The sequence below is a fragment of the Actinomyces timonensis DSM 23838 genome (assembly GCF_000295095.1).
Classification (GTDB): domain Bacteria; phylum Actinomycetota; class Actinomycetes; order Actinomycetales; family Actinomycetaceae; genus Actinomyces; species Actinomyces timonensis.
The window spans coordinates 377,360-433,326 of the sequence record NZ_JH806632.1; the positions used below are offsets into that span (position 1 = coordinate 377,360).

The window sequence follows — 55,967 nt, forward strand, 5'->3', positions numbered from 1 at the left end:
TGCCGCGGTCGGAGGTGACGACGACGACGGCCACCCTCCTGGTGTCCTCGCGCTCGCGCGTGATGGGGTGGTCGAGGCCGGAGTAGGTGCCGACGGCGGCCACGGCCTGGCTCAGGGCGTGGTCGTAGGGCCCGGCCTCGGCAGCGTTGCGGCGCGCGGCACCGATCCGGGAGGAGGCGATGAGCTCCATGGCCCGGAACACCTTCTGCAGTGTCTGGGTCGACCGGATGCGCTGCTTGTAGACGCGCTGGTTGCCTGCCACGGGTCAGCCCCTCTTGAGCACGATCTGCTCGCTCGTGCGCTCGGCGACGACCTCGTCCTCGGCGTCGGCGACCTCGCCGGAGAGCATCCGTCCGCCGGAGAGGTAGGTGGAGCGGAAGGACTCGACGGCGGCGCGCAGCTCGGCCTCGGTGTCCTCGGCCAGCTGACCGGTATCGCGGATGGCGGCAAGGACGCCGGAGTTGCGGCGCAGGTGGTCCAGGAGGGCGGCCTCGAAGGGCAGGACGTCGGAGACCTCGATGTCGTCGAGGTAGCCGTTGGTGCCCGTCCACACGCTCACCACCTGCTCCTCAACGGGATAGGGGGTGAACTGGGGCTGCTTGAGCAGCTCCATGAGGCGCTCGCCCCGCGTGAGCTGGGCGCGGGTGGTGGCGTCCAGGTCGGAGGCGAACATGGCGAAGGCCTGCATGGAGCGGTACTGCGCCAGCGTGATCTTGAGGGTTCCGGCCACCTTCTTCATGGCCTTGACCTGGGCGGCGCCACCGACTCGGGACACCGAGATACCGACGTCGACGGCGGGGCGCTGGTCGGAGTTGAACAGGTCGGACTGCAGGAAGATCTGCCCGTCGGTGATGGAGATGACGTTGGTGGGGATGTAGGCCGAGACGTCGTTGGCCTTCGTCTCGATGACGGGCAGGCCGGTCATGGAGCCGGCGCCGAGGTCGTCGGAGAGCTTGGCGCAGCGCTCGAGCAGGCGCGAGTGCAGGTAGAAGACGTCGCCCGGGTAGGCCTCGCGGCCCGGCGGGCGGCGCAGGAGGAGGGAGACCGCTCGGTAGGCCTCGGCCTGCTTGGACAGGTCGTCGAAGACGATGAGGACGTGCTTGCCGGCATACATCCAGTGCTGGCCGATGGCCGAGCCGGTGTACGGGGAGAGGTACTTGAAGCCGGCCGGGTCGGAGGCCGGGGAGGCGACGATGGTCGTGTACTCCAGGGCGCCGCGCTCCTCCAGGGCCGCGCGCACGGCGGCGATGGTCGAGCCCTTCTGGCCGGTGGCCACGTAGATGCAGCGGACCTGCTTGGCGGGGTCACCGGTCTCCCAGGCATCCTTCTGGTTGAGGATGGTGTCCAGGGCGATGGCGGTCTTGCCGGTCTTGCGGTCGCCGATGATGAGCTGGCGCTGGCCGCGGCCGATGGGGATCATCGAGTCGATGGCCTTCAGGCCGGTCTGGAGCGGCTCGTGGACGGACCTGCGGGACATGACGCCGGGGGCCTGGAGCTCCAGCGCGCGGCGGCCCTCGGCGGCGATCTCGCCCAGGCCGTCGATGGGGCGGCCCAGCGGGTCGACGACGCGCCCGAGGAAGGCGTCGCCCACGGGCACGGACAGGACCTCGCCGGTGCGGCGCACGGTCTGGCCCTCGTCGATGCCGGCGAAGTCGCCCAGGACGACGACGCCGATCTGGCGCTCGTCGAGGTTCATGGCGAGGCCCGCGGTGCCGTCCTCGAAGGTGAGCAGCTCGTTGGCCATGACGCCGGGCAGGCCCTCGACGTGGGCGATGCCGTCGGCGGCGAAGATGACGTGGCCGACCTCCTCGGCGGCGACCTCCGCGGGCTTGTAGGCCCGCGCGAAATCACTGAGCGCCGAGCGGATCTCCTCGGCATTGATGGTCAGCTCTGCCATCTTTGGTCTCCTTTGCGAAGCTGTGAGGCTGTGAGTCGTTGCGGGGCGGCCTGCGCCCGGTGGTGGGATGCGGGGCTCATCCCGCGAGCTGGGCGCGCAGGTCGGCGACGGCGCTGCGCACGGTGTGGTCGATGATGTGGCTCTTGATGGTGATGCGCGCCCCGCCGATGACGGCGGGGTCGATCGAGGTGTTGAGCTCGACCTCGGTGCCGAGGCGCTTGGTGAGGATGGCCAGCAGCCGCGCCTCCTGCGCGCTCGTCATCGGGGTGGCCGTGACGACGTCGGCGATGGTGCGGTGCTGGAGTGCGGCGGCCCGCTCGACGACGCGGCGCAGGTTGCGCCGGGGCCCTCCCTCGGCGTGGTGGCGCACGCACCAGCGGACCAGGCTCATCGCGGGGGCGGACAGGTGCGGGCCGAAGACGGCCTCGGCCAGGCGCACCCGCTGCTCGGTGGTGGTGCGCCGGGAGGGCTCCAGGGCCTCGCGCAGCTCGCGGTCCTGGCCGATGATCTCCGAGGCCTCGAAGACCTCCCGCTCGATATCCGCCACGGTGCCATCGGCGTGGGCGCCGGCGAGGATCGCCTCGATCCCCAGGTCGTGCAGGGCGGAGATGAGATCGACGGGCTTGGACCAGCGCCCGCGGACCATGCCGCGCAGGAGCTCGACGACGCGCTCGTCGAAGCGCCCGGAGAAGAGCCGGGAGGCGAGGGCCGCCTTGTCCTCGCCGCTGCGCCCGGGATCGGTCAACGGCCCGCGCAGCGGGTTCGCGGCGATCTCGTGGGCCATGGCAAGGATCTGCTGGCCCAGCTCCTGGCCGTGGGCGCCGGCGTCGCGCAGGACGGGGGTCCAGGCGGCGCGGGTGGCGGCGCGGGTCGCGGCTGTGCCCTGGTTCACCGGAGCTCCTCCACGGAGGCCCCGCCGTCGACGCCCGGGGCCACTGGCGCGGCCTCAAGGTCATCGAGGAAGCGGTCGATGACCCGGCCGGACAGCTCGGTGTCCTTGAGCTGCTCGCCGACGATCCGCTCGGCGAGCGTGGAGGCCAGCAGGCCGACCTCCGTGCGCAGCGAGATCTGCGCGGCCTGGCGCTCGGCGAGGATCTGGCGCTGGGCGGCCTCGAGGGCCTTGCCCGCCTCTCCCTGGGCCTCGGCGCGGGCGGCGGCCACGATGGAGGCGGCCTCGCTCTGGGCCTTCTCGCGGATGGAGGCGGCCTCGCGGCGCGCGTCCTCCACGAGGCGGGCGGCCTTCTGCTCAGCGCCGGCCTGGTCCTCCTTGGCCTTGTCCGCGAGGGCGAGGCCCTCCTCGATGCGCGTGGTGCGCTCGTCGAGGACCTTCGCGAAGCGGGGCAGGACGTACTTGATGAGCACCAGCGCCACGATGGCGAAGGAGATCGTGCCCCAGACCAGGTCGTAGGTGTGCGGGAGGAGGAGGCTGTGCTCCTCCCCCGACGCCGACTCCGAGGCCGCGGCGAGGGTCGTGATCATGACGGGGGCCATGGGGATGACCGTCGCCGATCAGAAGGCGAAGCCCGCGGCGAAGCCCAGCAGACCGAGGGCCTCGATGAGGGCCGCGCCGATGAACATGTTGGTGCGCAGGGCGCCGGCGACCTCTGGCTGGCGAGCGGTGCCCTCCTGCGTCTTGCCGACGACGATGCCGATGCCGATGCCGGGGCCGAGGGTGGCCAGGCCGAAGCCGATGGTGGCGATGGATCCGGTCATGTTGCTTCTCCTTGAGAGTCTGAACGAGGGTTCTCGTCGTTCCCGGGCGGGCCCGGGAGGCTTGCTGGTGATGAGGTTGTCTGAAGGGTCGTGAGGGCGGGCGCGATCAGTGGGTGTTGATCGAGGAGTCGATGTACACGGCGGTGAGCAGGGCGAAGATGTACGCCTGGAGGGCGGCGACGAACAGTTCGAAGAAGACGAAGGCGAGCGAGGCACCGAAGGTGAGCGCCCCCAGACCCTTGAGCGCCCCGGTGGCGTGGATGAACAGGGCGTTGGTCGCCGCGTAGCACAGCGCCAGGAGGAAGTGCCCCGAGACCATGTTGGCCAGGAGTCGGATGGTCAGGGTCACCGGCCTCATGACGAGGTTCGAGAAGAACTCGATGGGGATGATGAGGATCCACAGCGCCTTCGGCACTCCCCCGGGGAGGACCTGCGAGCGCAGGTAGCCGAACATGCCGTGGTTCTTGATGCCCGCGTAGGCGAAGGCGATATAGGCGACGACGGCGAAGACGATCGGCATGCCGATGACGCTCGTGGCCGCGATATTGAGCCCTGGGATGACGCCGGAGATGTTGAGGAAGAGCACGCCCAGGAAGATCGTGGTGATGATCGGCACGTAGGGCGCGGCCCGGCGCTTGCCGATGATCTCCTCGGCGATGTTGACCCGGGCGAAGTCGATGAGCATCTCGCAGGCGCCCTGGAAGCGCCCGGGCACGACGCGCGCCCGCGATGCCCCGATGGCGAAGACGAGCACGAGGACGCCGGTCATGATGAGCCGGACCATCATGATGCGGTTCATCTCGAACGGCGTTCCCACGAAGGCGAAGCCATCGGGGAAGAAGTCGGAGATCGACGGCGGCTCGAAGCCCTCGCGCGAGGCGGGCGCGAGCGCGCCGGCCAGATAAGTCGCGCTCATTGGCATATGGCCTCCTCAAAGCACATCGGGCATTCGATCAGGGCGACGGCACCAGGGGTGCTCGCGCGTCGGGCGGCGATCACCGGCGTCGCGCCCACCACACTACTCCACGTCGCCCTGTGCGACGACAGTCATTCCACATCGGCGGGGCGCTTCATGGCCGCGAAAGGGTATGAGGGCCAGTCATTGGGGTGATGAGTCCCGGTGCTGGTCGCTCCCGCCCCCGGCGGTCGGCGGCGCGGTCGCGGCTGGATCGACGGTGAGGGCCCGCCCCCTGGCCAGCGTCACGACCTCCACGGCCGTGACCGCGATGAGGATGAGCGCGAGGGAGATGAGGAACCAGGGGCGGGAGAAGTCCTCCCGGTGCGGCCCGGCCAGCAGGACGACGCCGAGCATGACGGCGGTCTTCGCGCCGAAGGACAGCATGACGCCGCCGGAGGCCATGAGGGGGAATCGCTGCCACGGCACGAGGAGGACGACGGCGGTGATGGCGGTCAGCGCCAGGCCGGCGCCACCGCCCCAGGCAGCCCCGGCCAGGGCCCTCTCATTGCTCGCCGCTCCTGCGGCGAGGCAGGCCGCCGCCAGCGCCGTCCCGATGACGGCGACCCTCCGCCCGGCCGCGCGGAAGACGAGGGCGGTGGACTGGGCGGCGGGGGCTCGCGCGCCGTCGGGCGCGCTCACGGGTGCTCCCCGCCGGCGGCGTCGTCCTGGGAGGGCCCGGTGGGATCGACAGTCGCGTGGGGCCGCAGGCGCCGGGGGGCCGCGGACAGGAGCGCGCGGCGCGCCTGGTGGCGGGCCCGCTTCCGGGCACCGGGGCCGATACCGGGGATGACGTCGGTGGTCAGGGCCAGCGCGATGATGACGGCGATGAGCGCGCCGCAGGCCACGCGCTGCCAGGGCAGGATCGCCAGCGCCACGACGGAGAAGGAGCCGATGGCGGCCCACAGGTACATGGTGAGGACGGCCTGGCGGTGCGAGTACCCGCCCGCGAGGAGCCTGTGGTGCAGGTGGAGCTTGTCGGGGTGGAAGGGGCTCTTGCCCGCGAGCGTGCGGCGGGTGATCGCCATGATCATGTCCGTCAGGGGCAGCAGGAGGATCGCGACGGGAAGGATGAGGGGCAGGAACACGGGCACGGCCGAGGAGCCGGTGATCGTGCCGGGGTCGATCTGGCCGGTGACGATGATCGTGCCCGCGGCGGAGACCAGGCCGAGCTGCATGGAGCCGGAGTCGCCCATGAAGATCGTGGCGGGGTTGAAGTTGTGGGGCAGGAAGCCCAGGCACACGCCGATGAGGGCGGCCATGACGGTGGCGGCGAGCGAGGTGTAGGCCTGGGGGCTGGTGGCCCGGGTGAGGATGTAGACGTAGATGAAGAAGGCCGTGGCGCCGATCCCGATGATCCCAGCGGCCAGGCCGTCGAGGCCGTCGACGAAGTTGACGGCGTTGATGACCACGATGATGACGAGCACGGTGGCGGCCAGGGAGAGCCTGGAGGAGCCGATGGTCAGGCCCCCCACGGGGAAGGTGATGAGCTGGACCCCTTGGGAGGCCATGACGCCGGCGGCGAGGATCTGGCCCGCGAGCTTCGTCATCCAGTCGAGCTCCCACAGGTCGTCGACGACGCCCAGGAGGCACACGAGTCCCGCGCCGATGACCACGGCGCCGGCGCTGGCGTCGATCGTGCTGGCGAGGTAGGGGATGCGCGAGGCAACGGCGATGGCGGTGGCCAGTCCCACGAACATGGCGACGCCGCCGAGCCGGGGGATCGGCGCGGTGTGGACGTCGCGGTCACGCACGGGGGTGAGGGCGTGGGAGACGAGGGCGATATGCCGCACGATCGGCACGGACATGTAGGTGGCGGCGGCGGCGATGAGCAGGACGAGCAGGTAGACCCTCATGCGCGGCCCTCCCCCGCCGGCCGCCGCGCCGAGCCCGGGGCCGGCGCGCTCGGGCCCGTCGCGGCGGCGAGCACGGGCGCGAGGATCTCCTCGATCCGGGGGGACGGGATGAGCCCCTCGCGCAGGACGCGGGGCCGGGCGGCGTCGTCGCCGGCGACGGAGACGATGGTCGAGGGGACGGGGCCCGGTGTGGGACCGCCGTGGATGAGCAGGATGCTGGGCTCGCCCCCCTCATCACCCTCAGCCCCCACGGCCGCGAGAGCGTCGGGAGAGCCGGTGACGCGCCCGGGGAAGGCGCGCGCGGCGCTGTCGGCGTCGGTGGCGGGCTCGGCTCCTGTGGGGTTCGCGCTGGTGACGGCCATGGGGCCGGCGGCGCGCAGGAGGGCGAGGGCCAGGGGGTGGTCGGGCATGCGCACGGCGATGGTCCCGCCGGTCTCCCCCAGGTCCCAGGACAGCGCGGGCGCGGCGTCGAGGACGATGGTGAGGGCGCCGGGCCAGAGCGCGTCCATGAGGGCGCGCGCCGCGGGAGGCGGATCGGCGACGACTCCGTCGAGCTGGTCGCGCCCCGCCACGAGGACGGGCGGGGGCATCTGGCGGCCGCGCCCCTTGGCGGCGAGCAGGCGGGCGACGGCGGAGGCGTCGGCGGCAGTGGTGCCGATGCCGTAGACGGTGTCGGTCGGGGTGATGACCAGGCCCCCGGCCCGGGCTCGAGCCGCCGCGGCGACGATCGCGTCAGCGCCGTCGTCGCTGCGCGCGGGGGCCGCGGCGCCCGTGGGGGAACTCGTCTGGGTCACGCCCCGTATCCTCGCACGGATCGCCTCGCGGGCCAGGCGCTGCCCGCGGCTTGTCACAGTGCTGTGAGCGTCCCAGGGGAGGGCTCCCGCAGGGGCGCCCGCGCGATCCCAGCGATGGAGGCGGGCTGTCAGCCGAGGTCGATGGCGAGGATCACCAGGCGCGTCGAGCCCTCGTCGGCGCCGGGCTCCTCGGCGGCGACGACGACGCGCACCGGCCCCGGCTCACTGGCCACCCCACCGGCAGAGCCCTGGGGAACAGGCAGGACCGCGAGATCGGAGTAGCCGAAGGGCTCGCCCGGGCCGGTGAGCCCGACCAGCGGGGCCCAGACGGGGCCGCCGGCGGTGGTGGGGCGGCCGATCGAGAGCCGGCCCGCGCAACGCGCGGCGGGATCGGAGGCGTGGGAGAGCAGGAGGGCGCCGTCGGGAAGGGCCGCCAGGCCCGCGTTGCAGCCGGGGTCGCTGAGCACCGGGACCGCCGTGGGGCGCGACCAGGTCCACCCGCCGTCGGCGCTCGTGGACTCCAGTCGGGTGCCGCTGTAGGCGGCGTCGCGCGCGCTCATGACGAGCAGGCTCCCGTCCTGGGCGGCGGGGGCGATGGCGTGCTCGTCGGTGCCGCTGGTGGCGGTTCCGCCGGCCAGGCTCGCGGCGGCGCCGTCCACCAGGGGGACGGGGGCGCCGAGGCGCCAGGAGTCGCCGGTCTCGGAGAGCAGGCAGGCTGAGCGCAGGGGCCGCGAGCCGTCCTCGCGCGGGGCGAGCGCGACGACCGCGGGCTGGACGAGGCCGGCCGGGGTGGCGATGCCGTGCCCGGAGACGGGGAAGAGGACGGCGCCGTCGGGCCACTGCTCGCTGGGCAGGGCGGCGTCGGTGGCGTCGCGCCATCGCCAGGTGGCGCCCTCGTCGTGGGAGACGGCGTGGATGAGGCGCATGGTGCCCGGCTCGGGGGGATCGCCGGGGCTCCAGCGCAGCCGGGGAGAGCGGGCGCCGAAGAGCCCGGCGCCCGAGCTGGCCGCGGCGAGGAGGTGGAGGGCGCCGTCGGGCGCGGCGATGAGCGAGGGGTCGGAGATACCGGTCAGGCCGGGAAGGGCGGCGGGGTCGGGGTCCAGCGGGGACGGCTCGCCCCAGGTGGCCCCGCCATCGGTGGAGCGGCGCAGCCAGAGGCGGTTGGGGTTCGGCAGGTCGTCCGGGAGGGCGCCGCCCGCGGATCGCCAGGCCTCGCCGTCGGGGCGCGGGCGCAGGTCGTGGACGAGGAGGAGGCCACCGCTGGGCGTGGCGGCGAGCGCGGGGACGCGCAGGGAGCCGATGGGGGCGCCGTCGGCGCCGCGCGGGGCGGAAAGGACGGCCAGGCGCTGAACCTGTCCGGCGGTCCAGGGAAGGCGCATGGGAATAGGGGGTTCCTCTCAGACGATCCGGTGGGCGGCGGCCCAGCGGGTGAGCTCATTGCGGTTGGACAGCTGGAGCTTGCGCAGGACGGCGGAGACGTGGGTCTCAACGGTCTTGATGGAGATGAAGAGCTCGGAGGCGCACTCCTTGTAGGTGTAGCCGCGGGCGATGAGGCGCATGACCTCGCGCTCGCGCGCGGAGAGGCGGTCGAGCTCGGAGTCGGCCACGGCCACCTCGCCGGCCTGCGCGCCGAAGGCGTCGAGGACGAATCCGGCCAGGCGCGGGGAGAAGGCGGCATCCCCGGCGGCCACGCGCCGAATCGCCATGGCCAGGTCGGTGGTGGAGATCGCCTTGGTGACGTAGCCGCGGGCACCGGCGCGGATGACGGCGACGACGTCCTCGGCGGCGTCGGAGACGGACAGGGCCAGGAAGCGGGTCCCGGTGGCGTCGGCGCAGCTGGCGGCGACCTCCGCCCCTCCCCCACCGTTGCCGCCGGGCAGGTGGACGTCCAGCAGGACGACGTCGGGGGACAGGGCGCGCACGGCGGCGATAGCGCCCTCGACGTCGTCGGCCTCGGCGATCACCTCGATGTCCGGGGCGTGCGCGGCGAGCTCGGAGCGCACCCCGGAGCGCACGAGGGCGTGGTCGTCAACGACGAGGACCCGCAGGCGCGGGGAGGCCGGCGTCGTGGGCGCGGCGGAGGAGTCGGATCGGCGCCCGTCCTCGGGCGGCTGGAGGTGGGTCATGACGGGCTCTCCTGGGTCGCGCGGGAGGTCGCGTGGATGGGAAGCGCGAGCCGGACCTCGGTGCCGTTGTCGAGGCGGCGGATCCGCGCGCTTCCACCATATCGCTCCATCCTGGCGATGATGGACTCGCGCACGCCGTGGCGGTCGGGCGGGGCGGTCTCGGGGTCGAAGCCGGGGCCGTGGTCCCGGATGAAGGCCTCGATGAGGCCCGCGGAGGCCTCCACGTACAGGGAGACGGGAGGCTCGCCGTGGCGCACGGCGTTGGACAGGGCCTCGCGGCTGGCGGCCACGATGACCTCGGTGGCGCGGTCGGGGGCGCGGTCGCCCACGCAGACGACGTCGACGGGCACGCCATGGAGGTCCTCGATCTCCCCGGCGAGGTCCCGGAAGGCATCGGCGACCGAGGTTCCGGCCTCGGGCCGGTCGGTGTAGAGCCATGCGCGCAGCTCGCGCTCCTGGGAGCGGGCCAGGCGCGCCACGGTCTCGGGCTCGCTCGCGCGCTTGCGGATGAGGGTGAGGGTCTGCAGGACCGAGTCGTGGAGGTGGGCGGCGATGTCGGCGCGCTCGGCCGCGCGGGCCTCGGCGGCCCTCGTGGCGGCCAGGTCCCGGCTGGTGCGCAGCCAGAAGGGGGCGAGGATCGTGGCGATGCCCAGCACGAGGGCGCCCCCGGTCAGGCCGCCGGTGAGCATGGCGCGCGGCGGGATGTCGGAGGCGAGCCACATGAGGATGCCTGTGGCGACGAGGACGAGTCCCGCCGCCAGGCGGGCCAGGGCCCAGCGGTCGCGGGGCTCGCCCGCGGAGTGGGCGCCGGTGACGGCGTCGAGCTGGGACCAGGCCAGGCCCGCGCCCACGGCGACGATGAGGGCGGGCAGCGCCGCCCCCGCGCGCGGCAGCAGCCCGAAGCGCCACAGCGCGAGCAGGATCGCCGCGGCGAGGAGGGCGACGGCGCCCTGGAGGGCGCGGTTGCCCTCACTGCTCGGATCGCCGCGCAGGGAGCGCCAGGCGCGCGCCGCCCAGTGCTCCTCCCCCGGGGCTTCCTGTGGGGCCGGCACAGCGGCCTGGCGCGGGGCGAGGCGGGAGCGGTCGGCGGGTAGGGCGCCGGTGTGCCGGGCGGCCTCGGCCCAGGGATCGCCACTGGGCACGAGGACCCACAGTGCCAGGTAGAGGAGGGGGCCGATCCCGGTCTGGATGGTCAGCAAGATGAAGGCGATGCGGAGGACGAAGGGATCGACGCCCAGGTGGGCCCCGATACCGGCGGCGACGCCGCCGAACCAGCGCCCGGAGCGCTGGCCGCCGTCGGGGGCGAGGAGGGGGCGGCGGCCCGGGCGGCGCAGCGGCAGCCGGGGCGAGGCGGGCGCCCGCAGCGCCTGGGCGCCCTGCGGGGGCTCCTGGTGGAGGGGCGGCGCGGCGCCACCCCGGGGACGGTTCCCTCCGGGGCGGGGCCTGCGGTCCTCCCCCAGGGCCCGGGGGACGGGGTGCTCGTCGTGCTCACGGCGCCATCGTGGCACGCGCAGGGGCGCAGGGGGATGCCTGGGAGGGCGAACCAGGGGAGCCCCGGGAGCGTTTCAGGGTCCGCTCAGGGTGTCCCCCGATCGTCTCGCGGGGCTGGCGGCGGTCAGGATGGAGCCATGAGCACGACACCCCCTCCCCCAGGAACCCCCTCCTCCGATCCCCTCGGCGGGCCGGGGGCCCCCTTCCAGGGCGCCCCGCAGCCGGACCCGCAGCCAGGAGCCCCCCAACCCGGCCGCCCCTTCATGGCGGGCATGTTCGACTCCCTGCGCCGCAGCGGGGTGGTGCGCACCGAGCGCCGCGTCGTCGGCGGCGTGTGCGGAGGCCTGGCCTGGCGCCTGGGCATCGACCTCATCCTCGTGCGCTGCGTCGTCGCCGTCCTCTGCCTCGCCCTGGGGCTGGGCATTCTCGCCTACGGAGTCGCCTGGGCGCTGCTCCCCGAGGAGCGCGACGGGCGCATCCACCTCCAGCAGGCCTTGAACGGCGATGTGAGCGCGGGCTTCGTCGGCGCCGTCGTCTGCGTCATCGGCGGGATGTCCCATTCCGACTGGAGCCTTGGCAGCGGCACGGTCTTCGGCGCCTCGGGCTTGGCGGGAGCGACCTGGGGCCTGCTCTGGACCGTGGGCGTCGTCGGCTCAATCATCTGGCTGGTCAACTCGCGGCGCCAGCAGCGCGCGGGCCAGCCCCCACAGCCAGCCCGGCCGGTGGCCGACGGGGCATGGTCGGCCCCGGCCGGGCACCCCGGGACGGGCTGGGGCGCTCCCCAGGGATCCCCGGCCCCGGAAAGCGAGGCAGCGGGCGGCCCGGCTGGTGGTCAGGCCTGGTCAGCCCCCGCTCCCGCCCAGAGCAGCCGGAGACCCCCGTACGGTCCGCAGCCCCCCTATGGCCCCCAGCGCGCGGCGGCCCCCGTCGTCCTCCCTCCCCGCCCACCGCGCCGCCCGGGTCCCGGGCGCAGGATGAGCGCCGTCGTCGGCGGCGTGCTGCTCCTCGCCCTTGCCGGCTCGGCGCTGGCCGAGCGCTACGACATGCTGGACAGCCTGTCCTACTCCCACGCGCTCCTCGCCGTCGGCTCGATGACGATGCTCCTCGGCGCGGGAGTCCTCGTCTCGGGGCTGATCGGGCGCCGCGGCGGCTGGATGAGCGCGCTGGGGGTCCTCGCCACCCTCATCACCCTGCCCTTGCTCGCCGCCAGTCCTTATGTCTCCCACGGGCTGAGCCTCGTCATCGCCGACGACGTCATCCTCACCCCCTCCGATGAGCAGCTCTCGAGCGGCGATGTCACCCTGGGGACCTTCGGCGCCGGCGACACGGTCCTCGACCTGCGCGGCCTGGAGCAGCGGCACGAGGGCGCCACGGCGCATGTGTCCCTGGGCGCTGGAGACCTGAGGGTCCGGGTAAACCGCGATCAGCCGGTGAGGATCCGGACGCGGGTCGGCGCGGGCGAGGTCAGACTGCTCGGCGACCAGCGGTGGACGGTCGAGGGGACGCAGAACAAGAGCAGCATCCACACCACCTGGCAGGGCTCGAGTGACGAGTCGGGAGCCGCGGCATCGATCTCGGGCACGCGCATCAACACGGATCTCACCCCCGAGGGCGCCGGCTCCGATGTCCTGACCATCGACGTGAGCGTCGGCGCCGGGGATGTCACGGTCGAGGAGTCCTCTGCCGCCTGGAGCGCCTCCTCCCCCACGGCCTCGCCGAGCACGACGGCGGGCGCGGGGCCCTCCGCCTCCCCGTCGCCGAGCGCGAGCCCGACGGCGACCGCCTCCACCAAGCCCTCGGGGCCCTCGGGCTCGCCGACCCCCACCCCCACGCATTGACCTCACAGAGACGAGACAGCCATGAGCAGCAGCACGAACAGCAGTACCACCAGCAGCGCGGGCAGCGCGGACGAGGCCACTGGGATGGGCCTGCCGGCCGACGGCGCTCCCACCGAGTCCTTCACCGAGCCCCTGGCTCCCACCGACACCTTCCCCCTCGTCGAGACGGCCACGGCGAGCCTCGACACCACCGACGCTGACGACGCTGACGACGCTGCCAGTGAGCCAGCCACCGAGCCGATCACCGAGCCGCTCGCCGCGAGCCCCGTCGACCCGGCCGCGCCCACCGGCGCCGTGTGGTCAGCGTCCTCCGTGCGCGACGGGATGGGCGAGGCCACCGCCGCTGGCGCCGCTGGTCCCACCGCGACAAGCCCCAGCACGGCTGGAGCAGGGGCCACCGCCACCGGTCCGGAAGCCGCGAGCGCCCGCCCGCAAAGCGGCTGGACCTTCAATGCGCGGCACGGCTGGCAGCCGGAGGAGCCCGAGCCGCGCCGGCGCATCAGCACGGGGACGACCATCTGGGGAATGCTGCTCCTTGCCTTGGGGGCCCTTGCCATCGCGGCGGGCGCTGGTCTGCGCGTCGACCTGCAGCTCGCGGCGATCGGGGTCCTGGGCGTCCTGGGCATCGTCCTGCTGCTCCTCGCGATCCGGCCGCATCGAGGCCGGATGGGCCGCCCCTGACCTCCGGCGACCCCGGCAATCACAGCAACGGCGCCGGCCGCCCTGCTCCAGGGCGGCCGGGGCCGTCAGCGCGCTTGATCAGCGCTGCAGGACGATGCCCTTCGCGACCGCCTCGGCGGCGTCGTCGCCCAGGTAGTAGCGGACGATCTCGATGCCGAGCTCGGCGGCGGTGGCCATGCCCCGGCTGGTGAGGATGGCGCCGTCGACGACGACGCTGTCCTCGCTGGTGATCGCGCCGTTCTCCTCCAGCACGTGCATGAAGGCGGGGTTGGCGGTGGCGCGGCGCCCGTCGAGCAGGCCAAGCTCGGCGAGGATCGAGGGGGCGGCGCAGATCGCGGCCACCGGGCGACCGGCGCGCACGCGCTCGGTGACGGCGTCGGTGATGGCCGCGGTGGCCTTGAGGTTGGGGGTGCCGGGGATGCCGCCGGGCAGGAAGAGGAGGTCGTAGTCGTCCAGGTCCGCCTCGGCGAGCGTCGTCGCGCAGGTGAGGGTCACCTCGTGGGAGGAGACGACGGCGCGATCGTCGGCGACGGCGATCATGTCGCAGCCGATGCCGGCTCGGTAGAGCACGTCGACGACGGCGAGGGCCTCGACCTCCTCCAGTCCCGGTGCGATGAGGGCCGCCACCCGCTTGTCGGTTGCCGCTGTGAATGCTGTGGATGCCATGGCGCTGTCCTTCCCGCGCGCGGCGCGCGCTCGACTGTCCCGCTTCGATCCTTCCCCAGGCTACTCCCGATGCTGGGCGGCGCCCCGATCCCGATGGCGCCAGCGCCCCGGATCGCGCGCAGTGCCAGAGGCCGCCCGCGACCATCGCCCGCTCAATCCTCGAGGATCCCGTTCCAGGCCAGGAAGGAGCCGCTGGCGCTCACGGCCCTCTCCCAGCGCTCGTCGCCGAAGCCGTGGCCGGCCCCGGGGATGACCCGCAGCTCGGCGTCGCGCAGCTCGCGCTCGGCCCGCAGGGAGGCGGCCAGGGGGACGGACTCATCGCGGTCCCCGTGAATGAGGAGGACGGGGCGCGGGTAGCGGGCGAGCTCGGCGACGGCGTCGAGGCCCCAGGCGTCACGGGCGTAGGCCTTGGACAGGCGGCTGCCCCGGTGCTCGAAACGGTCGGGGACCTCGGCCAGGCTCTTGAAGCGGGCGCGCAGTCCCGCGCCGGGCTGGAGGGCCGGGTACCACAGGACGAGCGCGCCGATCTGCGTGGGGCGCCGGGCGGCCGCGAGCGCTGCCACCGCCCCGCCCAGCGACAGCCCGAGCAGGGCGATCCGGGAGGAGTCGGCCTCTGGCCAGGCGCTCGCGGCGTCGATGACGGCGAACAGGTCGGCGAGCTCGGTGAGCGGGGTCATCGCCATGGGGTCGCCGCCATTGTCGTTGCCGCCCCCTCCCCGGAAGTCGGGGCAGGCGGCGATGGCGCCGGCGGCGGCCAGGCGCCTGGCGATGGGTGCCACGCGCAGCCAGGAGCCCTCCATGCCGTGGCAGCACACGACGAGCGGGTGGGGGCCGGGCAGGGGCGCGCCGCCCGGGCCGGCGGGCAGGTAGGCGGCGCCGCCGAGCCGCTGCCCGTCGACGGCCAGGTCGAGGGCGCGGGTGGCGAGGGGGGACGAGGGGGATGCCGGGGTCACCGGCTCATCCTAGGGGCGCGCCGCCCGGGCCCCCGTCAGCGGTAGGCCGCGTGGGAGGCGGCCTCGTCGTAGCCGGCGACGATGACGAGGGCTGGCAGGACCTGGGGCCCGCCGACGTAGGGCAGGGCCTGGACGAGGGCGGCGGTGACGCGCTCGAGGCTGTTCCCGGCGCGCACGGCGCCGGCGATATGGGTGCCGAACTGCGCGGTGGCGCCGATCGCGGTGATCGCCACAAGGCTGATGATCTCGCGCTCGGCAACGCTGAGCACGCCGCGGCTGTAGTAGTCGCCGAAGCAGGCGGTGGTGACGAGCTCGGGGGCGACGGCGTCGAAGGGCGCGGGAAGGGTGGCGAGGACCTCCTCGATCTCGTCGCCGTAGAGCGGCTCCTGGATGGCGGCGCCCGCGCGGTGGCGCGCCTGGGCGTCGTCGGGCGCGACGGTGTCGGCGGTGGGCAGGGGCAGCTCGACGCCGCGCTGGGTGAGGACCTCGTCGAGGGTGGCGACGGCGTTGAGGGTCCGCGGGTAGCCGATGTAGGGGGCGCACTGGTAGAGGGCCTCGCGCAGTTGCAGCGGGGTGGCGCCGACGTTGAGCGCGGCGGCGGCGTGGGCGCGCAGCTGCGGGAGGGTCTGGAGGCAGCCCAGGGCGGTGACGGTGATGATCTCCCGCTCGACGTCGGTGAGGACGCCTGTGGAGAAGACCTCGTCGAAGATCTGGTTCTGGAGGATCTCGTAGAGCTCGGGGTCGGTGGGGTGCGGTGCGGCAGGGGCGCCGAAGAGGCGGGTGAAGGTCTCCTGGGCCTGCGGTGTGAGTGCCATGGTGATGGTTCCTTCCAGGAGCGGGGCTCAGGCCCGCGTCGTCGTCGAGCCGGGGATCGGCTTGTCGCCGGGGCGCGGGAGAGCGCCGACGACGTCGTGGGCGACGTAGGGCTCCTCCAGGTAGGCGACCTCCTCGCCGGTGAGGGTGAGATCGAGGGCGCGGACGGCGTCGTCGACGCGGCTGGGGCGCGAGCAGCCGACGATCGGGGCGGCCGCCCCTTTGGCCCACAGCCAGGCGAGGGCGACGTCGGCCATGGGGGCGTCGTGGCGGCGCGCGACCTCGGCGACGCGCTCGATGATCGGCATGTCGAGCTCGCGGGCGCGGTCGTACTTGGCGCGCATGGTGCCGTCGGTCGTGGAGCGCACGGAGTCGGAGTCCCAGGTCTCGCGGGTCAGGTGCCCGGAGGCGAGCGGGCTGTAGGGGGTGAGCGACATGCCGAAGCGCTGGGTGACGGGGATGAGCTCGCGCTCGTCCTCGCGGTAGAGCAGGTTGTAGTGGTTCTGCATGGAGGCGAAGCGCGTCCAGCCGTGCTCGTCGGCGATGTTCTGCATGGTGTGGAGCTGGTAGCCGTACATGGCGGAGGCGCCGAGGGCGCGCACGCGGCCGTCGCGCACGAGTCGGTCGAGGGCCTCCATGGTCTCCTCGATCGGGGTGTCGTAGTCGAAGCGGTGGATGATGTAGAGGTCGAGGTAGTCGGTGCCCAGGCGCTCCAGGGTCCCGGTGATCTCCCGCTCGATGGCCTCTGCGCTCAGGTGCCCCTCGTTGAAGTAGACCTTCGAGGCCAGGACGACGTCCTCGCGCGCCACTGCGAGGTTCTTGAGGGCCTGGCCGACGTACTCCTCGGATGTGCCGTGGGCGTAGACGTTGGCGGTGTCGATGAAGTTGACGCCGAGCTCGAGGGCGCGCGCGATGACGGCCCGCGTCTCCTCGGGCCCGATCACCCATTGGTGGAAGTCGGGGAAGACCTTGCCGAAGCTCATCCCGCCGATGCACAGGCGGGGGATGCGGATATCGGTGGTTCCAAGCGTCGTGTACTTCATCGTGGACTCCTTGGGGCTCGTGCTGCCGACGGCGCGGCTCTTGCTGCGCTGACCCGTGCTGACCCGCTCAGGTCGCGCTCGGGTCGCGCTCGTGGCGCCATCCTCCTCCGTGCCCTCCTTCCCAGCCAGGCCCCACCAGGGCCTGGATCGCGGCGGATCGTAAGCGCTGCCCCATCGGAGCGCCGTCGGGCGGATATGCGCCGCCAGCGTCACACGCTCGGGCTACGGCCACGTAGGCACCCTCGGTGGCCGCGCCGCACCGGGATGGATCGCTCAGCCCGACGACCTCGATGCTCATTCCGGTGTTGCCCTCGCTGACGCGGACAGCGGTGATGGCGCACAGCGGCCGTGCTAGTCGGACGATGATCGCGGGCCCATCACCAATAGCGCCCTCTCCCCCGCCAGCGGTCGTCGCCTGGCCGGCGTCCAGCGCGCCAAGCGCCACCTTGGAGTCGATGACATTGGCCCCGGCGAAAGCGGCGGGATGGTCCCCGGGCATCCATGGGTAAGATCGGGTCGACGCCGATCCTCCCAGAGGAGTCGGAGGAGCCCGGCGTGGCCTGGGTATCGGAGAGCACCGGTGTGAAGAGCGTGACCGGCGCGCCCGAGTCGATCGGGCTGCCCACTGCCGACGGGAACGGATCGACGACGGGACCTGCGGCAGGGGTCTCGGAGTAGCCGTCATTGCTCGTACTCGGAGCGAAAGGATCGTTGAAGGTTGGAGCGGCGCGGGAGGAATCGGCCCCACTCCGGCGATTCTCATGGTCAGACCCTCACCCCCAGACGAAGGCCACAACCGCCACCAGAAGCAAGACAAGGAGGATCACACCAACGGCTCGCGACAATGCATAGGAGGTTTCAGAGGGCTCATTGGCTTCAGGGTCTTTGTACTTCCAGGACTCCGTCGCCTGCCACATACCCCTGGGATTGACAATCGACCACAATATGAAGGGAAGCGCGTTGATGAGGGGCAGAACGAGAGCACCAGTCATGTCGTAACCTCCTGCACTGCGATGGCGTCATGAATGCGGTTTTTCACAGGGACGCCATGAACGCCTCCCCTTAGCATAGAGCGAACCCAGGGCCGTGCGGCGCTTTCCTCATGGGGAGGGTTATCCGCTCTCCGGTCACGAGTCGCGAAAGCGCAGGTCATCCGGCTCTTCTGGGTGAATCTCCTCGTATGTGCGAAATGCCTCGCCGCGCACATGGGAGCACCTCGATCTTCTTCCTCCCGCCGCAATATCAACGAAAAATGGTGGCCCACCCCGCCTGAGCGTGCAGCCAGCCCCGCAGCACGCCCCCGTTCGTTCCCGACGGCCACGCTCACAGCCCGACGATGGCGCGTGCGGCTCCAAACGCGGCCGCACCATGACGAGCCGCGAGGGTTGGCCCCACATCGTCTGTCGCGGGTTAGCAGGCGACGAGGTTGACTCCCGCGAGCTCCTTGAAGATGTGATCGGCGCTCGCGAGCGCCCAACCGCGGCGAATAACCTGCGCCGCGAGCATCCGATCGAAGGGGTCCCGGTGATCCCATATGAGGGATGCCGCGGCGATCATGTCTTGCATATCGAGGGCAAGCGGCTGGGCATCAAGGTCGGCGAGCCTATCCGCCCATTCCAAGGCGATCATCTCCGCCTGGGGCCATTTTCCAAGGCGGACCTTGTTGATGAGTTCGTACGCGCTCACACTCGAGACCCAGAGGCGGTGCCGTGGCTGGGAGAGGATGTCCAGAGCACCAGGAGCGATCCGGCGACCCGCGGTGCCCAGCAGCCGAGCGACCACGTTGGTATCGAGAAGGATGTTCACCATCTACTCCCACAGGGCCAGTTCGCTCTCGGGCAGCGGGGCGTCAAGGATCTCGTCGGGAATGTCGTACTCGGGGTAGGCGGGGAAGACTCTGCGGCTCGGCTCCTCCATGGCGATGACCCGTGCGACTGGCCGGCCCGCGCGCGCGATCATGACTTCCTCGCCGCTCTCCACCCGTGTCAGAAGGTCGGAGAGATGGGCCTTGGCCTCAGCCACGTTGTACTGCTTCGCCATACCGCGATGATCCCATTTCGACTCAATATGGTCAAGACCAACGTGACTAACTCGTGTCCATCCCGGCCTCTAACACCGCGGGGGCGGGACCAGGCCGCGCCGCCGCCAGCCTCGCCGAGGGTGGCACTCCCAGGACCTGTTTCATCGTCCGCGCGCTCTCTAGCCTCGCCGTATGAGCACACCGATCCTCACCCTCAACAACGGAGTCGAGCTGCCAGCAATCGGGTTGGGCGTCTTCCAGTCCTCGCCCGAGGAAACCGTCACCGCGGTGCGCGCCGCCCTGGAGTCGGGCTACCGCCACGTCGACACCGCCGCCGCCTACGGCAATGAGCGGCAGGTCGGTCAGGCCCTGCGCGAGTCGGGCCTGGCCCGCGAGGAGGTCGTCGTCGAGACGAAGGTCTGGGCCTCCGACTACGGCTACGACGAGACGCTTCATGCCTTCGACAAGGCGTCCGGCAAGCTCGGCCTGGAGACGATCGATATCCTCATCCTCCATCAGCCGATCCCGTTGCACTTCGATCGCACGATCGCCGCCTACCGCGCCTTGGAGCGTCTCTACGAGGATGGGCGCGTGCGCGCTATCGGCGTCTCGAACTTCTCCGAGCAGCACCTCGCCCGCTTGATGGAGGCCACCGAGGTGGTTCCGGCGCTCAACCAGGTCGAGCTCCACCCCTACTTCACCCAGGTCCCACTGCGCCGCTTCCACGAGGAGCACTCGATCCTCACCCAGGCGTGGTCACCCATCGGTGGGATCACGTTCTATCCGGGATGGAGCGATGGGAGCCGCTCCGTCATGGACGACGCCGTCCTCAAGGGCCTCGCGGCAGAGGTGGGCAAGAGCCCCGCGCAGGTCATGCTGCGCTGGCACCTCCAGCAGGGCCGCTCGGCGATCCCGAAGTCGGTCAACCCGCGGCGCATCGCTGAGAACATCGACATCCTCGATTTCGAGTTGAGCGCGGAGCAGCTGGCGCGGATCGACGCCCTCGACCTGGGCACACGCAGCGGCCCCGACCCGGAGACGATGGACCCTGACCGGATGAGCTTCTCGATCCCAGAGGCCTGATGCCGCGGCGGGGCCGGCGCTGCGGGCCCGTGGGCCGCGGGCGTAGGCCCGCGCCTCAGAGACCTTCGATGAGGGCCACGACGCGCTCGGCATGCTCGGCGGCGCGCTCCTTGATGGCCGCGAACGACGCCGAGTCTGTGCGGGACTGGTAGGAGACGCCGTCGGTCCAGATGGTGCCGGCGATCTCCATGCCGGTGAGGCGGCAGGTGGCGTCGATCGGGGCGCACAGCTCGGCGATGGTATGCCCCATGGCGCCGTCGTGGGCGTAGAGGGCCGCCGGTGCGCCGGTGGTGAGCGAAAGGATGACCTTCTTGCCGCACAGGTGGTTGCCGGTGGAGCCGTGGCTCCAGCCGTGGACGAAGACCTGCTCCATCCAGCGCTGCAGGAGTGAGGGCATGGAGTACCAGAAGATGGGGAATTGGAGGACGACGACGTCGGCCGCCTCGAGCTTGGCCTGCTCGGCGGGAACATCGATCTGGAAGTCGGCGCCGTAGAGGTCGGCCAGCGGATCGACGACGGCGCCCGGCAGGCGGGCCTCGAGCTCGCCTGAGATGGTGGCGTTGGCGACGGAGCCGCCCTGGCCGGTGTGGCCAGCGACGATGAGGACTCGGGTCATGGTTCTTCCTTGCTCAGCGACGGAGGGGTGCGCGGTCGGAGCGCCTTCCCGCACAGTAGCGAACCCTGCCCCAGGGGCGCGGCCCTCGACCACGATGAGGCCGTCTATCACACCGTCCCGGGCGAATACTCCGGCGTCGGCGGGGAGGCCGAGAGCCTACGAGATCTTCACGAACACCCTCTTCGAGCAGAGACCGCCGGAATCAATCTCCAGCACCCCTTCATCAACCTGCTTTGACGGCACCAGGAGAGCCGTATTGCCTGAGATGCTCTCCCCCTGCTGGACCCACCCGTAACCAATAGGATCTGGGCTCAGGCTCCGAGTATCGAAGTCATTGAGGCTTATTCATAGGGTGTAGGTGAATATGAGTCCGAGGACTGCGGTGATGGTTTCCGGGAAGGTTTCCGGTGGTCTTCTGCAGCCGGTGCGCAGGACTCTCCAGGCCTTGATGTTGGCGATGACTCGTTCGATCTTGTGGCGGATCTGGTTGACGGCCCGGTTGCAGGCCTTGTCGTCTGGGTGGAGGGGAAGTCTCGCGGGTTCTCTTCTCGGGGTGATCATGCCCAGTCCGATGCGCCCCTTGTCGCCAATACGCCTGGGTGGTGACGCCCCGTCGGGCAGGTCGGTGGCGGGGACGTCGAGCAGGCCGCTGCGGCGCAGGGCCTGAGCGTCGTGCGCGCATCCGTCCTGGGGGTCGGACACCCAGGCCAGGGTCCCTGACAGGGCGCAGGCCACCTGGACGCTCAGCCCCGTGGTCTTGTGCTCACCGGAGCACAGCTCGCAGTGGTCCTTCCAGGACCAGCACTGAAGCAGGGCGCCGTCGATGATCAGCTGGGCCGTGGCATCCAGGTCCTCCACCGTTGGAGCACTGCCGTTCAGGCATGCGGCAATCAGGGGCGTGCAGGCGCTGATGACGCGAAAGACGGTGGCCTGGGACACGCCGTAGAGCTCGGCGAGCAGCTCCTGGGGCAGGCTGTGCCGCAGCCAGGATCAGGGTCAGGCGCACGCACACGAACAGCCCCAGCGCCCTCGCCCCGAAGACCGGCAGATCGGGGTTCTCGGCGAAAATGGCCTCGCACAGGCCCATAACCTCACACCGAGGGATTCTCGTGCTACTATTCGTCATGGCGGTTTGCTTCTTGGTTGGATTGGCTTAAGCACCAAAGATTCTCTCAAGAGCAAGCCGCCACCCTGCTTAGCGACACGCTATTACCAACAAAACACCCTAAACACCCCTATGAATAAGCCTCAATGCTCCCAATGCCGCCAACAGGAATAAGGAAAATCCCAAAGATCGCCGCGAACCTGGCCGCCCTGCCGAGCACATTGTCCTGGTCAGGCTGTAAGGGTGGAGGCCCGGACTGCCCTTCATCGCGCGTGAGCCCCTCTAGCGCCTCAGGGCCCTGGGGTGCGTCAGACATGGGAACTCCTTCGTTCAAGCCCAGCGGATGATACGCCCAACCAAGCGACCGCCCGGTCATGGCACCATGATCCTAACCCGCGCATATACCACGTGGCCAGGATCTTGTAAGCCTCCACCCTCCCGGCGCCACTACTGAGTCAACCCACGCAAGGGAAGTAAATGGCCAACCTCAGGCGGTACACGGTGAATGCCTTCACCGACCGCTCTTTCGCGGGCAACCCAGCCGCTGTCTGCGTGATGGAGGAGTGGATCGATGACGCTCTCATGGCGCGCATCGCCGTCGAGAATCGGCTCTCCGAGACTGCGTTCGCGGTCGGTGGGGCTGGCCGCTACCATCTGCGCTGGTTCACACCGGGCGGTGAGATCGACCTCTGCGGGCACGCGACGCTCGCCACCGCCGCCGTCATCGGGCGCTTCTACTCCCCCGGCGCCGAGCGGCTCGCCTTCGACACGCTCTCCGGAGAACTCGCCGCCGCCGATGCGGGGGACGGCCTCCTGGAGATGGATTTCCCTGCCTATAGCCTCACCCCGGTGGAGGTCACTGCGGCGATGACTGCGGCGCTCGGCGCCCGACCGCTCCAGGCCTGGATGGGCCGTGACCTCCTGTGTGTCATGGGCTCTGAGGAACAGGTGCGCCGGCTCACCCCGGATATGGACGCCGTCGCCGATCTGCCGGGCCTGCTGTGCCATGTCACCGCTGTCACCGCTCCCGCCAGCGACTACGACTGCGTCTCGCGCAGTTTCGCCCCCAAGCTCGCCGTCGACGAGGATCCCGTGTGCGGCTCGGGGCACTGCCACATCGCCCCATACTGGGCGCGGGCGCTCGGCAAGGACCGGCTCGCCTGCTGGCAGGCCTCAGCGCGTGACGGTGAACTCTTCTGCGCCGTGCGCGGCGACCGCGTCACCCTCGCGGGCCGCACCGTCCTGTACGCTGAGGCGATCCTGCACATCTAAGAGGTTGCGCCGGTAGGTCAGGGTTTCCGGTTTGGTCGGGTCTCCCAGCGGTAGCGTGTCCAGGTTTCGCCGATGAGCCTGCGGGTGATGATGATGGCGTTGGCCAGCGCGATGAACGCCTCGATGACGATGGTTCGTCTCTCGGTGCAGATGAGGAGCTTCTTGAAGCCTCGGTTGTGCCATGAGTTCGTGCGCTCGACCACCCATCTTGCTCCGGCTTGGAGCGGTTCGCCCTTGGTGCTGATGCCCCAGTCGCAGCCCAGCAGCTCGAGCAGGTCCCGGGTCTTGCCCGAGTCGTAGCCGGCATCGAGGTGCACGGTGATGCGCTCGGGCAGGTCGAACCCGAACCGCCCCAGCCTGGCCAGTGTGGGAGCCAGCAGTGGCGAGTCGTGGCGGTTGGCGCCCGCGACCTGGCACCCGATCGGGATACCGGAGGCGCCCGGCCATCAGCGAGCGCTTCGTGCCCTGCTTGGAGCGGTCCACCGGGGACTTTCCGGCGGCCTGGCCCCCGCAAGGGGCTTTGACGATGCACCCGTCGACAATGATGTTGTCGAGCTTGAGGCCGACGATCTGGTCGTAGGCCTCAAGGCATAGGTCCTCCAGGCGGGTGAAGACGCCAGCGGTGATCCACTCATCGCGGCGACGGCGCATGGTGGTGGCCGAGCAGGTGGCATCGGCGATCTTGTTGTAGGCGGCGCCCAGCACGAGTACCTGGACGAGCTCGTCGAACACGAATCGATCCGGGATCCGGGGCCGGTGGCAGCCCAGGGGATGGTGATCGGGCCGCTCGGGCAGCAGCGCGGCGAACTGGACCCACAGCGATTCGAGGATGGAGGATGGGACAGCGGGCATGAGGAGACCTCCTGCACCAAGAACCGAGACTCGACACCTCACCTTCTACAGGCCCTCATGCCCGCCACCGCGCAACGCCACACCCCACCTACCGGCGCAACCTCTTACTTGACGCTCACGAACATCTTATCCGCGAGGAGGCCCGGCTGGACCGAGAGGACCCCATTCTCGACGCCGTCCGAGGCGACCTCGAGAACGGTGTTCCCCGTGACCGAGCCGCCGTTGTACAGCGTGGTCAGCGTGTCGATGGGCTCCGGGGGAACGGCGATCGTGCTCGTGCTGTCGATCGTGACACCACCAGGCGTGACGTACTCAACGCTCTCGAAAGGCATCGATCCGCTGGGGTCATTGCCGGTGTAGGTCACGGTGTAGTTGACGAGGATGTACTCATTCCCGTCCGCGGGCGGGCTGTTGAACTCATTAGCCGCGGCGACCTGGTCATTCGCGTGCAGCGTCACGGAATTGACGACGATCTTCCAGTCCTTGGAGGAGATTTCCGAGCCGATCGGGAGCGGGTTCTCCCGGCTGGTCCCAGCGGCGGTCGAGGCGGTCTGCCCGCTTCCCGCCTCAGCGGTCGCGCCAGCCGTGCTGGAGGCCGCCGCAGACGTGGTAGTGGAGAGCGCCTCGTCAAGCGCATCGCCCACGGCCACGATGAAGACGATCACTCCGACGATCGTCCCGACCACGGCGAGTACAACGGCGGTGATGGCCTGCCAGTGGGTCTCCCCCTTCCGGAAGAGCGCCACCAGCCCGAGGATGAACGACACCGGGAGCAGCACCCATCCGATGATGAGCGCGCCCGGGATGCAGGCGAAGATGAAACCGATGATCGCCAGGATCATCGCCACAAGACCAAGGATGTTCCGACGGGGCGGCCCCACTGGAGCGGGCACGGGGTATTGGGGCGCGTAGGACATGGGAACTCCTATGTTCATTCTCGGGGGTGAACGCGCTGAAATTCTCGCCCCTTCCCCAGCGCACACCTCACCAGAATGCGCGTAATGCAATCGGAGCGAGACAGCTTCGAGATGCGCCGCTGATCCACCAGCGCGGCAGCGCGCACACGGAGAAATGGCGAGGTTTGAGGATTGCTCGGGCCACTGAGGGCCGACACCCCCGGCGCGCGAATCGTCGCAGGCTTCTGACCTGCGATGACGGACGATCTAACGTCGCGTCAGGAAAAGCAATCCTCAAACCTCGCCATTCTTGGCTTGGCGGGCCCGCAGGCTCAGGCCCTCACTCCCACTCGATGGTGCCCGGGGGCTTGGAGGTGCAGTCGAGCACCACGCGGTTGACCTCAGGGACGGTGTTGGTGATGCGCGTGGAGATGCGGGCGAGGACATCATAAGGCAGCCGCGTCCAGTCCGCCGTCATGGCGTCCTCGCTGCTCACGGGCCGCAGCACCACGGGGTGGCCGTAGGTCCGGCCGTCCCCCTGGACGCCCACGGAGCGCACGTCGGCCAGCAGCACCACGGGGCACTGCCAGATCTCGGCGTCGAGCCCGGCGGCGCTCAGCTCCTCGCGGGCGATCGCGTCGGCAGCGCGCAGGATGCGCAGGTTCTCAGCCGTCACCTCGCCGATAACGCGGATGCCCAGGCCGGGCCCGGGGAAGGGCTGGCGGGCCACGATCTTCTCCGGCACGCCCAGCTCGCGGCCGATGGCGCGAACCTCGTCCTTGAACAGCTCGCGCAGCGGCTCGATGAGCTCGAAGTCGAGATCCTCGGGCAAGCCGCCCACATTGTGGTGGCTCTTGATATTCGCTGCGCCCTCACCTCCTCCGGACTCGACGACGTCGGGGTAGAGGGTGCCCTGGACGAGGAAACGGATCTCACCGCCCGCTGCGCCCACCTCCTCGACGACGCGGCGCTGGGCCGCCTCGAAGGAGCGGATGAACTCCCGGCCGATGATCTTGCGCTTGGCCTCGGGCTCGGTGACGCCCGCGAGCGCTGTCAGGAAGCGCTCGGACTCGTCCACGGTGATGACGCGGATGCCCATGCCCTCGGCGTAGTCGGTCTCCACCTGGGCGCGCTCCCCCGCGCGCAGCAGGCCGTGGTCCACGAAGATGCAAGTGAGCTGGTCCCCCACGGCTCGGTGGACGAGGGCCGCAGCCACCGAGGAGTCCACGCCTCCGCTCAACCCGCAGATGACGTGGGCGTCGCCCACCTGCTCGCGGATGCGGGCGACCTGCTCGTCGATGATCGAGTCAGGGGTCCAGGTGCCGGGGATGCCTGCACCCACGTGGAGGAAGTTGGCCAGGGCGGCCTGGCCGTGCTCGGAGTGGAGCACCTCGGGGTGCCACTGGAGCCCGAAGAGACGGCGGCCCCGGTCCTCAAAGGCGGCCACGGGGGTCTCGGAGGTGGAGGCGGTGACCGCGAAGCCGGCGGGCGCGGCCTCGACGGCGTCGCCGTGGCTCATCCACACGGCCTGCTCGGCGGGGGTTCCCGCGAAGAGGCAGGACTCGGGGGTTACGGTGGCCGGGGTGTGCCCGTACTCGCGGGTGCCGGTGCGCCCCACTGCCCCGCCGAGCGCCTGCGCCATGGTCTGGAAGCCGTAGCAGATGCCGAGCACGGGCACCCCGGCATCGAAGATGGCGGGATCGATGCTGGGCGCGCCCTCCTCGTAGACCGACGACGGCCCACCGGACAGGATGATCGCCGCGGGGCTCTTGGCGAGCATCTGCTCCACGGGCATCGTGTGCGGCACGATCTCGGAGTACACGGAGGCCTCGCGGACGCGGCGGGCGATGAGCTGGGCGTACTGGGCGCCGAAGTCGACGACGAGGACGGGGCCGGTGGCGCCCGTGGGCGCCCCTTGCGCCGTCGGGGCGGTCGCCTGGGCGGTGGAGGCGGTGGGGTGGGTGGTCACCGGGCAAGGATAGCCGCCCCGAGCGCCGGTGGCGCCCATCACACGATCGACGTCACATCCGGTTGTCTAGACATTTGGTAGGCAAGGCTCCTAGATTGTGGATCAGCGGGGGACGCGATCCCCCACCCGGGGCAACCCGGACGCACAAGGACCGTGCAGGGACGCACGGCCCGAAGGCCGATGAGGGTCTCTGCGCGGCGCACAGACCGCACAGTCAGAAGGAATCATCATGACCACCACCCTCGAGCGCACCGCCGAGTCCACCACGACCGCCACCCAGGTCCAGACCACCCCCGCCGCCACCCAGGCGGCCAAGGACGCCGATCGCCTCACCTTCATGATCGCGATGATCGCCGTCTCCGCCGCCATCATCGTCATGGCCGCCATCGGCGCGATCACCGCCATCCCGGCGATCCTCTTCACCGCCGCCGCCCTGGGCGCCATCACCGCCGTCGTGGGCGTCTACGCCGGCGTCAACCTGCTGGCCCGCTGACGCCAGCCCCAGACCACCGGATCCCCCGGTGCTCAAGCGAGCGCCGGGGGATCCGCTCTCTCTCCAGGGCAGCCCTGCCACGGCCGGGACAGCGGGGCCGCGCGATCAGCGGGCCCGGGTGGCGGAGCCCCTCACAGCGACATGTCGACGACGGCGCGCCCCTGGATCTGGCGGTTGCGCAGGGCCTCGTAGCCGGCCCCGGCCTCCTCAAGGGGGAAGCGCTTGGAGACGACGTCCTTGTAGTTGATGACGCCGCGCGCCGCGAGATCGACGACGGCGGGCAGGTCCTGGCGGGTCCGTGCGCCGTAGGAGCCGAGGATCTTCTGGCTGCGGCGCACGGTGCGGTTGATCTCGACTCCCGCGGTCTGCACGCCGGCTCCCAGGCCGATCGGCACCATGCGGCCGCCGTCGGCGAGCACGTCGAGGGCGGTGGTCCAGGTGGCGGGGATGCCGAGGGCCTCGAAGGCGACGTCGACGCCCTTGCCGCCCGTGAGCTTGAGGACCTCCTCGCGGGCGTTGTGGGTCGCGGAGTTGACCACGGCGGTGGCGCCGTAGCCGGGCATGGGGGCGAGCTTGTCATCGGAGACGTCGATGGCGATGACCTGGCTGGCGCCGAAGGCGCGGGCGATCTGCACGATGTTCGTGCCCACTCCCCCGGTGGCGACGACGGCGACCGTCTCGCCGAAGCGCAGGTCCGCGCCGCGGCGCACGGCCCCGTAGCCGGTCATGGCGGCGCATCCGAGGATGGCGGCGGGGACCATGTCGATCGAGTCGGGGACGACGGCCACGGAGGTGGCCGGGACGACGGCGTACTCGGCCAGGCCTCCCATGGAGTACATGGCGACGCTCTCCCCCTCGGGGGTGGCCAGCCGGGTGGTCCCGTCGTAGAGGACGCCCTTGAGGCGGTTGAGCTCGAAGAAGAGGCCGCACAGCTCGTCATGCCCCTCGGCGCAGGCCTCGCACTGGCCGCAGGGCATGAGGAAGCCGCCGGCCACGTTCTGCCCAACGGCCAGGCCGGTGTGCTCGTTGCCGGGACCGACCTCGACGATGGTGCCGGTGACCTCGTGGCCGAGAACGGCGGGCAGGGGGAAGGCGATGGCGCCCCCGATGACGTGGAGGTCGGAGTGGCACAGGCCGCAGGCGGCGACCTTGATGAGGACCTCGCCCGCCTTGGGGCGGGGAGTGCGCAGGGTCTCGACCTCGAGGCCCTTGGCGGTGTCGCGCAGGACGGCCGCGCGCATGGTGTCGGGGATATCAGGGTTCTGGACTGCGTCATTGCTGGTCATGGTGCAAACCTCTTTCGGTGGTGGCAGGCCCGCCGCGCGATGGCCGACCTCGTTGGCATGCGCCCTCAGCCTACACATTTGTCCTGACATTTAGTGAGGGACGAACGGCCCGATCCTCGACCTGGCAGGGCCGGCTCATCCCCCGCTGACGGCGCGGGGCAGCCGCAGGAGGACGACGGCGAGCACGAGCGCCTCGAAGGCGAGCAGCGCGTAGGCGGCAGCCTGCGCGCCGAGCTCCTCGACGACGATGACCGGGACGAGGATGGTGAGGAATCGCGCGATCGACTCCCCCAGCGCGGTGGCCCGCCGCTGCGCGGCCACGAGCCACGGCGGCACCTTGGGGTCGATGGCCCCTCGGCAGGCGGGCTCGACGCCGATCCACTGCGCGGCCACGAGCCCGAGCAGGCCGAGAGCCGTTCCCGCGCCCCGCCCCGCCCCCAGCGGGATGGCAGCGCTGGTGGCGCTGGCGACGAGGACGGTGGCCGCGAGGATCGCCAGGGCCACTCCGGCGATGATCCTGGCGAAGCGCAGCCCGTTCACCCTCGTGACGAGCAGCAGCGCGAGCGCGGACACCATGATCCAGCCGGCGACGAGCGCGAGCGCCCACGCGGCGGGGGCCGTCCGCGCGCCGACGGCGTCGGCCACCGCGCGCAGCCCCAGCACCAGCGCAGCGGCGCCAAGCGGGGCCTCTCGCGCGAGCACGAGCACGAAACCGGTGAGGACGGCGCCACGGACCTGGGGCACACGCAGGTCCGCGGCGCTCAGCGGCTGCTGCTCGGCGAGCATCTCGGCGTCGAGGCGCACCCAGTCGATGGCGACGGCGGCCTCGAGGGGGCCGTGGAGCTGCTTGAGGGCCACGACCGCCCGGTCGAGGCGCCCGTGGGCGGCGTTCCAGACGGGCGATTCCGGCAGGGTGGCCGCCATGAGCATGTGGATCGCCCCCATGGCGAGGACGAGGAGCCAGGCGGTCATCACCGGGTGGGGTGACCACCAGGCCACGAGCGCCGCCGTCGCGGCCCCGGCGGGGATGAGGGCGAGCGCCTGCGGGGTGAGGCGGCGGTGGCCACGCAGGGAGAGCTCGTGGGCGATCTGCGGGAGGACGAGCAGGACGGCGCCGGCGCCCAGCCCCACGATGGCGGCGCCCGCGAGCGCCCAGGTCCCGGGCAGGAGCGCGGCGCCCAGGGAGGCGGGGACGATGAGCATCCCGGCGCCGAGGTTGACGGGCCTGCGGCCCAGGTGGTCGCTCGGCCAGCGCGCCGCGAGGGCGCCCAGCGCCATGCCCAGTCCGAGGGCGATGACGAGCGCGGGCACGCCGTCGGCGCGGGTTCCCAGGCTGACGGCGATGACGCCGTCGACGGCGCCGAGCATGAGACCGGCGAGCCACGCGCTGGCCCGCAGGCGCAACGGTCCGGGCGCCAGGGAGACCCTGGCGCCCGGACCCATGGGAGATGAGCCGTTGATCAGCTGTACTCCTTCTCGAAGCGCATCTCGAGCTCCTCGAGGGAGTCGTACTTCGTCTCGGGCACGACCTTCATGTAGAAGAGCAGCGAGCCCACATTGATGAGGGCGAAGATGAAGTAGGTGCCCGCCCCGCCGATGTACTCCATCATGACGGGGAAGATGTAGGCGACGATGCCGTTGGCGATCCACAGGGCTGCCACCGCCAGGCCGAGCGCGGTGCCGCGGACCTTGGCGGGGAAGATCTCGGAGACGAGAACCCAGGTCACCGTGCCGGACTGCTTGGCGAAGACGAACAGGCACACGATGATGAGCACGAGGATCGGCGCGAAGGAGCTGAAGCCCGGGTCATTGGTGTTGATGTTGCCCTCGGAGTCCTGGAAGGGCTCGATCATGAAGAAGAAGACAGCCGCGAGAGCCGTCAGCGAGACCACGATCGAGGCCTCCTGGTAGATGCCCACGTGCCGGCGGGCGAAGCGGGTGACCAGCCACAGGCCCACGGCGGAGCCGATGAAGGAGATGCCGCCGGAGATCACGTTGAGCGAGATCGAGTCGGTCATGGAGAAGCCTGCGGCCGCCAGGACCTTGGGCGTGTAGTACATCGCCGTGTTGATGCCCGTGAACTGGTCCGCAAGGCCCAGGATGATGCCGATCCACAGCAGTTTGCGGGTCCACTTGGCGTTCCAGATCTGGGCGAGGCCCCATTTCTCCTGGGCGGCCTCCTGGCGCTGGACCTCGATCATCTCGTCGATCTCGGAGGCGATGGGGCCGTCCTTGGCCTCGTCGCGCACCCGCTTGAGGGAGCCGATGGCCTCGGGGATGCGCAGGTTCGCCACGTACCAGCGGGAGGACTCGGGCATGAGGCGGATGCCGATCCACAGGAAGATCGCGGGCAGGGAGGCGATGACGAGCATGTAGCGCCAGGTGATGCCATTGCCGCCGTCGATCATCGCCAGATCGACGGTGTTCTTGACGGTCTCCCACTGCTGCTCCTCGCCGTTGACGTGGACGGCCGGGCCGCCGTGCATCTGGGCCAGGGCGGCGTTCATGGAGAAGGCGACGAACTGCCCGAAGACGATCATCATCTGGTCGAGCGCCACCAGGGTGCCGCGGATGCGCTTGGGCGCGGTCTCGCCGAGGAAGACGGGGACCGTGGCCGAGGCGCCGCCGACGGCGAAGCCGAGCACGACGCGGAAGACGTAGAGGATCCAGATATTCGGGGAGAAGGTGCATCCCAGCGCGCCCACGAGGAACACGATGGCCAGGACGGTGATGTTGTGGCGGCGCCCGTACTTGTCGGACAGGCGTCCACCGAGCCAGGCGCCCAGGGCCGCGCCCAGGCACAGCATGGCGCCGACGAGGCCCTCCTCCGTGGCGTTGATGTTCAGGCCCCCGGCATCGGTGGGCAGGTACATGTAGGGCAGGGCACCGGAGATGACGCCGGTGTCATAGCCGAAGAGCAGGGAGCCCAGGGTCGCCACGATGGCGATCGCGCCCAGGGAGCGCTTCTTCCCGGAGGCTGGGGTGGTGGCTACCAGCTCCGAGATCTTGTCAGGGGTGTAGTAGTCCACCGACCTCGTCTGATCGGACATGGATGGTTCTCCTTGATCGGGACTGGCCCGCGCCGGTGCGGGGCCGGGATGAAGTATGGCGGGCCGAGGGCAGGGACCGCCAGGGGAGGGCCCGGAGCGGCGGGGATGAGATGGCCGCTCCGGGCCCAGTCGGAGGCGCGCGGTGTCAGCCGAGCTCGGCCTTGAGGCGCTCGAGCATCGCGCGGTTGATGTCGTCGGCCCGCTCGTGCCAGCCGAAGACGCAGACGGAGACGACGCCGTCGAAGCCGACATCGCGCAGCGTGGAGAAGACGGCGTCCCAGGGGACCTCGCCATTGCCCATCTCGTTGTGCTGGTGCACCGTCACATCAGCACCGGGAGGGTTGATGATGTAGCGGTTGCCGTCATTGGCCCGGTGGTTGAACACGTCGGCCACGTGGACCTCGCGCAGCTTGCCCGCATCAGCGGCGGTGCGGATCATGCGCTCGGCGTCCCCCGCCCCGTCGGAGAGGTGGAAGACGTGCGGGCAGCAGAACTCGTAGCCGAGCCATTCCTTGTTGACGGCGCGCACGAGGCGCAGGGCGTCGTCGTGCAACTCGATGAAGTCGTAGGGATGCGGCTCCAGGTTGAGGCGGATCCCGTACTTCTCGAAGTGCGGGATGAGCTCCTCGATCGAGCGGAACCACTGCTCCTCGCTGCCCTTGGCGTTGTTCCGGTCCCCGGAGAACTCCGAGGTGATCTCCCGGACGTCGATGGCGTCGGCGAGCTCGAGCAGGCGCCGCCAGTTGGACACCTGGGCCACCCGCTCGCGCTCGTCGAGGGAGGACCAGTTGAACACGGGGTTGAGGGTGCGGACCTTGACGCCGCTCTCCTTCTGGGCCTTGTTGAGCTCGGCGACGAAGGCGTCATCGGCGGCCGGGCGGTGGTGCCAGAAGTGGAAGTCGGCGTTCGGCGAGAGCTCCACGTGCTCGAAGCCCAGTTCCGCTGCCTTGTAAAGCGTCTGCGGCGTGGGCATCGTCCGGTAGTACATGTTCGGGTCGAGGGCGATATCGACCATATTGGGCTCCTTTGTCCTTGATCGTGGTGCGGTGCGGTCTCAGGCGTAGAAGTCGGGCTTGGCGATGAGCTCGACGTCGACCAGCGGGGAGCCGCCGTCCTCGTGGGACTTCACCGCGGCGTCGACGACGCAGGTGGCGGCGTACCCGTCCCAGGAGGTCGATCCGGTGTGGCGGTCCTCGGCGACCGCGTTGATCCACTCCTGGACCTCGCGGTTGAAGGCGGTCTGGAAGCGGTCGATATGCGACTGGCACATGGCGTTGCGGTTGCCGTGGGAGTCGCGGATGTGGATCTTCTCCTGGTCGCCCAGGCGAACCGCGGCGGTCTCGAGCACGAGCTCGCACTCGATGGAGTAGGCCCACTGCAGGTTGACGTTGACCTCGTCGTCGATGCGCACCCCGGACTCGGTGTAGGCCACGACGACGATCGGGTCGATGAGGTGGTCGAAGCGGTGCGTGGTGGACTTGGGGCGGTCGACGCGCACCTTGACGATCTCCTCGCCCAGCAGCCAGCGCATCGTGTCGAACTCGTGGATGGCGGTGTCGTCGATCGCCATGCGCGAGGTGTAGTTCTCCGGCACGCTGGGGTTGCGGTGGCGGTTGTGGACCATGAGGGCCTGGCCGTGCTCGCCGGACTCGAAGACCTTCTTCATCTCGTTGTAGGCGGCGTCGAAGCGGCGCATGAAGCCGACGGTGACGAGCTTCTTGCCGGCCTTCTGCTCCGCCTCCATGATGGCGATGCAGTCCTCGGCGGTGGTGGCCAGGGGCTTCTCGCACAGGACGTACTTGCCGGCCTCGATGACCTTGATGACGTCGGGGGCGTGGACCTTGCCGAAGGTGGCGATGAGGACCGCGTCGACGTCGGGGTCATTGATGAGCTCATCGGAGGTGGCGTAGGCCTTGGCCCCGTAGGGCTCGGCCGCGGAGGTCGCGGCGTCGAGGTTGATGTCGGCGACGGCGACGATCTCGCCGCCGGACAGGTCGTCGTGGATGCGGGCGAGGTGCGCGCGGCCCATGCCGCCAGCGCCGATGAGGCCAATACGGACAGTCATTGTCTTCTCCTCGTTGAGAATCGTGGTGTGGGGTGACGCGGTGGACGGTGATCAGGCGAGCCCGAGGCCGCACTCGGCCAGGTAGGTGCGCATGTTGATGGCGTTGGCCTTGGGGAAGGACGGGTCGCAGGGGTAGCAGTCCTGCTCGCAGATGGCGTAGATCGGCTTGTCGAGCGCGGCCAGCGCGTCGACGAACTCGTGCATCTCGGGCAGGCCGGCGGGCGGGCAGACCGAGGCGCCCTTGGTGACGGCCTCGCCGAAGGGCCAGTCCTTCTCGTGGGCCTCGCGGGTGATGGCCTCATCGAAGGCCTTGATGTGGACGTAGGTGATGCGCTCGGGGTATTTCCGGCACAGCTCGACGGGGTCGCCGCCGCCGTAGACGACGTGGCCGGAGTCGAGGCAGAGGTTGACGTAGGTCGGGTCGGTGGCGTCGAAGATCCTGGCGATCTCCTCCGGCGTCTCGATGTGGGAGTCGCCGTGGGGGTGGAGGACCATCTTGAGGCCGTACTCGTCGAGGAGCATCTGGCCCAGGGCGTTGGCGTGCTCGACGTAGAGCTTCCAGGCGTCGTCGGATAGGACGCGGTCGTCGGTCCACTCCCAGGTCTTGTCATCGCGGTAGAGCGGGGGGAGGTGGACGATGTACTCGGCGCCGACGGCGGCGTGGGTCTCGGCGATGGCGCGGAAGGTTGTCAGGGTGGTCTCCCAGGCATCCTGCTTGTGCAGGATGCCCCAGCCGGTGCCGGCGACGACGCGCATGCCGTACTCATCGCACCACTTCTGCAGCTCCTTGGGGTCGGTCGGGAAGTAGCCGAAGGGGCCGGTCTCGATGACCTCGAAGCCCGCCTCGGCCATCTCCTGCCAGGCCTGGCGGGGGTCCATCTGCTTGGGGTCCTCGGGGAACCAGACTCCCCACTGGTCCGGGCAGACGCCGATGGTGAGCTTCGAGTACTTCGGGTCGTTGGTGTTGACAGCCTTCGAGTTCGTCGTCGTTGACATCGTGGTGCTCCTTCGCAACGGATGCTCCGAATCGTTTCGGAAGCAGAGCCAGCATACAAGCCCCACCGCCCCAGGGGAAGACTTTGTGCGGACAAATATCACCTCTGCATCGAGGCTTGATGAGCGAGACGGTCATGGGGTGGAGCATTCGATCCGCAGGCCGGTCCCCCGCGCCATCGGGCGCTGGGCGCCCTCCGGCGCTCCCCTGCCACGCGCAACTGAGGCGAGCGGCGCCGAGCTTGCTCGAGCGCCCGAGCCGATGGCAGCGCGTAGGAGCGACGAAGTCGCGAATAGACCCGATGCCAGCCCTGCGGATCGAATGCTCCACCCCATATCTACGCTTCTACTCGCGCGGCGCCGTCACTCCTCGCGCTGGAAGGACATGGTGGCGGCGTAGGTCTTCTCGCTGGGCCAGCGGGAGGTGATCGCCTTGGCGCGGGTGTAGAACTTGACGCCCTCGGGGCCGTGGATGTGGGTGTCGCCGAGCAGCGACTCCTTCCATCCGCCGAAGGAGTAGTAGGCCACCGGCGTCGGGATCGGCACGTTGACGCCGACCATGCCGGCCTCGACGTCGAGTTGGAAGCGGCGGGCGACCCCGCCGTCGTTGGTGAAGATCGCCGAGCCGTTGCCGAAGGGCGAGGAGTTGACGATCTTGATGGCCTCGTCGTAGGTGTCGGCGTGGACGATCGACAGGACCGGGCCGAACACCTCCTCGCGGTAGAGGTCGGAGTCCTGGGGCACGTTGTCCACGATGGTCGGGCCGAGGAAGTGGCCGTTCTCGTGGCCGGGGATGACCAGGTCGCGGCCGTCGAGCACCACCTCGCCGCCCTTGGACTCGCCCTCGTTGATGAGGCCGATGATGAACTCCTTGGACTTGGCGTCGATGACGGGGCCCATCTCGACACCCTCGTCCATGCCGTAGCCGACCTTGATCTTCTCGGCGTGGGCCTTGACGCGCTGGGCGAGGTCGGGGCCGCAGCCGCCCACGGCCACGACGACGGGCAGGGCCATGCAGCGCTCGCCGGCGGCGCCGAAGGCGGCGGCGGAGATGTGCTGGGCGGCGAAGTCCAGGTCGGAGTCGGGCATGACGATGGCGTGGTTGTTCGCCCCGCCCAGGGCCTGGACGCGCTTGCCGTTGGACACACCGGTGTTCTGGATGATGTGGGCCACCGGTGTGGAGCCGACGAAGGAGATGGCGTCGATCCCGGGGTGCTCGAGGATCTTGGTGACCATGGTGCGGTTTCCGGACACGACGTTGAAGACGCCGTCGGGCAGGCCGGCCTCCTTGTACAGCTCGGCCGTCAGCAGCGCGGCCGAGGGGGTGGCAGAGGCGGGCTTGAGGATGAAGGCGTTGCCGGTGGCGATGGCCACGGGGTGCATCCACATGGGCACCATGGCGGGGAAGTTGAAGGGGCAGATGCCCGCGACGACGCCGAGGGGCTGGCGGATGGTGTGGATGTCGACGCCGGTGGAGATGTCGAAGGAGTACTCGCCCTTGAGGGCCAGGTTGATCGCGGTGGAGAAGTCGAGGGTCTCGCGGCCGCGCTGGATCTCGCCGATGGCGTCGGAGTAGTTCTTGCCGTGCTCCTCGACGATGAGGCGGGCCATCTCGTCGGAGTGGGCCAGGACCAGCTCGCGCATCTTGAACATGATGGCGGTGCGCTTGGCCAGGGAGTACCCGGCCCAGCTCTTCTGGGCCTCCCGGGCCACCTCGACGGCGTGGTCGAGGTCGGCGTCGGAGGCCTGGAGCAGCTCCTTCTCCACCTCGCCGGTGCCGGGGTTCTCGATGGGGAAGCGGCCGATCGGGGTGCCCTCGTAGGAGGCGCCGTTGATCCAGTGCTTGATGGTCTTGATCTCTGTCATGCGGATGGGCTCCTTCGGTGATTGACAGGTCTGTGGTCTGCGGCGCTCACAGGTAGTGGCGCTGCGGCTTGCGGTCCTCGACGTACTCCTCGTAGGCCTTCTGGGTGGACTCCAGGCGGGAGACGCCGGAGACGGGCACGTCCCACCAACTCGACCCGGGCGGGTTGGGCCCGTAGAGGTCGGTCTCGATGTGGATCATCGAGGGCTTGTCGCTGGCGGCGGCCTTGGCGTAGGCCTCGCGGAACTCGGCGATGGAGTGGACCTCGTGGACCTCAAGGCCCCAGGAGCGTGCGTTGGCGGCGATGTCGACGCCGGCGATGGTGTCCTCGTCGGCAAGGTGGCTGCCCGTCCCGCGCTGGCGGTACTTGGTGCCGAAGCGCTGGGACCCGTGGGACTCCGAGAGCGCCCCGATGGAGGCGAAGCCGTAGTTCTGCAGCAGGACGTAGATGACCTTGATGCCCTCCTGGACCACCGTGGCCAGCTCCATGGGGAGCATCTGGTAGGTGCCGTCGCCGACGATCGAGACTACCTCGGACTCGGGGCGCGCGAGCTTGCAGCCCAGGCCCGCGGGGACCTCGTAGCCCATGCAGCTGAAGGCGTACTCCACGTGGTACTGGATGGGGGTGCGGGCCTGCCACAGGGCCTGGAGGTCGCCGGGCATGGAGCCGGCGGCGTTGATCATGATGTCCTCGTCGGCCATGAGCTCGTTGAGGGCGCCGAAGACCTCGGTCTGGGCGGGCAGCGGGCCGTGGCCCAGGTGGTAGCACTCGGCGGTGCGCTCCAGCCAGCCCTCGCGCTCGGCGGCGATCTCCGCGGAGTAGGCCTCGTCCACGTGGTAGCCCTGAAGCGCCGTCGTCAGGGCGGCCAGGGCCTCCCGGGCGTCGGCCACGACCATCTCGGCGCTCTCCTTGGCGGCGTCGAAGGCGCAGACGTTGATGTTGACGAAGCGGACGTCGGGGTTCTTGAACTGCGTCTTGGAGGCGGTGGTGAAGTCGGAGTAGCGGGTGCCCACGCCGATGACGAGGTCGGCCTTGTCGGCGATGTGGTTGCCGGAGTCACCGCCGGTGGAGCCCACTCCCCCGATGGCGCAGGGGTGGTCGAAGTTGATGGCGCCCTTGCCGGCCTGGGTGTCGGCCACGGGGATCCCGGTGGCGGTGGCCAGGGCGCGCAGCTCCTCGGATGCCTCGGAGTAGATGGTGCCGCCTCCGGAGATGATCATGGGGCGCTTGGCCGCCTTGATCATGGCGACGGCGCGCTCGAGGGCCGCGGGCTCGGGCAGGGGGCGGCGCACGTGCCACACGCGCTTGCGGAAGAACTCCACCGGCCAGTCGTGGGCCTCGGCCTGGACGTCCTGCGGCATGGCGATGACGACGGCGCCCGTCTCAGCGGGGTCGGTGAGCACGCGCATGGCATTGAGGAGCGAGGGGATGAGCTGCTCGGGCCGGTTGATGCGGTCGAAGAAGCGCGAGACCGGCCGGAAGGCGTCGTTGACGGTGACGTCGAGGGTGCGCGGGTCCTCGAGCTGCTGGAGCACGGGGTCCGGGACGCGGGTGGCGAACTGGTCGGAGGGGAAGAGGAGGACGGGGACGCGGTTGGTGGTGGCCAGGGCGGCGCCGGTGACCATGTTGAGGCTGCCCGGGCCGATGGAGGCGGTGCACATGTAGGTCTGCAGGCGGTTCTTCACCTTGGCGAAGGCGGCCGCCGCGTGGACCTGCCCCTGCTCGTTGCGGGGCATGATGTAGGGCATCGGCTCCTCGCCGTCGACGGGCTCGATCTCGTTCTGGAGGAGGGCTTGGCCGATCCCGGCGACATTGCCGTGGCCGAAGATGCCGAAGGCGCCGGCGATGAGGCGCTGCTCGACGCCGTCGCGCTCGGAGTACTGGTTGGACAGGAAGCGGATGGTCGCTTGCGCCACGGTCAGGCGGATGGTTCCCGCGTAGGCCTCATTGCTCACGTTCGTGGTCTCTCTCTCGTGCGGCATCGGACGATGCACGAAGCATGTCATATCAAACGGTCATATGGAATAGAGGGGCCGCTGGGCGGACGGGCGGCCCGGCGCCGCCCGTCCGCCCGCGGGCTCAGCGCGTCATGGGCAGTCGGGGGTCGACCTCCTGGGATTCCCAGGTGCCCCGGATCCAGTGGTGGGCGGGGTCGTCGGGGGCGAGCCAGACGAGGTCCTCGTCCGGTCCCGCCATGACGTTGAGGTAGTACATGTCGTAGCCGGGGGCGGCCACGCAGGGCCCGTGGTAGCCGTAGGGGACGAGGGCGACGTCCCCCTTGCGCACGGGGATGCACAGGTCGATGGGGCGGTCCTGGCTCGCGGCATAGGTCGCGTGGAGGCCGAAGCCGGGGCCGCCCTCGGGGCTGTCGGCGATCTCGAAGTAGTAGATCTCCTCGAGCTCGCGCTCGGCCTCGGAGCGCTCGTCGTGCTTGTGGGCGGGGTAGGAGGACCAGTTGCCGCCGGGGGTGAGGACCTCGCAGCACAGCAGGTGGCTGGTCTCGACCCCGTTGGCCAGGGCGTAGTTGTTGACCTGGCGGGAGCAGTCCCCCGCGCCGCGCAGGTCGACCCGCACCTGCTCGCGCCCGTAGTAGGCCACGGGCAGGTCGCGCGAGGCCAGGGCCGAGGGCAGGGCGAAGCGGCCGCCGTCGACCGAGGTGATGGTCAGTTCTTTGTGGCGCGGGACGTAGAGGTAGTCGGTGATCCCGGTGAAGACCCCGCCGCGGCCGGCGAGCTCGTAGCCCTGGCCGTCGATCTCGACGGAGCAGCCGCCGGCCAGCGGCAGCACGATCAGCTCGGACTCCCCGGTGGACAGGGTCTGGGCGGCTCCCGCCTCGAGCACGGCCACGCGCAGCCCGGAGTAGGTCCAGCCCGCGCGCTCGGGGGTGATGTCGACGGCGAGGCCGTCGTGGCCGGAGGCGCCAGCGGGGATGTGGATGTCGGTGACGCTGGGGGCGGGGGTCGCGGTGTGTCCAGTGGTCATGAGAGCAGTCCTACGGTGGAGTCGACGGCGGCGGCGACGTCGTCGTCGGGCGGATAGAGAAGTGAGCGGCCGATGACGAGGCCCTTGACCGTCGGCAGGGCGAGCGCCCGTGCCCAGGTCTCGCGCGCCTCGTCGGCGTGCTCGCTGACCGCGCCCCCCAGGATGAGGGCCGGCAGTGTCGAGGCCTCCATCACCCGCTCCATCTCCGCCACAGCGGGGAGCTTGAGCCAGGTGTGGGCCGAGGTGCGCCCCAGGCCGGAGGCGATGGCCATCGAGGAGATGACCGCGTCGGGGCTCAGGTCGTTGATGATACGTCCTTCCTCCCAGCGGGAGATGAAGGGCTCGACCATCGCCATGACGCGCCGCTCGGCGAGCTCGTCGATGGCGTGGGCGCAGGCGGCGAGTGTGGAGGCCGTGGCGGGGTCAGAGTAGTTGATGCGCAGGAGCATCTTCCCGCCGTCGAGCCCGGCGTCGACGACGCCGCGGGCGTCGTAGCCGGTGAAGCGGTCGTCCATCTCGAAGGAGGCCCCGGCCAGGCCTCCCCGGTTCATCGAGCCGTAGACGAGCTTGCCGTCCAGGGCGCCCAGCAGCGCCAGGTCCTCGATAAGGTCGGCGGTGCCGAGGAAGCCGTCGACGCCCGGGCGGCTAAGGGCCTCGACGCAGCGCGCGAGGACGTCCTCGCGCGAGGCCATGGCCATGGGGTCGGTCCCCGCCGCGAGCGCCCCGCGGGCGGGGTGGTCGCAGGCGATGATCATGAGCTTGCGACCGTCGGCCGGCAGACAGCCGCGGGGGCGGTCGGCCAGCACCCGGGCGATGCGGCCGGGGCCGTTCGCGCGGATCTCGACGAGTTCCTCAGTCAGTCCGGCCATGTCACAGATCCTTCAGGTTCGGGGCGCACCGGTCGCGGTAGCGCCGCATGACGTTGAGCAGCTCGGGCTCGGTGGGCATCGCCGTCGAGCACTCGATGCGCTCGCAGACGATGGCGCCGGCGGTGGAGGCGGCGAAGATCGTCTTCTCCTGGGACCAGCCGGACAGCAGGCCGTGGCAGACGGCGCCGCCGAAGGCGTCCCCGGCGCCCAGGCCGTTCTTCGTCTCGGCGGGGGTCACGGGCATCTCGATGCGCTCGTCGCGGGTCTTGGCCAGAGTGCCGAGCGGCCCCTGCTTGACGATGGCGAGCTCGACGCCGGCCTCCAGGAGGGCGTCGGCGGCGCGGTCCGGCTCGGTCTCCCCCACGGCGACCTCGCACTCCTCGCGGTTGCCGATGGCCACGGTCACCTTGGGCAGGACCTGGGCGACCTGCTCATGGGCGGTGGCGCGGTCGGGCCAGAACATCTCGCGGAAGTCGAGGTCGATGATCGTGTGGGCCTTGCGGGCGCGGGCGTCGAGCGCGGCGTGGTGGGCCGCGCGGGAGGGCTCCTTGGACATGCCCGTGGCGGAGACCCAGAAGATGCGGGCGTCGCGCACCGCGTCGAGGGGGAGGTCGGCGTCGTCGAGCTCGAGGTCCGGGGCGGAGGGCTGGCGGTAGAAGTAGAGGGGGAAGTTGTCCGGCGGGAAGATCTCGCAGAAGGTCACCGGCGTGTTCATGCCGGGCTTGGGCACGACGTAGTCGTCGTAGACGCCCAGGGCGCGCATCTCCTGGCAGACGAACCGGCCGAAGGGATCGTCCCCCACGCCGGTGATGACGGCCGAGCGATGGCGGTAGCGGGCGGCGGCGACGGCGACGTTCGTGGGGCTGCCGCCGAGGAACTTGCCGAAGGTCTCCACCTCCTCCAGGCCGACGCCGATCTGGAGGGGGTAGATGTCGATTCCGCAGCGGCCGATGGTCAGGACATCCAGGGGCGGGGTGGTTGAAACGGTCATGGGCTTCCCTTCCACATCGTCGGGGCGGGGCGGGGCGCGGGATCGGCGCCTGGGACCAAGCCTGCCCCCGGGCACCCCTCCTGTCAATATTTGTCCTAACAAATACCCTCCATGACAAAGTCGCACATAGTCAGGTAGGCTCGCGCGGACACCCCCGGCCACCAGCACGGGGATGACCCCATCAGTCACAGCGCCGGGCGCGACCCACCAGGCGCCCGAGCCGAAGAACCAGAGAACGACGACCATGCCCGATCCGACCCCAACGCCGCACAGCCCCTCCCCCACGGACGAGCCGAAGGACAAGGCGCCGCGCGTCGTCGAGATCCAGCTGGACCGCAAGAGCCCGGTCCCGCTCTACTTCCAGATCTCCGAGCCGATCGCCGAGGCCATCCTGAGCGGCGAGCTCCCCGTGGGAACGCGGCTGGAGGACGAGCTGTCCATGGCCAAGAGGCTCGCGGTCTCCCGGCCGACGGCGCGCCAGGCGCTCCAGCGGCTCGTGGACCGCGGCCTGCTCACCCGCAGGCGGGGCGTGGGAACCCTCGTCTCCCCCACACGGGTCCACCGGCCCATGGAGCTCACGAGCCTCCACTCCGACCTCGAGTCCGCGGGCCACAAGGTGTCCACCGAGGTCCTCGACCACGACGAGCACCCCGCCGACGCCGCCGAGGCGGCGAGCCTGGAGGTGGCCGAGGGCACGCCGATCGTGCGCCTGTCCCGCCTGCGCACGGCCGACGGCGAGCCGATCGCGGTGCTGACCAACCTCATCCCGGCGGATATCTGCCCCTCGCGGGAGGCCCTGGCCAGCGGAGGCCTCTACGACCTCATGCGCGCCGAGCAGATCATCCCGACGACGGCCCGCCAGACCATCGGGGCCCGCCCCGCCACGGCGGCGGAGGCGCGGATGCTCGGCGAGAAGCGCGGCGCCGCCCTGCTCACCGCGACGCGCACCACCTACGACTCCTCGGGCCGCGCCATCGAGTACGGCACGCACGTCTACCGCGCCTCCCGCTACTCCTTCACCACCACCCTCTTCTCCAACTAGCCCCCCATCACCCCCTCTTATAACCGAGACCGGGCGAACAGCACGGCGAAACCGGGGGCGGTTTTCCACAGATCGGAATCTCGCCGTGCTGTTCGCCCGGTCTCGACGAGAGGATTTGTCTGGACAATCGGTTGACAGGGGCGACAGCGTCGGCTTCAATGGGACACGCAGCCCGGCAACGCCGCCAGGCGACTGCGGTTGAACACTGCGGGAAACCGACCAGGAGAGCAGCAGATGACCATCGAACACACACCCGGCCCACTCCTCGAGGCCGCCCAGAACTTCCCCACAGCGCTGTGGAACGACTCAGCGGACCCCGATGAGCTCCGCCAGTCCATCTCCTTCGGCGGCGTGGGCGCCACCTGCAACCCCACCATCGCCTTCACATGCATCAACCAGCGCAAGGACGTGTGGCTCCCCCGCATCGCCGAGCTCGCCAAGGAGATGCCCGAGGCCTCCGAGTCGGAGATCGGCTGGCAGGTCGTGCGCGAGCTGAGCCTCGAGGCCGCCAAGCTCCTCGAGCCCGCCTTCGAGGAGCACAAGGGCCGCAACGGCCGCCTCTCCATGCAGACCGACCCCCGCCTTGCCCGCTCCGCGAAGGCCCTGGCCGACCAAGCCGAGGAGTTCTCCAAGCTGACCAAGAACATCATCGTCAAGATCCCCGCCACCTCGGTGGGCATCGAGGCGATCGAGGACGCCACCTACCGCGGCGTGTCGGTCAACGTCACCGTCTCCTTCTCAGTCCCCCAGGCCGTCGCCACCGGCGAGGCCATCGAGCGCGGCCTCAAGCGCCGCGAGGCCGAGGGCCTGGACACCTCCACGATGGGCCCGGTCGTCACCCTCATGGTCGGCCGCCTCGACGACTGGATCAAGACGGTCGCCAAGAAGGAGGGCCTCTTCCTCGACCCCGGCCACCTGGAGTGGGCCGGCATCGCCGCCTTCAAGCGCGCCCACGCCGAGTTCCAGGCCCGCGGCCTGCGCGCCCGCATGCTCGCCGCGGCCTTCCGCAACGTCATGCACTGGTCCGAGCTCGTCGGCGGCGACGTCGTCATCTCCCCGCCCTTCAAGTGGCAGCAGATCATCAACAAGTCGGACTACAAGCCCACCAACCGGCTCGATGTCCCCGTTGACGACGCCATCATGAAGACGCTGCTCGGCATCCCCGAGTTCGTGCGGGCCTACGAGCCCGATGGCATGACCCCGGCGGAGTTCGACACCTTCGGCGCCACGGTCAACACCCTGCGGGGCTTCCTGCAGGCCGACGCCGACCTGGACGCCCTGGTCCGCGACGTCATCATGCCCAAGCCGTGAGCGCGAGCCGGCCGGGGAGGCGATAACATCCGTCTCCCCGGCCGGCCCCGTCACGCCCGCGCCCCCGTCCCCCTGACAACAACTGAAGGAGCAATGATGCTCAGAATCGCCGTCATCGGCGCCGGACGCATCGGCCACGTCCACGCCAAGACCATCGCCGCCCACCCCCAGGCCGAGCTCGCCCTCGTCTGCGACCCCATGGGCACCGCCGCCGAGGACCTCGCCGCCCTCTACGGCGCCCGCTCGTGCAAGGAGGCGGAGGAGGTCTTCGCCGACCCCGATGTCGACGCCGTCGTCGTCGGATCGCCCACCCCCCTGCACATCCCCCACCTGCTCGCCGCCGCCAAGGCCGGCAAGGCGGTCCTCTGTGAGAAGCCGATCGCGCTGGACATGAAGGACGTCGAGGCCGCGCGCGCCGAGCTCGATGCCGTGACGACCCCCGTCATGTTCGGCTTCAACCGCCGCTTCGACCCCTCCTTCGCCGCGGTCCACGCCGCCGTGGCCGATGGCCGCATCGGCGCCCTCGAGCAGCTGACCATCATCAGCCGCGACCCCGCCGCCCCGCCGGTGGAGTACATCAAGGTCTCCGGCGGCATCTTCCGCGACATGACGATCCACGACTTCGACATGGCTCGCTTCTTCCTTGGCGACATCGTGGAGGTCCACGCCGTGGGGCAGAACCTCGACGAGGACATCAAGGCCACCGGGGACTTCGACGCCGCCGTCGTCACGCTCAAGGCCGCCTCGGGCGCCGTGGCGACCATCATCAACAACCGTCGCTGCGCCTCCGGCTACGACCAGCGACTCGAGGCCTCGGGCCGCGAGGGCGCCCTGTTCGCCGAGAACATCCGCGCCACCACGGTGCGCCTGTCCAACGGCGAGGTCACCGACGCCCAGGAGCCCTACCTCGACTTCTTCCTGGAGCGCTACGCCGACGCCTACCGCATCGAGCTGAGCGCCTTCATCGAGGCCGTCGAGGCCGGCACCACGCCTCCCACCGGCATCGAGGACGCCATCGCCGCCCTGCGCCTGGCCGAGGCCGCCACGGAGTCGGCCCACTCCGGGCAGCCGGTGCGTCTGAGCTGAGCACCGCCCCCTTTGACGCGCGGTGGGCGTCGTCGAGCATTCCGTCTCGACGACGCCCACCCGCGTTCTCAGCGCCTCGTTGCGGCCTCAGCAAGGCCGCTGTGTTGCCTCATGACCTCCGAGAGCTTAGGGGTCATGACACCTCAAGGCACCGACACAGCGGGCCCGATAGTCGTTGCTCGCTGTGCTGGCCGAGGCTGTCCGAGGCTGGCTGAACTGCTCGCAGCCGCTCGGATGGCGCCTGACCTGTACTGCACGAGGGTCGGGGACCACTGGAGGAGGGTCGGGTGCACTCCAGGTAGGTGGGGTCTTCGTGCAGTACGCACAACTCCCGACCAGTGGATCCCGGCCCTCGTGGACTAGACAGACTCAGGGCAGGACTCGGGCCGGAGCCGACGCTGAACCACGACCTTCGGGCACTTGAGCAGGAGCCAGGGCCAGGACGGGAAGAGTGAGGCAGGCCCCTGGATAAGGGAGCCCAGCCCCGCCACCGTGTCCCCGCAAAGTCGGTCCCTCAGGCGGCCCAGTGTCCACAGCGCTGACATTAACGGGCCCGACGTCGAAGCACCCCATAGAAATCGTTGGAATACTGCGGTTCCTCTCAGGCGTGCAGCGCCAGAGCGGGGTTGATGTCAGCACCATGGACACTGACGCCCCACCAGCCCCCTTCCCTTCGACCCCGCCGCCGTCAGTTCCAGGGCAAGCAACCCGCCGCACCTCAGAAGTGAGGCGACAAGACACTCGGTACAGGCCGCGTGCGCGCTCAGTCCTCCTCGTGGTGGTTGTGACAGCTTGGTTCGGCCCCGTTGTGACGGCCTGATCTGGCCCCGCGTGCGACTTGCCGGGGTGTTGACGGTCTGAACTGGCCCCACCCCTTCACGCTGGTCCCCATCACTGGGAACCAGTCGCGAGGGCAAGGGAGCCAAGATGGGATCACGAGTGCAGCTGTACGCCGACATCCGCCACGACGCGCGAGTCGATGGCCTGTCCATCCGCGAGCTCGCCCGCAAACACGGAGTCCACCGCCGCACCGTCCGCCAGGCACTCGCCGCAGCCGAACCCCCACCCCGCAAGAAACCGGTCCGCACAGCACCGCGCCTGGACCCGTACAAGCCGGCGATCGACGAGATGCTCACCTATGACCTGACCGCGCCGCGCAAGCAGCGCCATACCGCGACCAGGATCCTGGCCCGGCTGCGCGACGAGCACGGCGCCACCGACCTGTCCTACTCCACGGTGCGGGACTACGTCCGGGTCAGGCGCGCGCAGATCGATCTGGAGGCCGGGCGCCGGGTGGAGGCGATGGTGCCGCAGGACCACGCCCCCGGCGCGGAGGCCGAGGTCGACTTCGGCGAGGTCTACGTCATCCTGGACGGCGTCAAGACCAAGTGCCACATGTTCGTCTACCGCCTGTCCCACTCCGGCAAGGCCATCCACCGCGTCTACCCGACCGGCGGACAGGAGGCCTTCCTCAAAGGACACATCGAGGCCTTCCACGCCCTGGGCGGCATCCCCACCCGCCACATCCGCTACGACAACCTCACCTCCGCCGTCGTCCAGGTCATCCACGGCGGCGACCGGCTACGCGACGAGAACGAACGCTGGGTGCTGTTCCGCTCCCACTACGGCTTCGACGCGTTCTACTGCCAGCCCGGCATCGACGGCGCCCACGAGAAAGGCGGCGTCGAGGGCGAGGTCGGATGGTTCCGCCGCAACCACCTCACCCCCATGCCCGAAGTCGCCACCCTGGACGAACTCAACGACAAGATCCGCGCCTGGGAGCACGACGACAACACCCGCCGCATCACCGGCCACGCCAACACGATCGGGCAGGACCACCACGCCGAGCTGCCCCACCTGGCACCGTTGCCGGCCGACGACTTCGACCCCGGCCTGATCCTCCACCCCCGCGTCGACCGCTCCGCCCTGATCACCGTCCGCATGGTCAAGTACTCCGTCCCCGCGCACCTCATCAGCCAACGCGTCCGCGTGTCCCTGCGGGCCTCGTGCGTGGTCGTGTTCGAGGGCCGCACCGTCCTCGCCACCCACCCTCGCCTCGGCACCCGTGGCGTGACCCGGGTCGAGCTGGACCACTACCTCGAAGTGCTGCGGCACAAGCCCGGCGCGTTCCCCGGCTCCACCGCCCTCGCGCAGGCCCGCGCCGCCGGAGCATTCACCGCGGCCCACGACGCGTTCTGGGCCGCGGCCCGCAAGACCAGCGGCGACGTGGCCGGGACCCAAGCGTTGATCGACGTGCTCCTGCTCCACCGATCCCTCCCGTCCGACGCGGTGATCGCCGGCATCACCTCGGCCCTGTCGGTGGGCGCGATCAGCCCCGACGTCGTCGCCGTCGAAGCCCGCCGCCATGCCACCACCCACACACCCGCCCCAGCCAGCCAGACCAGGGGCGGGACGGTCGTGAACCTGCCACCCCGACGCCCCACCAACCCGCACCAGGTCATCGCGCACCTGCCCGAAGACACCCGCCCCTGCCCACCGTCACCGCCTACGACGAACTCCTGTGCCGACGCCAACCCGATCCCGCCCCGGCCCCCGCCGAGACTCACCACCACACCCCGACAGGAACCCCATGACCACCACCAGCACCAGCCGTCCCGAGAGCCTTCGCCGTCGTCAGGGCCTCACCGAGTAAGCCGCGCAGGCCGCGATCGACCAAGCCTGCCGCCGGCTTCGGCTGCCCACGATCCGCGCCGTCGTCGACGACGCCGTGACGGCCGCCACCAAGGAACAACTCACCTACCAGGGCTTCCTCGCCGAACTCCTCCTGGCCGAGGTCGACGACCGCGACCGCCGCTCCACCCTGCGTCGCATCAAGAGCGCCGGCTTCCCCCGCGAGAAATGGCTCGCCGACTTCGACTTCACCGCGAACCCCAACATCAACCCCGCCACCATCAACGAGCTCGCCACCGGCGACTGGATCCGCCGCGGCGACCCGCTGTGCCTGATCGGGGACTCCGGCACCGGCAAGTCCCACCTGCTCATCGCGCTCGGCACCGCCGCCGCCGAGCAGGGCTACCGCGTCCGATACACCCTCGCCACCCGGCTCGTGAACGAGCTCGTCGAAGCCGCCGACGAGAAACAACTCACCAAGACCATCAACCGCTACGGCCGCGTCGACCTCCTCGTGATTGACGAGCTCGGCTACCTGGAACTCGACCGGCGAGGCGCCAAACTGCTGTTCCAGGTCCTCACCGAACGAGAGGAGAAGAACGCCATCGCGATCGCCTCCAACCAGTCCTTCTCCGCCTGGACCGACACCTTCACCGACCCCCGCCTGTGCGCAGCAATCGTCGACCGCCTCACCTACAACGCCACCATCATCGAAACCGGCACAAACTCCTACCGCCTCGCCCACACCCGAGCCCGGGCATCTGTGATGGGGTGAACAACGACCGGCTGGGCTCTTCGGGTCAGCGGTGACGGCGCAACCGCAGCGAGTTGGTGATCACGCTGACCGAGCTGAGGGCCATGGCGGCGGCCGCGATGACGGGCGACAGCAGCCAGCCAAAGGCCGGGTAGAGGGCGCCGGCGGCCAGCGGGATACCGAACACGTTGTACACGAACGCGAAGACCAGGTTCTGGCGGATGTTGCGCATCGTGTCGACCGACAGGTCGCGGGCCTTGACCAGGGCGGCCAGGTCACCGCCGAGCAGGGTCACGTCGGCGCTCTCGATGGCCACGTCGGTGCCGGTGCCCATGGCCACACCCACGTCGGCCACGGCGAGGGCGGGGGCGTCGTTGACGCCGTCGCCGGCCATAACGACCGTGTGGCCCTGGGCCTGCAGGGCCTGCACGTGGCCGTGCTTCTGGTCGGGCAGGACGTCGGCGACGACCTGGTCGATGCGCAGCTCGTCGGCGATGGCCCGGGCGGTGGTGGCATTGTCGCCGGTGAGCATGACGACCTTCATCCCGCGCCGACGCAGGTCCTCGATCGCGCCGGCGGTGGTCGCCTTGAGCGGGTCGGCGATGGCCAGCACACTGGCGGGCCTGCCGTCGACGGCCACGACGATCGCGGTCGCGCCACGGCGACGGTAGGCCTCCACCACGGCGTCCAGGGCATGGGTGTCGACGTGCTGGCTGCCCAGGAAGGCGGGGCTGCCGACGAGCACGTGCTGACCGTCGACGGTGGCGCTGACACCGCCACCCGGGTGGGCGGCGAAATCGCTGGCCGCCGGCACCGTGCGTCCCGTCTGGCGGGCAGCATCGACCACCGCCCTGGCGAGGGGGTGTTCGGAGCCGGCCTCCACAGCCGCGGCGAGCAGCAGTGTCCGGGCATCCTCGTGGCCGTCGACGCCCTGCTGGTCGACCAGGCTGGGGCGGCCCTGGGTGAGGGTACCGGTCTTGTCGACGACGACGGTGTCGACCTTCTGCAGTCGTTCGAGGGCCTCGGCGTTCTTGACCAGCACGCCCTCGCTGGCGCCGCGCCCGACCCCGACCATGATCGACATTGGCGTGGCCAGACCCAGCGCACACGGGCAGGCGATGATCAGCACGCTGACGGCGGCCACGATCGCGAACGGCAGCCGCGGCTGCGGCCCGATCGCCAGCCACAACCCGAAGGTGGCCAGGGCGACGGCGATCACGACCGGCACGAACACCGCCGAGATCTTGTCGACCAGTCCCTGGATCGGAGCACGGGACCGCTGCGCCTGGGAGACCAGGTCGACGATCCGGGCCAGGGTCGAGTCGGCGCCCAGGCCAGTGGCCTCCACCACCAGGCTGCCGCCCTGGATGATCGTGCCGCCGATGACCCGGTCACCGGGGCTCTTGTCGACCGGAACCGGCTCGCCGGTGATCATCGACTCGTCCACATACGCGTGACCATCGACCACGGTGCCGTCGGCCGGCACCTTCTCGCCCGGCCGCACCCGGCACCGATCGCCCAGCTGCAGCTCGGCGGCCGGCACGTCGGTCTCGGTGCCGTCGGCCCCGATGCGGTGCGCGGTGGCCGGTGACAGGTCGAGCAGGGTGCGGATCGCACCGGAGGTCTGGTCGCGGGCCCGCAGCTCGAGGACCTGGCCGAGCAGCACCAGGGTGATGATGACTGCCGCGGCCTCGAAGTAGGTGCCGACCCGGCCGTCCATCGCCCGCATCCCGGACGGGAACAACCCCGGCGCCAGCACCGCGACCACGCTGTACAGCCACGCGGCACCGACACCCAACGACACCAGGGTGAACATGTTCAGGTGACGGCTGACCACCGACTTCGCGCCGCGCACGAAGAACGGCCACCCAGCCCACCACACCACCGGCGTCGACAGGGCCAGCTCGAGCCACGGCGCGACGCTGCCGGGCAGCGCACGCCCCAGCACCATGGGAACCATCACCATCGCCACCAGCGGCACGCTCAGCACCGCCGCCACCCAGAACCGGCGACGCATGTCGACGAGCTCCTGGTTCGGGCCGTCGTCGAGCCCGGCCGAGACCCGCTCCAGCGCCATGCCACAGATCGGGCAGTCACCGGGGCCGTCGCTGCGGACCTCGGGGTGCATCGGGCAGGTCCAGTCCCCTGCAGCGACCGCACCGGCCACCACCGCCGGCTCGCCGGTGGGGTGCTGGTGGTCGTGGTGCTGTGCGGCCGGCGCGTCCCCACCGTCGGCGGGTTGCAGGAACATCCCGCACTTGGGGCAGCGTCCTGGGTGGTCGCTGGTCACCTCGGGGTGCATCGGGCACGTGTAGCGGGTGGTGTGGTCGTGGGTGGCGGTGGCTGCCGGGTGGTTCATGGGTTGCTCCTCGAGACGGTGCTGCCGGTGGATGGCGGGCGGTGGTCAGTGCTGGGATCCGTGGTCCATCATGCGCATCATCAGCCACATCATGAGCATGCAGCTGATGGCGGGCACGAGGGCGGCCAGGACACCGCCGGCGGCGAGGCTGGCACGTCCGGCCCACAGGTAGCCGGCGACCACGAGCAGCATCGGTGCGCACATCAGCAGGTGCATCCAGTGGTGGGACTTGCCGTGCTGGTGGGAGTTGCCGTGCTGGTGGGTGGTGCTGGTGGGGTCCTGGTCGGTCATTGGGCCGGTCAGGGGCTGGCGGGGGGCCTGGTCGGGGCTCGTGTACATGGCGTGTCCTTGTCTGCTCGGGGAAGGGGTTTTCCTTCCACTTCCACGGTGACGGGGCGAGGTCAATGAGCTCGCGAGGTTTGGTGAAGGTCTGGTCAAGCTCTGCAGACGGCGATGGTGAGGCTGCCGCAAGGGGGCAGCCGCGCCATCAGGGCAGGCGTGGGTGGTCGACATCGGCCGGGAGATGTCAGTAGCGCAGGGTCGTCATCATGCCGAGTTCGGCGTGGTAGATGTTGTGGCAGTGCAGCATCCAGGTGCCGGGGTTGTCGGCCTGCAGGTCGGCCTCGACGGTCTCCATGGGGCGGATCAGGACGGTGTCCTTGCGCAGCCCGTCGCTGCCGGGCAGGGCCCAAGTGTGGCCGTGGATGTGCATGGGGTGGGCCATCATCGTCATGTTCGTCATCCGCAGCCGCACGCGCTGGCCGCGGCTGAGCGCCAGTGGGGTGTCCTCGCCGAAGCGTTTGCCGTTGAGGCCCCACGCGTAGGGCTTCATCTGGCCGTTGAGTGCCACGTCGAGGGTGGTGTCGGGCTTGCGGTCGGGCAGTCGGGCGCTGTCGGCGGGCTTGAGCTGGGTGGTCAGCAGGGCCTTGCCGTCGAGTTCTGCGATGCGGGTGTCCGGGGCCGGGACGTTGCCGGAGCCGGTGCGCACGATGGCGCGGGCCGGGGTGCCCTTCTTGCCCTCGGGCGCGGCCTGCAGCACGAACACGCCGTCGCCGAGGGTGATGGTCGCATCCAGTCGTTCTCCCATCGCGAGGTAGACGGCGCTGGCCTGGGTGGGGGTCACAGGGAACCCGTCGGTGTGGGTGACGGTGAGTCGATGGCCCTGCAGGGCGAGCTTGAAGATGGTGTCGGAGGAGGCGTTGACGACGCGCAGTCGTACCTTCTGCCCGGGCTTGGCGGTCAGGGTGCGGGGCGCGGCGGGGACGCGGCCGTTGACGAGGTAGTGGGGGTAGGTGACGTCCCCGGCGTCACCCAAGGGTGACATGCCGTGGTCCATGCCGCCCATGTCGTGGTTCATGCCGCTGGACACGGTGCCGTTCTGGGCCTTGAACGCGGCGAGGATGTCATCGGGTGAGGTGCCCACGCCATCGGCCCAGTCGTCGAGGGTGATGATCCACTCGTGGTCGTAGCGGCCGGGTTCAGCGGGGTCGTCGATGACCAGCGGCCGGTACAGGCCGCGGTCGATCTGCACCCCGGTGTGGGGGTGGAAGAAGTAGGTGCCGGGGTCGGGGGCGACGAACTGGTAGGTGAAGCTGCTGCCGGCCTCGATGGGTTGCTGGGTGACGCCGGGCACGCCGTCGCTTGGCTGGCGCAGCGCGATGCCGTGCCAGTGGACGGAGGTGCTGGTGGGAAGCTTGTTCTCGACGCGGACCTGCAGCAGGTCTCCGGCGCGGGCCCGCAGGACGGGGGCGTCGAGGGTCTCGTCGTAGGCCCAAGTCCTGGCCGTGACGCCGCCCAGATCGAGGGTGACCGGCCGGGGCGTGAGGACGTGGTTGACGGTCTTCGTGCCGGGGGCTGCGACCAGCGGGGTCTGGCTGGGGATCGTCAATGGGGAGTTCGGCGCGGCGGGTGCTGCGGCCGGGGTGTTCTTGGCGCCGCAGGCGCTCAAGGCCCCTGCCGAGGCCAGGCCGAGACCGGTGAACAGGACGTGGCGGCGGGAAAGTGTGTTCATGTCCTTGAGCCTGTCGGGCCCGGATGAAGCCCCGGCAGGGGTTGGTCAAGATCTGGTCAAGAAGTCACGGTGGGCAGGGTCAGCGCGAAGGTTGCGCCGTGGCCGGGGCCGTCGCTGTGGGCCGTCAGGTCACCGCCGTGGGCGCGGGCAATGGCCCTGGAGATCGCCAGGCCGACACCGGTTCCACCGTCGACGTCGCGAGTGCGGGTGTCCTCGACGCGGTAGAAGCGTTCGAAGACGTGGGTGAGGGCCTCGGTGGGGATGCCGACGCCGTTGTCGGTGACGCGGACCACGGCCCGGTCGTGCTCGTGTCTCATCGCGACCTCGACCCGGTTGCCGCCCACCGTGTGTTGCAGGGCGTTGCGCAGCAGGTTGTCCAGGACTTGCCCGATGCGAGCGGCATCCACGTCGACGCGCAGGCCGGGAACGGTCTGGGCGTGCAGCGTCACCCCGGCGGCGTCGTAGGCGTGCCGGGCTGCGGCGACGCTGGCCGTCACGATCTGGTCGAGGTCCTGGTGGCTCAGCGACAGTGGGATGCGGCCTTCCTCGGCGCGGGAGACCTCAGAGATGTCGGCGGCCAGGGCGGCCAGCCGCTGGTTCTGCCGTAGCAGGATCTCGACGTTTGCGGGGGTGAAGTCGACCACACCGTCCTGCAGTCCTTCGAGGGTGACCTGGGTGGCGGCCAGCGGGGTGCGCAGCTCATGGCCCAGGTCGGTGAGCATGCGTCGTCGGGTCTGCTCCGTGGAGGCGATCTGGCTGGCCATGTGGTTAAAGGCGTCGGCGACCTGGGCCAGCTCGGGGCTGGCCGAGGTCATCATGACGGGTTGGTCGTAGTGTCCGGCGGCGACATGTTGGGCGCCGTCCACGAGGGCTTCGACCCCGCGCGACAGGTTCCGGTTGAGGACGGTGGCGACCCCGAGGGCGGCGAGCATCGCGGTGCCCAGACCCACGGCCAGTGACACCAGGCCCGCGTCGTGGAAGGCCTGCTGAGCGTGCTCGACGACATCGGGCTGGGCGTGGCCGGCTTCGAGCATGTGCATCCGGAACCATGCCGGGCCGACCAGCAGTGCCGTCAGCACCGTGGTGGCGGCCATCGCCGCCACCACGGCCATCTGGGTCCACAGCAGTCGGCGTCCCCAACTGCCGCGCGGGTTGCGCGGCATCACTGCCCTTGGCCCATCCGGTAGCCGACGCCGCGCACCGTCTGCACGAACCGGGGCTGGGAGGGGTCGTCACCGAGCTTCTTGCGCAGGTGCGCGATGTGCACGTCGACCAGGTGGTCGTCGCCGACCCAGTCCTCGCCCCACACGGCGTCGGTGAGCTGGCGGCGGTTCAGCACCCAGCCGGGGTGTTCCGCCAGGGCCTGCAACAGGTCGAACTCGGTACGGGTCAGCTCCACCGGTGACGCGTCGAGCTCCACCCGACGCGACGACGGGTCCAGGGTGAGGGCGCCGATGCGGTGCACCACCGCGGCCGTGGCGCCCGTACTTCCGGCGCGGGGGCGTCTCAGCAGCACCTGGATGCGAGCCACCAGCTCACGCGGGCTGAACGGTTTGGTCATGTAGTCGTCCGCGCCGACCGACAACCCGATCAGCTTGTCGACCTCGTCGGCGCGGGCCGTGAGCATCAACACGTAGCAGTCGCTGAAGGTGCGCAGCTGGCGGCACACCTCCACCCCGTCCATGCCCGGCAGGCCCAGGTCCAGCACCACCACGTCGGGGGCCGTGGCCCGGACAAGGTCAAGCGCGGCCAGCCCGTCCCCGCAGGTCTGGGCCGACATGCCGGCCCGCTCGAGGTAGTTCTTCACCGTGCCCGACAGCACCGGCTCGTCGTCGACGACCAGGACACTCGGTACAACCGCAACAGAAGCGCTGTTCATGACACCACCTCACCACGGACCCGGCCGGGGATCAATTCGACGGGGCGGAGCTGGGCATCATCGTCGAGTGGTCCATGTCCGTCATGCCACCCATGTCGTGGTTCATGCCGGACATGCTGCCCATGTCGTGCTGCACCGAGGCCGGCGCCTTCGGCGAATAGCCCATGACGGCAGGGTCGAGCATGCCGAAGATCATCGCGACGTGGGCCACCACCAGGAACACCGCCACCATCGCCACGTGCAGGCGCAGGCGCCCGGTCTCGTCGCGGCCCAAGAGCTCGGCCTCCAGCAGGCTGATCACCAGCATCGGCACGCCACCGGCCAGGTACGACAGGACAGCGATCACGTCCGCGGGGCCACGCCAGCCACCATTGACCGTCAGCGGAACCACGGCAGTGATAAGCAGGTGCAGGCCGATGAACACCCACACCGGCCCGGCCAGCAACCCGGCCCAGTGGCCCACCTTCGTCACCCATCCCGGCGCCGGACGCTCACCCCGACGAGCCAACAGCATCACCAACTCGGTGATCGCGAGCGTCTCGGCCAGCACGACCGGAAGCGCCATGAACAACAGCAGGTTCCACGGCTGACGCACGGCCAACAGCCCCATGTAGTGGGTCATCGGCATGCCCTCCATCCCCGACCCGGAGGTCAGGTCAGGGGCGGCCAGGGCCAGGGCGGCAGCTGCGATGGTGCCGACACCCAGGGCAACCAGCGGCACGGTACGGGAAGAGTTCTCGTTCGAGGTCATGGCCACAAGCCTCGAAGCCCCACACCAAGGTCGGGGCAAGGGAATGTGAAGATTCGGTCAAGCCGGTCTCCGGGTAGACATGGGGCCAGAACAGACCGTCACCATGGGGCCAATCGAAGTTGACAGAGCCACCTCGTGGAGACGGTAGGTGAAGGAGTGGGACTGCCCCACCTTGAGGGCGATGAGGTCCTCCCCGCTGTTGAAGGCGTTGGGCGGGCAGGTCATGGGCTCGATGGCCACGCCGGGCCGGGAGAGCTCGTCGGCGGTGTAGGCCTGCACCCAGGGGACGTCCGAGCTCATGACGACGGCGCGGTTCCCCTGCCCGCCGCGCAGGCTCACCTCCCAGGTGCCCTCGGGCAGGGCGGTGTAGGCATTGTCCGTCTGGGTGGCCCCGACGAGCCGGCCGCCCCGCCAGTCCCAGTCGGTGCCCTCCACGCTGCGCAGGCTCGTGGGCGCCATGTGCTCGTCGACGTCGAGGACCTCGGCAGCCGGAATGGTCAGGACGCAGTCGTCCAGGGGCACCGAGCGCGTCAGGTAGGGGTGGCAGGACACGCCGTAGGGAGCGGGGGCGGGCTCACCCTTGACCTCCGGCGCGCCGGGGACCGGCGGGGCGGGGCGGGCCGCACCGACGTTGGTGGCGGTCACGGTCACGCTCAGTCCGCGCTCGGCGTCGAGCTCGAAGCAGGCGCTGGCCTCCAGACTCCAGGGGTAGCCGTAGGAGGCCAGCAGGCTCAGCTCCAGGACGACGCGGCTGCGGGGGGCGCCGTCGTCGGGGCCGGAGGGGTCGTCGTCGGCGACCTGCCAGTCCATCCAGCCGGCCAGGCCGTGGAGGGCGGAGCCGCTGGCAGGCTCGTTGCAGGCCACGAGGAACTCGGTTCCGCCGTAGTCGTAGCGGGCCCCGGCAATGCGA

Annotated in this window: 51 protein-coding genes and 2 pseudogenes (2 of these 53 running past the window's edge); 10 read left to right on the forward strand and 43 right to left on the reverse strand. The window is 70.3% G+C overall.

The window, feature by feature from the left end:
• The 12 genes from A1QA_RS0101660 to A1QA_RS13055 form a co-directional block, all read right to left on the reverse strand.
• Nucleotides 1-262 carry the beginning of a F0F1 ATP synthase subunit gamma gene (locus A1QA_RS0101660; RefSeq protein ID WP_017177200.1) on the reverse strand. 683 nt of this gene lie to the left of the window's left edge, so only the first 262 of its 945 coding nucleotides appear in the window; it begins with the start codon at nt 260-262; its stop codon lies beyond the left edge, outside the window.
• A 3-nt stretch (nt 263-265) separates the two neighbouring features.
• Nucleotides 266-1,897 carry a F0F1 ATP synthase subunit alpha gene (gene atpA / locus A1QA_RS0101665; protein ID WP_017177201.1) on the reverse strand — a complete coding sequence of 544 codons (1,632 nt, stop codon included), beginning with the start codon at nt 1,895-1,897 and terminating at the stop codon, nt 266-268.
• Between the two features lie 76 nt (nt 1,898-1,973).
• Nucleotides 1,974-2,789, reverse strand: coding sequence for a F0F1 ATP synthase subunit delta (locus A1QA_RS0101670; protein ID WP_017177202.1), 816 nt, complete (start codon nt 2,787-2,789; stop codon nt 1,974-1,976).
• On the reverse strand, nt 2,786-3,388 hold the full coding sequence (locus A1QA_RS0101675) for a F0F1 ATP synthase subunit B (protein ID WP_017177203.1): 603 nt from the start codon (nt 3,386-3,388) through the stop codon (nt 2,786-2,788). Before A1QA_RS0101675 ends, A1QA_RS0101670 begins: the two co-directional genes overlap by 4 nt.
• A gap of 18 nt (nt 3,389-3,406) precedes the next feature.
• Nucleotides 3,407-3,610, reverse strand: coding sequence for an ATP synthase F0 subunit C (gene atpE, locus A1QA_RS0101680; protein WP_017177204.1), 204 nt, complete (start codon nt 3,608-3,610; stop codon nt 3,407-3,409).
• Between the two features lie 106 nt (nt 3,611-3,716).
• Nucleotides 3,717-4,532 (reverse strand): F0F1 ATP synthase subunit A, encoded by an 816-nt coding sequence (atpB, locus tag A1QA_RS0101685; RefSeq protein WP_026048598.1) that lies wholly within the window; start codon nt 4,530-4,532, stop codon nt 3,717-3,719.
• A gap of 177 nt (nt 4,533-4,709) precedes the next feature.
• A complete protein-coding gene (locus A1QA_RS0101690; RefSeq protein WP_017177206.1) occupies nt 4,710-5,207 on the reverse strand; it encodes a hypothetical protein in 498 nt (165 codons plus the stop codon).
• Entirely contained in the window at nt 5,204-6,421 is a 1,218-nt protein-coding gene (locus tag A1QA_RS0101695) for an MraY family glycosyltransferase (RefSeq protein WP_017177207.1), read from the reverse strand. The genes A1QA_RS0101690 and A1QA_RS0101695 overlap by 4 nt, the downstream gene beginning before the upstream one ends.
• On the reverse strand, nt 6,418-7,215 hold the full coding sequence (locus A1QA_RS0101700; protein WP_017177208.1) for an L-threonylcarbamoyladenylate synthase: 798 nt from the start codon (nt 7,213-7,215) through the stop codon (nt 6,418-6,420). The genes A1QA_RS0101695 and A1QA_RS0101700 overlap by 4 nt, the downstream gene beginning before the upstream one ends.
• A gap of 128 nt (nt 7,216-7,343) precedes the next feature.
• Nucleotides 7,344-8,594, reverse strand: coding sequence for an exo-alpha-sialidase (locus A1QA_RS13050; protein ID WP_051000499.1), 1,251 nt, complete (start codon nt 8,592-8,594; stop codon nt 7,344-7,346).
• Between the two features lie 18 nt (nt 8,595-8,612).
• Nucleotides 8,613-9,341 (reverse strand): LuxR C-terminal-related transcriptional regulator, encoded by a 729-nt coding sequence (locus tag A1QA_RS0101710; protein ID WP_017177209.1) that lies wholly within the window; start codon nt 9,339-9,341, stop codon nt 8,613-8,615.
• Nucleotides 9,338-10,849, reverse strand: coding sequence for an ATP-binding protein (locus tag A1QA_RS13055; RefSeq protein ID WP_017177210.1), 1,512 nt, complete (start codon nt 10,847-10,849; stop codon nt 9,338-9,340). The genes A1QA_RS0101710 and A1QA_RS13055 overlap by 4 nt, the downstream gene beginning before the upstream one ends.
• Nucleotides 10,850-10,969: 120 nt before the next feature.
• On the opposite strand from A1QA_RS13055, the gene A1QA_RS0101720 reads away from it, so the two are divergent.
• Both A1QA_RS0101720 and A1QA_RS14820 read left to right on the forward strand, forming a co-directional pair.
• Complete coding sequence (locus A1QA_RS0101720; protein ID WP_167320633.1) at nt 10,970-12,670, forward strand: PspC domain-containing protein; 1,701 nt, start codon at nt 10,970-10,972, stop codon at nt 12,668-12,670.
• 21 nt (nt 12,671-12,691) lie between these two features.
• Complete coding sequence (locus A1QA_RS14820; protein WP_017177212.1) at nt 12,692-13,351, forward strand: hypothetical protein; 660 nt, start codon at nt 12,692-12,694, stop codon at nt 13,349-13,351.
• A gap of 78 nt (nt 13,352-13,429) precedes the next feature.
• Here the strand turns inward: A1QA_RS14820 and A1QA_RS0101730 are convergent, their stop codons facing one another.
• The 8 genes from A1QA_RS0101730 to A1QA_RS0101765 form a co-directional block, all read right to left on the reverse strand.
• Nucleotides 13,430-14,017 (reverse strand): DJ-1 family glyoxalase III, encoded by a 588-nt coding sequence (locus A1QA_RS0101730; RefSeq protein ID WP_017177213.1) that lies wholly within the window; start codon nt 14,015-14,017, stop codon nt 13,430-13,432.
• A 152-nt stretch (nt 14,018-14,169) separates the two neighbouring features.
• Nucleotides 14,170-14,970 carry an alpha/beta hydrolase family protein gene (locus A1QA_RS0101735; protein WP_017177214.1) on the reverse strand — a complete coding sequence of 267 codons (801 nt, stop codon included), beginning with the start codon at nt 14,968-14,970 and terminating at the stop codon, nt 14,170-14,172.
• Between the two features lie 35 nt (nt 14,971-15,005).
• Nucleotides 15,006-15,785 carry a carboxymuconolactone decarboxylase family protein gene (locus tag A1QA_RS0101740; protein ID WP_017177215.1) on the reverse strand — a complete coding sequence of 260 codons (780 nt, stop codon included), beginning with the start codon at nt 15,783-15,785 and terminating at the stop codon, nt 15,006-15,008.
• 27 nt (nt 15,786-15,812) lie between these two features.
• The gene (locus A1QA_RS0101745; protein WP_017177216.1) at nt 15,813-16,826 is read right to left on the reverse strand and encodes an aldo/keto reductase; all 1,014 of its coding nucleotides are present in this window, start codon (nt 16,824-16,826) and stop codon (nt 15,813-15,815) included.
• Nucleotides 16,827-16,893: 67 nt separating this feature from the next.
• The gene (locus A1QA_RS14825; protein WP_017177217.1) at nt 16,894-17,325 is read right to left on the reverse strand and encodes a hypothetical protein; all 432 of its coding nucleotides are present in this window, start codon (nt 17,323-17,325) and stop codon (nt 16,894-16,896) included.
• 274 nt (nt 17,326-17,599) lie between these two features.
• Nucleotides 17,600-17,818 (reverse strand): DUF6199 family natural product biosynthesis protein, encoded by a 219-nt coding sequence (locus tag A1QA_RS13070; RefSeq protein ID WP_017177218.1) that lies wholly within the window; start codon nt 17,816-17,818, stop codon nt 17,600-17,602.
• A gap of 418 nt (nt 17,819-18,236) precedes the next feature.
• Nucleotides 18,237-18,635 (reverse strand): type II toxin-antitoxin system VapC family toxin, encoded by a 399-nt coding sequence (locus A1QA_RS0101760; RefSeq protein ID WP_017177219.1) that lies wholly within the window; start codon nt 18,633-18,635, stop codon nt 18,237-18,239.
• Entirely contained in the window at nt 18,636-18,866 is a 231-nt protein-coding gene (locus tag A1QA_RS0101765; protein WP_017177220.1) for a type II toxin-antitoxin system Phd/YefM family antitoxin, read from the reverse strand.
• Nucleotides 18,867-19,038: 172 nt separating this feature from the next.
• Here A1QA_RS0101765 and A1QA_RS0101770 point away from each other — a divergent pair, with 172 nt between their 5' ends.
• Nucleotides 19,039-19,929, forward strand: coding sequence for an aldo/keto reductase (locus tag A1QA_RS0101770; protein WP_017177221.1), 891 nt, complete (start codon nt 19,039-19,041; stop codon nt 19,927-19,929).
• Between the two features lie 55 nt (nt 19,930-19,984).
• Here the strand turns inward: A1QA_RS0101770 and A1QA_RS0101775 are convergent, their stop codons facing one another.
• Together A1QA_RS0101775 and A1QA_RS0101780 are read right to left on the reverse strand one after the other, a co-directional pair.
• Nucleotides 19,985-20,545, reverse strand: a complete 561-nt coding sequence (locus tag A1QA_RS0101775) for an NAD(P)H-dependent oxidoreductase (RefSeq protein WP_017177222.1) — start codon at nt 20,543-20,545, stop codon at nt 19,985-19,987.
• A 345-nt stretch (nt 20,546-20,890) separates the two neighbouring features.
• Nucleotides 20,891-21,484 (reverse strand): transposase family protein, encoded by a 594-nt coding sequence (locus tag A1QA_RS0101780; protein WP_017177223.1) that lies wholly within the window; start codon nt 21,482-21,484, stop codon nt 20,891-20,893.
• A 643-nt stretch (nt 21,485-22,127) separates the two neighbouring features.
• Between A1QA_RS0101780 and A1QA_RS0101790 the strand changes: the two genes are divergently transcribed.
• Nucleotides 22,128-22,922 (forward strand): PhzF family phenazine biosynthesis protein, encoded by a 795-nt coding sequence (locus A1QA_RS0101790; protein ID WP_017177225.1) that lies wholly within the window; start codon nt 22,128-22,130, stop codon nt 22,920-22,922.
• A gap of 17 nt (nt 22,923-22,939) precedes the next feature.
• On the opposite strand, the pseudogene A1QA_RS13075 reads toward A1QA_RS0101790, so the two are convergent.
• From A1QA_RS13075 to guaA, 3 genes and pseudogenes are all read right to left on the reverse strand, one after another.
• A pseudogene (locus tag A1QA_RS13075) lies at nt 22,940-23,774 on the reverse strand (IS5 family transposase).
• A gap of 104 nt (nt 23,775-23,878) precedes the next feature.
• On the reverse strand, nt 23,879-24,691 hold the full coding sequence (locus A1QA_RS0101800) for a DUF4352 domain-containing protein (protein ID WP_244266049.1): 813 nt from the start codon (nt 24,689-24,691) through the stop codon (nt 23,879-23,881).
• A 319-nt stretch (nt 24,692-25,010) separates the two neighbouring features.
• A complete protein-coding gene (guaA, locus tag A1QA_RS0101805) occupies nt 25,011-26,639 on the reverse strand; it encodes a glutamine-hydrolyzing GMP synthase (protein ID WP_017177228.1) in 1,629 nt (542 codons plus the stop codon).
• Between the two features lie 229 nt (nt 26,640-26,868).
• On the opposite strand from guaA, the gene A1QA_RS0101810 reads away from it, so the two are divergent.
• Nucleotides 26,869-27,132 carry a hypothetical protein gene (locus A1QA_RS0101810; protein WP_017177229.1) on the forward strand — a complete coding sequence of 88 codons (264 nt, stop codon included), beginning with the start codon at nt 26,869-26,871 and terminating at the stop codon, nt 27,130-27,132.
• 131 nt (nt 27,133-27,263) lie between these two features.
• On the opposite strand, the gene A1QA_RS0101815 is transcribed toward A1QA_RS0101810, so the two are convergent.
• The 11 genes from A1QA_RS0101815 to iolC form a co-directional block, all read right to left on the reverse strand.
• The gene (locus tag A1QA_RS0101815; protein WP_017177230.1) at nt 27,264-28,418 is read right to left on the reverse strand and encodes a zinc-binding dehydrogenase; all 1,155 of its coding nucleotides are present in this window, start codon (nt 28,416-28,418) and stop codon (nt 27,264-27,266) included.
• A 135-nt stretch (nt 28,419-28,553) separates the two neighbouring features.
• Nucleotides 28,554-29,861: an MFS transporter gene (locus A1QA_RS0101820; RefSeq protein ID WP_017177231.1), complete on the reverse strand. Its 1,308-nt coding sequence runs from the start codon at nt 29,859-29,861 to the stop codon at nt 28,554-28,556.
• Between the two features lie 17 nt (nt 29,862-29,878).
• A complete protein-coding gene (locus A1QA_RS0101825; protein ID WP_017177232.1) occupies nt 29,879-31,468 on the reverse strand; it encodes a sugar porter family MFS transporter in 1,590 nt (529 codons plus the stop codon).
• A 145-nt stretch (nt 31,469-31,613) separates the two neighbouring features.
• Nucleotides 31,614-32,483: a sugar phosphate isomerase/epimerase family protein gene (locus A1QA_RS0101830; RefSeq protein ID WP_017177233.1), complete on the reverse strand. Its 870-nt coding sequence runs from the start codon at nt 32,481-32,483 to the stop codon at nt 31,614-31,616.
• Nucleotides 32,484-32,522: 39 nt separating this feature from the next.
• On the reverse strand, nt 32,523-33,533 hold the full coding sequence (locus A1QA_RS0101835) for a Gfo/Idh/MocA family protein (protein ID WP_017177234.1): 1,011 nt from the start codon (nt 33,531-33,533) through the stop codon (nt 32,523-32,525).
• 51 nt (nt 33,534-33,584) lie between these two features.
• On the reverse strand, nt 33,585-34,529 hold the full coding sequence (locus A1QA_RS0101840) for a sugar phosphate isomerase/epimerase family protein (RefSeq protein WP_017177235.1): 945 nt from the start codon (nt 34,527-34,529) through the stop codon (nt 33,585-33,587).
• A gap of 360 nt (nt 34,530-34,889) precedes the next feature.
• A complete protein-coding gene (locus A1QA_RS0101845; protein WP_026048602.1) occupies nt 34,890-36,383 on the reverse strand; it encodes a CoA-acylating methylmalonate-semialdehyde dehydrogenase in 1,494 nt (497 codons plus the stop codon).
• 55 nt (nt 36,384-36,438) lie between these two features.
• Complete coding sequence (gene iolD / locus A1QA_RS0101850) at nt 36,439-38,346, reverse strand: 3D-(3,5/4)-trihydroxycyclohexane-1,2-dione acylhydrolase (decyclizing) (RefSeq protein ID WP_026048603.1); 1,908 nt, start codon at nt 38,344-38,346, stop codon at nt 36,439-36,441.
• Nucleotides 38,347-38,470: 124 nt separating this feature from the next.
• A complete protein-coding gene (gene iolB, locus A1QA_RS0101855) occupies nt 38,471-39,373 on the reverse strand; it encodes a 5-deoxy-glucuronate isomerase (RefSeq protein WP_017177238.1) in 903 nt (300 codons plus the stop codon).
• Complete coding sequence (locus A1QA_RS0101860) at nt 39,370-40,242, reverse strand: Cgl0159 family (beta/alpha)8-fold protein (protein ID WP_017177239.1); 873 nt, start codon at nt 40,240-40,242, stop codon at nt 39,370-39,372. The genes iolB and A1QA_RS0101860 overlap by 4 nt, the downstream gene beginning before the upstream one ends.
• 1 nt (nt 40,243) lies before the next feature.
• Entirely contained in the window at nt 40,244-41,233 is a 990-nt protein-coding gene (gene iolC, locus A1QA_RS0101865) for a 5-dehydro-2-deoxygluconokinase (RefSeq protein ID WP_017177240.1), read from the reverse strand.
• A gap of 244 nt (nt 41,234-41,477) precedes the next feature.
• Here iolC and A1QA_RS0101870 point away from each other — a divergent pair, with 244 nt between their 5' ends.
• From A1QA_RS0101870 to istB, 5 genes and pseudogenes are all read left to right on the forward strand, one after another.
• A complete protein-coding gene (locus tag A1QA_RS0101870) occupies nt 41,478-42,275 on the forward strand; it encodes a GntR family transcriptional regulator (RefSeq protein WP_154652270.1) in 798 nt (265 codons plus the stop codon).
• Between the two features lie 234 nt (nt 42,276-42,509).
• Nucleotides 42,510-43,586, forward strand: coding sequence for a transaldolase family protein (locus A1QA_RS0101875; protein ID WP_017177242.1), 1,077 nt, complete (start codon nt 42,510-42,512; stop codon nt 43,584-43,586).
• A 96-nt stretch (nt 43,587-43,682) separates the two neighbouring features.
• Nucleotides 43,683-44,672, forward strand: a complete 990-nt coding sequence (iolG, locus tag A1QA_RS0101880; RefSeq protein WP_026048604.1) for an inositol 2-dehydrogenase — start codon at nt 43,683-43,685, stop codon at nt 44,670-44,672.
• A 927-nt stretch (nt 44,673-45,599) separates the two neighbouring features.
• Nucleotides 45,600-47,266: pseudogene (istA, locus tag A1QA_RS15215) on the forward strand (IS21 family transposase).
• A gap of 74 nt (nt 47,267-47,340) precedes the next feature.
• The gene (gene istB, locus A1QA_RS0101900; RefSeq protein WP_244266084.1) at nt 47,341-48,078 is read left to right on the forward strand and encodes an IS21-like element helper ATPase IstB; all 738 of its coding nucleotides are present in this window, start codon (nt 47,341-47,343) and stop codon (nt 48,076-48,078) included.
• A 25-nt stretch (nt 48,079-48,103) separates the two neighbouring features.
• Here the strand turns inward: istB and A1QA_RS0101905 are convergent, their stop codons facing one another.
• From A1QA_RS0101905 to A1QA_RS0101935, 7 genes are all read right to left on the reverse strand, one after another.
• Nucleotides 48,104-50,416 carry a copper-transporting P-type ATPase gene (locus A1QA_RS0101905; RefSeq protein WP_009232776.1) on the reverse strand — a complete coding sequence of 771 codons (2,313 nt, stop codon included), beginning with the start codon at nt 50,414-50,416 and terminating at the stop codon, nt 48,104-48,106.
• Nucleotides 50,417-50,461: 45 nt separating this feature from the next.
• Nucleotides 50,462-50,755: a hypothetical protein gene (locus A1QA_RS0101910; RefSeq protein WP_009232777.1), complete on the reverse strand. Its 294-nt coding sequence runs from the start codon at nt 50,753-50,755 to the stop codon at nt 50,462-50,464.
• 187 nt (nt 50,756-50,942) lie between these two features.
• Nucleotides 50,943-52,427 (reverse strand): multicopper oxidase family protein, encoded by a 1,485-nt coding sequence (locus tag A1QA_RS0101915; RefSeq protein ID WP_017177248.1) that lies wholly within the window; start codon nt 52,425-52,427, stop codon nt 50,943-50,945.
• 56 nt (nt 52,428-52,483) lie between these two features.
• On the reverse strand, nt 52,484-53,539 hold the full coding sequence (locus A1QA_RS0101920) for a sensor histidine kinase (RefSeq protein ID WP_017177249.1): 1,056 nt from the start codon (nt 53,537-53,539) through the stop codon (nt 52,484-52,486).
• 50 nt (nt 53,540-53,589) lie between these two features.
• A complete protein-coding gene (locus A1QA_RS0101925) occupies nt 53,590-54,306 on the reverse strand; it encodes a response regulator transcription factor (RefSeq protein WP_003780993.1) in 717 nt (238 codons plus the stop codon).
• 31 nt (nt 54,307-54,337) lie between these two features.
• Nucleotides 54,338-55,057: a DUF6803 family protein gene (locus tag A1QA_RS0101930; protein WP_008733373.1), complete on the reverse strand. Its 720-nt coding sequence runs from the start codon at nt 55,055-55,057 to the stop codon at nt 54,338-54,340.
• 57 nt (nt 55,058-55,114) lie between these two features.
• Nucleotides 55,115-55,967, reverse strand: partial view of an aldose-1-epimerase gene (locus A1QA_RS0101935; protein WP_017177250.1) — the 3' portion only. Its footprint extends 176 nt past the window's final position; 853 of the gene's 1,029 nt are visible here — the last part of the coding sequence; the start codon falls outside the window, past its right edge; it ends in the stop codon at nt 55,115-55,117.

Excerpts from the sequence above, each read along its gene's own strand:
- A1QA_RS0101825 (WP_017177232.1), bottom strand. The coding sequence starts at position 31,468 with ATGTCCGATCAGACGAGGTCGGTGGACTACTACACCCCTGACAAGATC.
- atpB (WP_026048598.1), bottom strand. The coding sequence starts at position 4,532 with ATGCCAATGAGCGCGACTTATCTGGCCGGCGCGCTCGCGCCCGCCTCG.
- A1QA_RS0101770 (WP_017177221.1), top strand. The coding sequence starts at position 19,039 with ATGAGCACACCGATCCTCACCCTCAACAACGGAGTCGAGCTGCCAGCA.
- A1QA_RS0101925 (WP_003780993.1), bottom strand. The coding sequence starts at position 54,306 with ATGAACAGCGCTTCTGTTGCGGTTGTACCGAGTGTCCTGGTCGTCGAC.
- A1QA_RS0101930 (WP_008733373.1), bottom strand. The coding sequence starts at position 55,057 with ATGACCTCGAACGAGAACTCTTCCCGTACCGTGCCGCTGGTTGCCCTG.
- A1QA_RS0101910 (WP_009232777.1), bottom strand. The coding sequence starts at position 50,755 with ATGTACACGAGCCCCGACCAGGCCCCCCGCCAGCCCCTGACCGGCCCA.
- A1QA_RS0101860 (WP_017177239.1), bottom strand. The coding sequence starts at position 40,242 with ATGGCCGGACTGACTGAGGAACTCGTCGAGATCCGCGCGAACGGCCCC.
- A1QA_RS0101830 (WP_017177233.1), bottom strand. The coding sequence starts at position 32,483 with ATGGTCGATATCGCCCTCGACCCGAACATGTACTACCGGACGATGCCC.
- iolB (WP_017177238.1), bottom strand. The coding sequence starts at position 39,373 with ATGACCACTGGACACACCGCGACCCCCGCCCCCAGCGTCACCGACATC.
- A1QA_RS0101760 (WP_017177219.1), bottom strand. The coding sequence starts at position 18,635 with ATGGTGAACATCCTTCTCGATACCAACGTGGTCGCTCGGCTGCTGGGC.
- A1QA_RS0101915 (WP_017177248.1), bottom strand. The coding sequence starts at position 52,427 with ATGAACACACTTTCCCGCCGCCACGTCCTGTTCACCGGTCTCGGCCTG.
- A1QA_RS0101800 (WP_244266049.1), bottom strand. The coding sequence starts at position 24,691 with ATGTCCTACGCGCCCCAATACCCCGTGCCCGCTCCAGTGGGGCCGCCC.
- A1QA_RS0101730 (WP_017177213.1), bottom strand. The coding sequence starts at position 14,017 with ATGGCATCCACAGCATTCACAGCGGCAACCGACAAGCGGGTGGCGGCC.
- A1QA_RS0101775 (WP_017177222.1), bottom strand. The coding sequence starts at position 20,545 with ATGACCCGAGTCCTCATCGTCGCTGGCCACACCGGCCAGGGCGGCTCC.
- iolC (WP_017177240.1), bottom strand. The coding sequence starts at position 41,233 with ATGACCGTTTCAACCACCCCGCCCCTGGATGTCCTGACCATCGGCCGC.
- atpE (WP_017177204.1), bottom strand. The coding sequence starts at position 3,610 with ATGACCGGATCCATCGCCACCATCGGCTTCGGCCTGGCCACCCTCGGC.
- A1QA_RS0101870 (WP_154652270.1), top strand. The coding sequence starts at position 41,478 with ATGCCCGATCCGACCCCAACGCCGCACAGCCCCTCCCCCACGGACGAG.
- A1QA_RS14820 (WP_017177212.1), top strand. The coding sequence starts at position 12,692 with ATGAGCAGCAGCACGAACAGCAGTACCACCAGCAGCGCGGGCAGCGCG.
- A1QA_RS0101835 (WP_017177234.1), bottom strand. The coding sequence starts at position 33,533 with ATGACTGTCCGTATTGGCCTCATCGGCGCTGGCGGCATGGGCCGCGCG.
- A1QA_RS0101840 (WP_017177235.1), bottom strand. The coding sequence starts at position 34,529 with ATGTCAACGACGACGAACTCGAAGGCTGTCAACACCAACGACCCGAAG.
- A1QA_RS14825 (WP_017177217.1), bottom strand. The coding sequence starts at position 17,325 with ATGCCCGGGGACCATCCCGCCGCTTTCGCCGGGGCCAATGTCATCGAC.
- A1QA_RS0101720 (WP_167320633.1), top strand. The coding sequence starts at position 10,970 with ATGAGCACGACACCCCCTCCCCCAGGAACCCCCTCCTCCGATCCCCTC.
- A1QA_RS0101710 (WP_017177209.1), bottom strand. The coding sequence starts at position 9,341 with ATGACCCACCTCCAGCCGCCCGAGGACGGGCGCCGATCCGACTCCTCC.
- iolG (WP_026048604.1), top strand. The coding sequence starts at position 43,683 with ATGCTCAGAATCGCCGTCATCGGCGCCGGACGCATCGGCCACGTCCAC.
- A1QA_RS0101815 (WP_017177230.1), bottom strand. The coding sequence starts at position 28,418 with ATGACCAGCAATGACGCAGTCCAGAACCCTGATATCCCCGACACCATG.
- A1QA_RS0101905 (WP_009232776.1), bottom strand. The coding sequence starts at position 50,416 with ATGAACCACCCGGCAGCCACCGCCACCCACGACCACACCACCCGCTAC.
- A1QA_RS0101695 (WP_017177207.1), bottom strand. The coding sequence starts at position 6,421 with ATGAGGGTCTACCTGCTCGTCCTGCTCATCGCCGCCGCCGCCACCTAC.
- A1QA_RS0101790 (WP_017177225.1), top strand. The coding sequence starts at position 22,128 with ATGGCCAACCTCAGGCGGTACACGGTGAATGCCTTCACCGACCGCTCT.
- A1QA_RS0101765 (WP_017177220.1), bottom strand. The coding sequence starts at position 18,866 with ATGGCGAAGCAGTACAACGTGGCTGAGGCCAAGGCCCATCTCTCCGAC.
- A1QA_RS0101920 (WP_017177249.1), bottom strand. The coding sequence starts at position 53,539 with ATGGCCGTGGTGGCGGCGATGGCCGCCACCACGGTGCTGACGGCACTG.
- A1QA_RS13050 (WP_051000499.1), bottom strand. The coding sequence starts at position 8,594 with ATGCGCCTTCCCTGGACCGCCGGACAGGTTCAGCGCCTGGCCGTCCTT.
- A1QA_RS13070 (WP_017177218.1), bottom strand. The coding sequence starts at position 17,818 with ATGACTGGTGCTCTCGTTCTGCCCCTCATCAACGCGCTTCCCTTCATA.
- A1QA_RS0101745 (WP_017177216.1), bottom strand. The coding sequence starts at position 16,826 with ATGAAGTACACGACGCTTGGAACCACCGATATCCGCATCCCCCGCCTG.
- atpA (WP_017177201.1), bottom strand. The coding sequence starts at position 1,897 with ATGGCAGAGCTGACCATCAATGCCGAGGAGATCCGCTCGGCGCTCAGT.
- A1QA_RS0101810 (WP_017177229.1), top strand. The coding sequence starts at position 26,869 with ATGACCACCACCCTCGAGCGCACCGCCGAGTCCACCACGACCGCCACC.
- A1QA_RS0101675 (WP_017177203.1), bottom strand. The coding sequence starts at position 3,388 with ATGGCCCCCGTCATGATCACGACCCTCGCCGCGGCCTCGGAGTCGGCG.
- A1QA_RS0101740 (WP_017177215.1), bottom strand. The coding sequence starts at position 15,785 with ATGGCACTCACACCGCAGGCCCAGGAGACCTTCACCCGCCTCTTCGGC.
- A1QA_RS0101820 (WP_017177231.1), bottom strand. The coding sequence starts at position 29,861 with ATGGGTCCGGGCGCCAGGGTCTCCCTGGCGCCCGGACCGTTGCGCCTG.
- A1QA_RS0101875 (WP_017177242.1), top strand. The coding sequence starts at position 42,510 with ATGACCATCGAACACACACCCGGCCCACTCCTCGAGGCCGCCCAGAAC.